Source organism: Winogradskyella rapida (assembly GCF_042675845.1).
GTDB lineage: Bacteria > Bacteroidota > Bacteroidia > Flavobacteriales > Flavobacteriaceae > Winogradskyella > Winogradskyella rapida.
On record NZ_JBHTKM010000063.1, the window covers coordinates 1,832,244 to 1,884,112 of the forward strand.

A 51,869-nucleotide genomic window follows, 5' to 3' on the forward strand; every position below is an offset into this window, starting at 1 on the left:
GTTGAAGCGCAAGCTTTAGCAAAACGTGAAGCTTTAGAGGCAGAACAAGAGGCGATAGAGCAGAAGGCTAAGGAACAAGAAAAAGCAAGAGACGCCTTTTTAAAAGCTAAAAAACGTTTTCAGAATAAAAAAGAACGCTTTGAGAAATTGAAAGAAAAAGGCAAGCTGTCTCCTAAAAAAACAACAAAATGGGAGGCGAAATTAGAAGCCTTAAGTGAAGATGTAAAATCAACAAAAGAAAAATTAAATAATTTAAATCAATAAAAAAAAGATGAGATATATATTAACGTGTTTAAGCCTAGTATTCGTCATGTGTTTAAATGCACAAGAGGTCACTAAAGAAGGTAAAGTCTATACGGTTAAAAATGAAAAAATATTTTTAGAAGGTAAGGATGTTACAGAAACTTTAAGTGTAGAAGAAAAAGCTATTATCTTTAAGGAAGCGTCTGTTGTGGCTGAAAATGCCAAGGCTGCTGCAGCTGCTAAATTAGAAGCGGCTAAAGTTAAAGAAGCGGAGTTAAAAGCTAAGGCTGATGCTGAAGCTTCTGAAAAAGCGGCCGCTCAACTAGAGAAAGCCGAAGCCAAAGCTTTAAAAGAGAAAGAAAAGGCGGCTAAAAAGCTAGAAAAAGAAAAGAAAGCGTCGGAGAAAGCACAGAAAAAAGCAGAGAAAGCGCAAAAGAAAGCTGAAAAGGCCTTAAAGAAGGAGGAGAAACTTCTTGCTAATTTGGATAAAGCGGAAGAGAAGCTCGATAAGGCACAGAAAAAATATAATAAGTTAAAAAGAAAAGGTAAATTGTCTCCTGTAGATGAAAATAAATGGATTGATAAGTTAGAGAAACTTACCGATAAAGTGGAAAAGGCAAAACAAAAAATATAAGCATGTCTAAGGTTTTAAATGTTGCGTTAATACAAACTGCTTTAGTTTGGGAAAACCCAAAGGAAAACCGACGTCTATTAAATGAAAAGATCAACACCGTCAATTCGGGTGTTGATCTTTTTGTTTTACCCGAAATGTTTACCTCTGGGTTTACTATGAACCCTAGTTTGGTAGCAGAAACGATGGAAGGCGAAACGTTAAGTTGGTTAAAAGAAAAAGCGAAGGAGAAAAATGCAGTAATGCTAGGAAGTCTCGTTATTACAGAAAACGGTAATTTCTATAACCGCATGGTTTGCGTTGAACCTTCGGGAGCTGTTACTTGCTATGATAAGCGCCATACCTTTACCTTAGCTGGTGAAGATAAAGTTTATACAGCAGGGACTGAAAAAGTAATTTTCAACTATAAAGGTTGGAAAATTTGCCCATTGGTTTGTTATGATTTAAGATTTCCGGTTTGGGCTAGAAACGTTGAGGACTATGACCTTCTCATCTATGTGGCCAATTGGCCTAAGGTTAGAGTTGCGGCTTGGGATGCTTTACTACAAGCTAGAGCCATAGAAAATATGGCCTACTGTATTGGCGTTAATAGAGTAGGGTTAGACGGTAACAATTATGAGCACTCCGGACATTCCGTGGCTTATGATGTTTTAGGGAAGCGCTTAGATCAGATCCCTGAAGATACCGAAACTATTGAGGTGGTTACTTTAGAGAAAGCGGCCATTAAAAAATACCGCGACAAATTAAACTTCTTGAATGATGCGGATGCCTTTAGTCTAAAAGTTCAAACTCAATAACAAAATCAAAATTGGCACGGACGTCATCTAATTTCTCCTTAGGATAACTCACACGCTCAGGTTGGATCCCCAACAAGTAATTTCCGGTATCGTATTTCCCATTGGCATTGCTATCGAAAATAGCTCTAAGTTTATAGGTTCGTGGCGTAAGATTTCTAAAATCTACAATAGGTTTTTCTTTAGCATAACGTTCGTATAAAACATCACCATTGTTGTTTATTAACTGCACTATCATTGGCAGTTTTGCGTTTCTTAGGTTCACTCTAATATTACCATAATCTGAGATCGATTTTGTTTTAATGGTATAATTTATAGTATCCTTATTGGTTTCGTTATAAAAATCGGTAAACGTTCCTGGAAGTAGCGTAAAGCTATAAATTTCATTTTCTTCTTTTTCAATAGGGAAACGATAGTTATTATAGATGGAATCGTAAACCACTTTGTAAGCGACTGGTATAGAATCTCTATTAATTACACTAATTTTTGTGGAATCTATTTTAGATAAAGGCGTGTTGGCTTCAATAGTTAAATCGTCTTGAAAATTAACAGGACCCTGCACTAGGGCTTTAATGTTTAAAGAATCTTGTTTTAAGTCTCTAAAACGATGCTTAAAGGTGTCTATTTTTGTACCGCTATTTACTATAAAAAAGGTCGAGTCAACTTCAAATTGTGGTTGGTACCAATAGTATAAAGTATCTGTTTCTTTATCTTTAATAATTCTGGTTTTATAGCCTTCAGGTGTTTCTCCTAAAACCTTAATGCGGATGGCTTCGTAATCCCCTTCATAAGGAAAAATGATTCGGCTTGCAGCATCTTGAGTAGGCTTAATGGCTTTATTATTTACCGCTTCTTTAAATAACTTTATGCCGTAAGTAGAATCACTAGGAACGGTGATATAGTCTTCTTTAAATCCTATTTTATCGGTTTTCTGATTAAAGAGGTAGTTTGAATTTTCATCTTTTAAAGCAATCAACTTATAGGTTCCAGCTTTAATATTATCAATACTGAAAGACGTAAGACTATCTAAAGTATTGGTGATATAGCGTGGTTTTTCTTTATAAACGATAGAGTCGTTATAGGTAGAGTCAACTTCATACAGCATAACGGAAATAAAGGTCTCAGGCTCTTGTTTTAGGGCATCTTCAACATAACCTTTTACAGATAGTGAATCGATGGTATTTCCTGTTGAAAACACATAGCGATAATACGGATAAGGGTTTCCTTCGTTATAATCCACGATGCTTTCACCAAAATTAAAGGCGTAAGTGGTATTAGGATCTAAGGTGTCCTTTATTTTAATAGTAATGGTTTTGCTAGCACCACTAGCAGGAGTCACCACCGGAGCGTTATCCATAGGTGGAGAAACAATAAGTTGTTTCTGAAGGTTCTTTATTTGCACATACTCATTAAACTGAATCGTAATCTCATCACCCTTAAAATTAGTTGAAAAATTTTCTGGATGAGAAGCGGTTATTTTTGGGGGTAAAATATCTTTTTCGCCACCAGTTGGTGTTCCACGGTTAGCACAACTCGCAAGGGTTAATGCCATAAATAGGAAACCTAATATTCGTAAAGGAGATAAATGCATCTATTTTAAAATAAATTTAATACAAAGAAACAACTATAAATTAAAGTAACGAAAAAATCAATCTGCAATTGCTAAGGTGGCAAGACTTAACTTAATGTTAGCAATTTCAGATAAAACAATAGCACAAGATTCTATGGTGGCGCCTGTGGTAATAATATCGTCTACGAGTAAAATGTGCTTGCCGCGTAGTGATGTATTTTCAGCGATGGCAAAAAGCGATCCATCGTCTTTCCAACGTTTAATCCTAGCTTTAAAAACCTGAGTTTTCGCAGATTTAACTTTAATTAGTACGCTATCATTATACTCGGCATTTAAGGCTGCTGCAATTTCTTGACTAAATTTAGCGACCTGATTGTAGCCTCGTTTTCTAAGCTTTGCTTTATACAACGGCACGGGTACCACAACATCAATCTGTTTATAGGCGTCTATAGAAGCCAGTTCGGCTCCCAACCATTGGCCAAAAAAAGGACCAATATCTTCATGCCCTCGATATTTTAAATTGTGGAGTAGTTGCTGCACCGGTCCTTTTTTTGAGAAGTGTAAAAGGGCGGTGGCGCTTTCTAATTTTACGCGGCCATAAAGTGTTTTTTTAACAGCTTCAGGAGCGTCAAAATGAAAATTTGTAATCGGTAAATGATGGCGGCATGCGGTGCACAAAACGACTTCATTGTCGCTTAATACAAGGTTGCAAGCTTCGCAAACTCTTGGAAAAAACAAGTTTAACAAGTTTTTCATCATTTAATCGATTAAAATAAGATAACTCTATGATAACGTTTAATTTCGACTCAAATTAATAAATTTATTATAATGATAGTTAACCCTCAGCTATTAAATTATAGATTAATTGTTAGTTCTTTATTGATTGTATTAACTGTTTTAGGAGCTTATAGTATTGATAAGTATAAGTCTGTTGAATCTTACGAAACGTTTTTAGAGCAAGAAAAGGTTTTAATAGAAACGGAATTAACAGAACTTTTATCGAGTTATGATGCGCTTAATAAAGATTATGATCTTATGTCCTTACAGCTTAAAAAAGCCCAAGAGGAAACAAGAACAGCTTTAGATTCCCTAAGAATACTAGAAGGCAATTTATCTATAGTAACCAAGTACAAAGCACAGCTTGCCGTATTAAAGCTAAAAAGCAAAACCCTTTTAGCAACCATAGACTCTCTAAACCTTGTTAATAAACAATTACAAGAAGATAAGCGTTACGCCTTAAATACGATAAAAAAGAACTCTTCTACCATTAGTGATTTAGAAGAAACCAATAGCGTATTAAATGAGTCGTTAAACACGGCATCAGTCTTAAAGGCGAGTCATATTAAAGCGGAGTCTTATAAATTAAAATCAGGAAAAAAACGCATAACAGATAAAGCAAAACGTGTTAATGCCATTGATGTGTGCATTACACTTAATGAAAATGCTTTGGCAGAACGCGGGAATAAAGATATCTATATTCAGATTGTAAATCCAAGTGGTAATGTAGTGTCTAACGCTGGCGAGGTTGTTTTTGGTGATTCGTCTTTAATTTACAGTCAGAAAAAGGTGGTGAATTATAAAAATGAAAACTTAGAGATTTGCACCCCAATTATCGCTGATAATAAAGATAATCCTTTGTTAGAAGGCTACTATTTTGTTCATGTTTTTCATGAAAATACAAAGCTTGGCAGTACCAGTCTTAAATTAAAATAATTAAAGTGTAGAATTAACCTTATAAATTTTAAAAAACCGTTCTGTTAATCAGAGCGGTTTTCTATTTTTGCAGTATTATGGCAAACGAAGATCAATTTAAAAAAGTAATCTCTCACGCAAAGGAGTATGGTTACGTGTTTCAGAGTAGTGAAATCTACGATGGACTTAGCGCAGTATACGATTATGCTCAGAATGGAGTAGAATTAAAGAAGAATATAAGAGACTATTGGTGGAAAGCCATGGTACAAATGCACGATAATATTGTGGGTATTGATGCCGCAATATTTATGCATCCTACCACGTGGAAAGCCTCTGGTCACGTTGATGCATTTAGTGATCCTTTAATTGATAATAAGGATTCTAAAAAGCGTTATAGAGCGGATGTTTTAGTAGAAGATTATTGTGCTAAAATTGAAGCTAAAATTGAAAAGGAAGTTAAAAAAGCTGAAAAGCGTTTTGGTGAAGCCTTTAATAAGGAAGAATTTCTTTCTACAAATGGCCGTGTGCTTGGGTACCAAGAAAAAATTGATACCATCTTAAAACGTTTAGGGCAATCTTTAGAAAAAGAAGATTTAGCTGATGTTAAGGCTTTAATTGAAGAGTTGGGTATTGCTTGTCCTGTAGCAGGAAGTAAGAACTGGACCGACGTGAAGCAGTTTAACCTTATGTTTGGGACTAAATTAGGAGCGTCTGCAGAATCTGCAATGGACTTATATTTAAGACCAGAAACGGCACAGGGTATTTTTGTGAATTTCTTAAACGTTCAGAAAACCGGACGTATGAAGATTCCTTTTGGGATTGCACAAACCGGAAAAGCTTTTAGAAATGAAATTGTTGCACGACAGTTTATTTTTAGAATGCGTGAGTTTGAACAAATGGAGATGCAATTTTTTATTAAGCCAGGCACTCAAAAAGAATGGTTTGACTATTGGAAAGAAACCCGATTAAAATGGCATAAATCACTTGGTCTAGGAGAAGATAATTACCGTTTCCACGATCATGAGAAATTAGCACACTACGCTGATGCGGCTACTGATATTGAATTTAAATTCCCATTTGGATTTAAAGAATTAGAAGGAATTCACTCACGTACTGATTTCGATTTAAAGCAACACGAAGAATTTTCGGGTAAAAAATTACAGTATTTTGACCATGAAGATAAAGAAAGCTACACGCCATACGTTTTAGAAACCTCTATTGGTTTAGACCGTATGTTCTTAGCCGTATTCTCAAATGCTTTAGTTGAAGAAGAATTAGAGAACAATACCACAAGAACGGTTTTAAAATTACCAGCAGTTTTAGCACCAACAAAAGCCGCTATTTTACCATTGGTTAAAAAGGATGGTTTACCAGAGGTTGCTAAGAAGATTGTTGAAGACTTAAAGTGGGATTTTAACGTCACTTATGATGAAAAAGATGCCGTTGGAAGACGTTACAGAAGACAAGATGCTAACGGAACACCATTTTGTATTACCGTAGATCACGATACTTTAGAAGATAATTCGGTAACGATTCGTCATAGAGATACGATGGAACAAAGACGTGTGAAAATTGAAGATTTAAAAGACATTATAAAAGCTGAGGTTGATGTAAAGCATTGGCTGATGAAAATGAACTAAAATTCATGTAGAGTCTTAAATATAAAAAACGCCCAAGCTTTTAGTTTGGGCGTTTTTCGTTATAGGTTTTTCAGCTTAAAATCGGTAGCCTAAATTGAAACCAAATTTGCCAACAATATTAGGGTCGTCATAATCTGTATTAAAAAGATTGCGTCCAATTCCGTTTATAAGTTCAAATACAAATCCGCTTTTCGTTACCCACTTACCACCTAAACCAATACCAACAGCAAGATCGGTAACTGTTTTTTCTTCGGTATAAAAATAACCATCGTTGGGGGTGATCTCTTTCTCTCTTTCACTAGAATTTAGCATGGCGAAACCTTCTACAAAAAAGCCAGCCGCATATTTTTTACCAAAGAAAACCCTGTAATACGGAGCGACGTAATAATTAATAGAGGGCTGCATAAATTCCTTGTCGTAAGGGACAAGGAAAGAAATACCAACAGAAGATTCGTCATTGAGATTACGCTCATAGCTCGCTTCTGCAGATCCTAAAAGTAATAGGATTCCATTGAGTTTTACCTCATTTTGTTTCTGATATAGCGGCGCTATACTGTCGGTTTGTTGCTGTGCATTTAACAAGGTAAGGCTTCCAAAAATCCAAAGGGCAAAAAGGATGGGTTTCATCATTATAAAGACAAATTGGTTAACGTAGGTACAGTGTCTAAGTTATAGATACAAAATGTGCGAAAAGGTTGCGTATAAAAATGAAGTTTTAAACCTACAAAATCTTTTTTGCTAAGTAAGCCGCATCTTTTTTAATACCGCCTAAAGTTGCTGAACCTCTCGTATGTAACCATGGCAGACCAATAAAATAAAGTCCGTCAGTGGTGCTAATTCCTCTATGGTGTTTTGGGTAGCCGTCTTTACAAAGTTCTATTCCTGTTATCCATTCAAAATTGGGTTTATAGCCTGTAGCCCAAATAATATTCTGAACATCGTTTAAATCTTTTGTCGCGGTTTTAATGGTGTTTCCATCTGTATCTAAGGTGTAGCCCACAACCTCTACATTCGCCCTGTTTATTATGGCTTTGATGTCTGTACCAATAATAGGTTGCTTGGCATCACTAATCTTTTTTCCAATCCATGAGTTTTTACTGAAACTTAAAAAGCCTGTAACGGTAAACCACCACCAAAGGGTTTTTCCTAAAATCTCTTGTGGTAATGTTCTTATGGCTGTGCTTCCTGAGAAATATGTGGTTGTGTTGCTTTGCTTAGAAACTTCATCTAAAATTTGAAATCCACTGTCACCACCACCTACAACTAAGGTAGGGCCATTTTGTAATTGCTCAGGATTTTTATAATAGTTACTGTGTACTTGGTAAATTGAAGACGACAGGTTTTTATGAAACTTTGGGGTAAACGGAATATGAAACGGCCCTGTGGCAATAATTACCTGTTTACAAAAAAGGGCTTCTTTGTTGGTGCTGATTTTAAAACCATCTGCTGTTTTCTCTATTCGTTCTGCTAAAGTGTTAAGCTGTACAGGGAACTCAAAGGTTTCGGCATAGTTTTTAAAATAGGCTGCAATTTCATATTTATCTGGGTAGTGCCCTTTTGGTGACGGAAATGGCATTCCTATTAAATGATTAAACTCTGTAGGGGTAAATAGCGTTAAGGAGTCCCAACGTTTAAGCCAAGAAGCTCCAATTTCGTTTTCCTTATCTAAGATTAAAAAATCTTTCTTTTGCTGTTTAAGAAAATAAGCCATAGAGAGTCCTGCTTGGGCAGCTCCTATGATTACAAAGTCTTTCATTAATTGTATTGTGTTAGTCTTTGCACAGTATACCGTTTTTATAGGTTTTATACAAATTACTGTAGCATATAAATTGGAGCTTTAGTCTAAAAATAGGCTTTCAGTTGTATGGTCCCCGTGTGGATGGTTTTTGCCGTTTCAGACTTTCTTCCGAAGTAATTTAGGTTCAGGTCTAAATATTTGGTTAGTTTTTTCTGTGCCAGTAAACTCCAAGTGAGGTTTTTACCTTCTTGTAGACCTTCGAGCATTTGGTAGGCTACGGGAGAATTAGAATTGCCTTCAAAGTCGTTTTCAAATAAATTAAATTCGCCTGTTAATGCTATTTTCTGAGCTTTATTATAGGTGAATGAAAAACCGTAGTTGTTTTGGGCTAAGGTTTCAAAACTGGCCATGACGTTAGTTTTAGAGGTGTATTGGTAAAACACATCAAACTGAGCATTTTCATCAAAGAGATAACTCAATTTAGGTTTCATAAAATACTGGTCTATGCTGTAATTCTGACTCGTAAAATTATCATTGTTACTCTCTTCATTTCCTATACTTGCCAATATCGTCGTTAACCAGTTGGCATGTAATTTATGGTTAAAATTAAGCTGATGACTGTTGGTTTTATTCTGTTGTGTTCCTGTAGATAATAAATTACGACTCTTATTGCTTAGATAGGTGTACGAGGTGGTAAAGTGTTGCTTCCCACGATTAAAAAATAAGATGTTTTTAAGGCTGTAATTTAAGGATACAAAATCTTCAGTGGCGATATCTTTTTCTAAAGCTTGAAAGGGGTTAAGGTTAAAACCATTATCTGATTTAAACTTTTCACTATTGACTAAAAATGAGGCTTGGTTGTAAAAATGCGACCAAAATAGCTGTGTTTTATTTTCTGAAGTACTCCATTTTTGTGGATTAATGGTTAAGGTTTGCCCGAACTTATTTTGATGGGTTTGCAAGTAAATTTGATTAGGAAGAAGCACTCTTATATAACTGCCTTGGTCTGAAAACTGTGCAATTTCAAACTCATCTAATTCTTGTATGCCATTGGCATTATAATCAATCCAAGTGTAGGCACCTTGCCCGGCTTCGACCTCTACATAGGTGAAATCTTGTTGTGGCGAGGTGCCGGAATTAATTTCAAAATTGCTATTCCAAATAACCAGGTTTTTAAATAATTTTTGATTCAAGATAAAGCGGCCATTCAAACTTTGCTCATCATCAGTGCTCGCTTCTTTAGATTTTAAGGTTCTGTAATTTAAAAAAAGTTGTAGGCTTGTATTTTTATTTTGAATCAGTCGTGACTTTAAATAGTAAGTGTTAGAGTTACTCACGTTTTTAAGCTCATTAGACCGTAAACTATCATTGAAACGTTTTATATAGCCAATTTCTGCATACACATCGGTGCTGTCACCAATACCGACGAAAGCTTCATAGGCTTTAAATTTCTGACTTAAGGCTGTTAAAGAATCGGTTTGTAGGTCGCTTTGCTCATTATCTTCAGTAGAGAATTTTACGCCCGCCCATTTCTTATTTTTTTGATAGGCCAACCGATTAAAAGACCGCAAAAAAGTAGACCCATTTAATGTGCTTTCACTTTTTAGGGCACTAGAGCTAGAGTAAAAGTGAAACCCTCCAAGCTGTAAATTTGTTGTGAGGTTGTGCCTGTTACCTTTAAAATTTTCCGTGTAATTTAAATGTTCATACGTGTAGTTGGCGCTTCCTTTTTTTAGATGTGAGAGCTGTAAGCCTGTGCTAAATAACAACTGATTACCTTCTGGAATAGTATAGCTAGTGCTGGTCTCAGACTCCTCTAAATTCCAATCGCGCGTAAATTCCGCACGGTACAAACGTTCAATGGTATTAAAGTTTTTTTGAAGATAATCGGTATCTATGCTTGCCGATAGATTCCAAAGCGAATCGGACTGAATAAGGTGTTGTTGTAGCGTGAATTTAGCCGCGTAACCATCATTGTTGTCATCATCTAAGTTTGAAAATAAGTTCTCGTCCTTCTTGCTTCCGGCAATTTCAAAAAAGAGCTTTGTTTTATCGCCGGGCGTGTAAGTTCCGTTTACGGTGGCAATTTGAAGACGTTCTGGAGCGATGAGTTGGGTAATAGGTTCGTAATCTCCTTGTGGCACGCCAGCTATAGGAGCTACATATTCGTAAATGTTATTAATAGCATTAGAATTGCTTAAAACATAATTGCCTTCATTTGGACCAACATAGGTAAAGGTAAGGCTGTATAATTCGTCTTCAGAATTATTGGAGTAGACGTAGTATTCTTCGGTCCCTATAGTTTCTTTTCGGTATAAAATTCGGTTTTCAGAATAGCTGGTCAACGTTGCCGATGGAGCAGACATTAAATCTTGATTGTCTCCTGCATTGGCCAAGATTTCTGTTTGTTCTGTAGAAAGATTCTGTTGCAAGGGTTGGTTTTTTGCATCGCTTTCAGAATACACAGCAACATTAAGTTGTAAATTATCGGTTTTAAACTGGGCGCCACCAAAGACCGTAAACCTAGAATAGTTACGCTCGCTAAATTGGTAATCTACAGTAATTCGCATTTCGGAGGTGATGGGGTAGGTGGCATTAAAAATAATTTCACCGGCGTTGTAGTCAATAATATAATCTTTGTTTTCTCCACGTTCTAAGGGGACCCCATTAACATAAACGGTTTCACTACCCGAAACCACAAGGACATACAATTCATTATTAGAACCCGTTAATTTGTATGGGCCTTGGTTGCCTTCTTCAGCCGTAAATTGTGTGGTTGTAAACTGCCCTCTAACTAAAGCGCCTGAGGCAAAAACCGAAGTTTTTTCACTTAGATTAGCATGGACCAATAGGCCTTGGACCCGCTTAGAAAAATCAGCAAAATAACTGTTGTTGTTTTCTAAGTCAATATCTCCTGCTCTAATGTTCCAATCTTCAGAAAATAATTCAATAAAAACCTGGTCAAATTCATCTAAACGCTGTGAATATCCACTTTCTTGCAGCGGAATATCTGAGTCTTGGATGGATGCTCTTAGCGATACTTTATCACTTAATTTACCTGAAATTTGGAGGTCGAGTTCACTATTTAAAACTGAATTCTGATTGTTTCCTATGGTAATTCCTCTAGAAATACTTCCCGAAGTGGTAAGACCATCAAAAGGAGTAAAGCTATTTTTAGAGGTTGTACGCGTTAAACTGTAAAGTTGCCCATAATTAGAAGAGCGGTCTATAACCACATCATCATCGAGCTGTTTATAAACTTTGGTTAAAAATTCTGGATAACGCAAATACGCAATATTAACACTATCCATAGCTATCGGACGCTTAAATTTCAACCATGCTTTAGCGTAATTTACCGTGTACAAGCTAGGATCTATAAGGACATTGTCAACACTAAGGACTTTGAATTGGGTTGGATTTATACTAACAGAATCTATTTGAATAGAATCGCTAACCGCCACTTTTTTTTGTCTATAATTAGATGCCGCTTCTTGAGAACTCCCCAAGGCGGTACATAAAAAACATAGAAAAAAAAGTACAAACCTCATGTGGAATAATAACTGTTGAAAGCTAAAAATATTTTATCGTTAAATGCAGTATAAAATTATAGGGTAAAAGTACAGTATTATTTAATTTAGCAATTCATTCAAATTAGAACAAAAAAGAGCGTCGCTTAAGGCGAAAAATAGGTGTATGAAAATAGTTTCTTATAATGTTAACGGTATTAGAGCCGCCATAAATAAAGGGTTTATAGAATGGTTAAAAGCCACAGATCCAGATGTTATATGTCTTCAAGAAATTAAAGCTATGGAAGAGCAACTTGATTTAAGCTTGTTTACAGATGCAGGATATAACTTTAATTATTGGTTTAGCGCTCAGAAAAAAGGTTACAGTGGTGTGGCCGTATTGTGTAAAAAAGAACCTAAGCATATAGAATTCGGAACCGGAATAGAATCGATGGATTTTGAAGGTCGAAACATCAGAGTAGACTATGATGAGGTCTCTGTAATGAGTATGTATTTGCCTTCAGGGACGAATGATGCAAGATTGTCTCATAAGTTTGAATACATGGATCTTATTCAGAAGTATCTTATAGAATTGCAGAAAGACAAACCTAATTTAGTGGTTTGTGGTGATTATAATATTTGTCATGAAGAAATTGATATTCACAACCCAAAAATGAAAGGAGTTTCAGGATTTTTACCTGAAGAGCGCGAATGGTTGGGCGATTTTATAGACAGTGGATTTATCGATAGTTTCCGATTTTTACACCCAGAGCGTCAAGAATATTCATGGTGGAGTTATAGAGCCAATTCCAGAGCAAATAATAAAGGTTGGCGTTTAGATTATGCCATGGTGAGTACCCCATTAAAAGAAAAAATAAAACGTAGCGTTATATTAACAGAAGCGGTTCATAGTGACCATTGCCCTATTTTACTAGAACTCGATTTTTAAGCAAGTCCCCAAATTAAATATAGATTAAAATAAACCTAACAGAACAAATGATGATTAAAAAACTTTCAATATTAGCCGTAGGCCTTACCTTATGTACGTCTTGTGTTTCAAAGAAAATATACACGGAATTAGAAGATAAATATGCCGATTTAAAGCAGGAAAATAGAGGGCTTTCGGATGAATTAGAAACCTTATCTAGTGACAAAACCCAATTGACCAATGATCTAAATGATTTACAGCAGGCCTATGATAAAGCGGTTGCAGAACGCGATAAATTACAAGCAGATTATGCAGCGGCCCAATCTAATTTAGAAACGTTAAGAGCGTCGTATAGGGCATTAGAAGAAAATAGTTCTGCCTCGATTGCAAAAAATGCCCAGAAAAACAGAGAGCTTTTGGCACAATTAGAAGCTAAAGAACAAGCTTTAGCGGCCGAAAATGAACGTTTAAAAGCCTTAAAACAAGAGCTAGAGAGTCGTTCTCAGCGTGTGGCAGAATTAGAAAATGTTATTGCGAGCAAAGATGCTGCGATGAACAAATTAAAAGACGCCATTTCTAAAGCCTTAACTAATTTTGAAGGGAAAGGACTTACCGTAGAACAACGCGATGGAAAGGTGTACATTTCTATGGAAAATAAATTATTGTTTCAATCTGGAAGTTGGTATGTAGGAGCACAAGGAAAACAAGCCGTTAGACAACTAGGAAGTGTGTTAGCGGAGAACCCTGAAATCTCTGTGCTTATTGAAGGTCATACCGATAATGTTCCTTATAAAGGGAATGCGCAATTAAGCGGTAACTGGGATTTATCTGCAAAACGTGCTACGGCCATTGTAACTATTTTGAGAGAAAATGAGGCTATTAACCCTGAAAATCTAACGGCAGCAGGTCGTGGAGAATTTGCACCTATTGCTAGTAATGAGACTTCAGAAGGTAGAGCTAAGAACAGACGTATTGAGGTGATTTTAACACCGAAATTAGATGAGATTTCTAAGTTACTCAATGATATTTAAAAGAATTAAATGCAGTTGCGTTTTTTCTAACATAAAAAGCTTATTTTTATAGAAGAAGCTTTGTAAGTAAAGTTCGTGCATTTTAGAAAGTTAGACTTCATTGATTATAAAATTAATGAAGTCTATTTTTTTTATAAGGTTTTGCAAGGGTTTACGGTTCTTATCGTCGAAGTCCTTAACCACTAAGTTCAATTAAAATAATCATCCTGTTACATCAGGATCTACTATGAAATATACCACCTTACCACATACCAATATTAAAGTGAGTAAAATTTGCTTGGGTACGATGACCTGGGGAAATCAAAACACGCAAAATGAAGGCTTCGCTCAAATGGATTTAGCTCGAGATAAAGGCGTTAATTTCTTTGATTGTGCAGAGTTGTATCCAGTTCCTGCAGAAGCAAAAACCTATGCGGAAACCGAACGAATTATAGGAAATTGGTTTCAAAAAACAGGACAGCGCGACCAAGTAGTGTTAGCGACTAAAATTGCCGGAACCGGTGATTATACGGCGCATATTAGAACCAATGGTTTTAGCAAAGAAGCTTTAAATGAAGCCGTAGATAACAGTTTAAAGCGATTAAAAACAGACTATATAGATTTATATCAACTGCATTGGCCAGAACGCCAAACCAATACTTTTGGGACACGAGATTATACCCCTAATGACAACGATCCATGGGAAGATAATTTTCATGAAATTCTTCAACATTTAGAGGGTATTGTAAAGTCTGGAAAAATTAGACAAGTTGGGATTTCTAATGAGAAAGCTTGGGGAACTATGCGTTATTTAGAAGAATCTAAGCGTCATCATTTACCACGGATGATTACCATCCAGAATGCCTATTCTTTAATTAATAGAGTTTTTGAAGGTGATATGGCAGAAATTGCACACCGTGAGGACATTGGGTTGCTAGCGTATTCTCCAATGGCTTTTGGCGTATTATCAGGGAAATATATAAAAGGAACAGCTGCGGCTGATGCCCGATTAAATTTGTTTCCAAGATTTTCACGTTACAATAGTGCTCAGGCTACAGAGGCTACAAAGCGCTATTTAAAAATTGCAGAAGACCACAATATGTCCTTAGCACAAATGGCTTTAGCTTTTGTAAATGAAAGACCTTTTGTAACGAGTAATATTATAGGAGCAACTAATTTAGACCAGTTGAGAGAAAATATAGAGAGTATAGATATTACCTTATCTCAAGAGCTTATAGAAGCCATTAATGCGGTACACGCTGAAATTCCTAATCCGGCGCCTTAATAGTAAGGTTTTAGATTATAATACTTAAAAAGCACGCGTTTTTAAACACGTGCTTTTTTTTAGATTTTTATTTGACGATTAATCTGCTCTTGAAGCGAAATAAAGGTTTCCGTTCTAGAAACCCCTTTAATACTTTGGATTTCAGAATTAAGAACATGCATTAAATGCTCATTATCTCTAGAGAGTATTTTAATAAAGATAGACCAGTTTCCTGTGGTGTAGTGACACTCAATAACTTCAGGTATTTTCTGTAATTGTTTTACGGCCTCTGGATTACTAATGGCTTTATCTAGATAAACACCGACAAACGCCATAGTGGTATAACCCAAGACTTTTGGGTTAATGATGAATTTAGATCCGGCAATAAGACCAGATTTTTCTAGTTTTTTTAAGCGCTGATGAATGGCGGCACCAGATATCCCTACATTACGCGCAATTTCTAAAATTGGGGTTCTGGCATCATCCATCAAAGCACGAAGTATTTTTTTATCAATACCATCAATATAAATACCTCCATCATTAATTTTCATAAGACCACTTTCTTTTAAATTGAAATGGAAAGATAAAAAAAGCGTTTCAATTTGAAACGCTTTTAAAATAAATACTTTAAATAATAAGGTTATACATTTAAAGGGTTATAGCCTAAATACGGAACCTCATATTCTTTAAACGCTATATCGTAAGCTTCTAAAGCTTTGAGTATAGGGGTATATACTTCTTTGGTAATCGGAATTTGAACGCCTGGTGTTTTTATATCGCCGTTTAAGATTGCTAATGTCGCTATAGCTACCGGTAAGCCTACAGTTTTAGCCATAGCCGTATAAGTTTGATCCTGTCCTAAGGTAACCATCGTGGCATCAATTTGATGCTTTTTACCGTTTAGCTCGTAGCCAAATTTATGATACATCACAATCATATCTTTATCGTCTTTGGCTAAGGTCCAACTGTCCATTAATATCTTTTGAAGAATTTGGGCGGGAGTCCCTTTATCAAGCTCTACCATTTTTTCAGGGTTAAAAAGGTCTAACTCTAAAAACTTATCCCACATCATATCATCTTGGTCAATTTTAAGGGCGTGTCTAAATTTTAATTCCACAGAGTCTGTAGGGCTGTAAGGTAAAAATGCATTGACAAAATCGCGATAACTCATGTTTTTACTATCGTCAATGGTATAGCTATCATCCGTCATTCCTAATTGTACAAAGGCATTCCAGGCTCTACTAAAGCCTACACGTCGCATGGTACCGCGGTATAAGGTTTTTACATGATCTAAGCCATACACATTTTGGTATTTTAAAGAGTCTCTATTAGCATAGGCTTCAAAGCGGCCATAGTTTTCAACATCTAAAAATTCGGTACGTCTAAATAATCGGTTATAAGAAATGTATTTAAATTGGTCTTCCTGTAAAAATTTAGCGGCCCCTCCTTGACCGGCGACAACCACATTTCTAGGGTTCCATGTAAATTTATAGTTCCATAAATTAGTATCACTTTCTGGTGCTACTAAACCGCCTGTAAAGGATTCAAATAAAATCATTTTTCCACCTTTATCTCTAATACGGTCTATCACTTGCATGGCGCTCATGTGGTCTATACCAGGATCTACACCTATCTCATTCATAAAGATGAGGTTATTGGCTTTAGCTTCTGCATCTAGAGCTTGCATTTCTTTACTTACATAAGAGGCCGTTACCATATGCTTCTTAAATTTGATACAATCTCTAGCCACTTCAATATGAAAACGGGCAGGAAGCATAGAAATGATAATATCGGCTTTTTTTATGGCTTCAGAGCGCGATTCAGGATCAAAGACATCAAGGTGAATAATATCGGCCTTAACATCAGTACCGATAAGTTTCTTTGCATTTTCAACATGAAGATCGCCAATGGTGAGTTTTAGATGTTGCGATTCAGAATGATCAAGTAAATATTTTATAAGATAAGAGCAAGATTTACCAGCTCCAATGATTAATATGTTTCGCATCATGAGTATATATGATTAAATTTGTGTTTTACGAAAATAAGGAATACAAAAGGCAATAAAGACTGCATAAACGTTAATATTATGAATAAGAAGCTGTTGATTACCGGATCTATTTTGGGCATGTTAGGGATTATTTTGGGAGCCTTTGCGGCTCATGGGTTAAAAGCTTTAATTAGTACGGCAGCTGTTGCAACTTTTGAAACCGGAGTACGTTATCAAATCTATCATGCTTTTTTCTTACTCTTTTTAGGAAATACCACGATGGTGAGTCTAAAAATGAAGTCCTATATCTTTTATTGTATTCTATTTGGTGTGTTACTTTTTTCAGGTTCTATTTATGGTTTAGCCACCAATGCCCTTACTGTTATAGATTTCAAAACCATAGGTTTTGTAACGCCTATTGGTGGATTAGGACTTATTTGTGGGTGGGGACTTTTGCTTTGGGCTGTACATAAACATAAGGTTAATTAAACGGGCTTAAAGGTGCGGATTCAAAATAATATTTTAGTTTTGCATAACTAAACAACACTAATATTATGGCAAATCATTCCCAATTTACGAAAACGATTTCGTTAAATCAATATGGAATTAAAAATGCAAAGGTTAATTATCAATTAACATCAGAAGAATTACACGCCGAGACCTGCTCTAAAGGTCAAGGTGTAGAAGCTTCCTCGGGCGCTTTAGCAGTGAATACTGGCGAGTTTACCGGACGTTCTCCTATGGACCGTTTTATAGTAGAAGACGCTATAACCAAAGATAAAGTTTGGTGGGGCCCAGTAAATATTCCTTTTGAAAGCTCTAAATTTCAAAAGCTTTATGATAAGGTAGTGGACTACCTATCTAATAAAGAGATTTATGTTCGCGATAGTTATGCGTGTGCAGATCCTAATTACAAACTAAATATCAGAGTTATTAATGAGTACCCTTGGAGTAACATGTTTGCTTACAACATGTTTTTACGTCCAACGGAAGCGGAATTAGAACATTTTACACCCGAATGGACCGTGGTTAATGCGCCAGGTTTTATGGCCGATCCTGAAGTGGATGGTACACGTCAGCACAATTTTGCAATTTTAGATTTTACACGAAAAATTGCCCTTATCGGAGGAACAGGATATACCGGAGAAATTAAAAAAGGAATCTTTTCGGCCTTAAATTTTATTCTTCCAGTATATAAAAACACCTTGCCAATGCACTGTAGTGCTAACGTTGGGAAGAATGACGATACGGCTATTTTCTTTGGATTATCTGGAACCGGAAAAACAACCCTTTCTACAGATCCTAACCGAAGTTTAATAGGTGATGATGAGCATGGTTGGACGGCTGAAAACACGGTTTTTAATTTTGAAGGCGGTTGCTATGCTAAGGTTATTAATTTATCACAAGAGCAAGAACCCGAAATTTTTGCAGCGATTAAAAAAGGAGCGATTCTTGAAAATGTAATCATGGATAGCGAAGGCCATGTGGATTTTGCAGATACTTCTATTACACAAAATACACGAGTGAGTTATCCTATTTATCATATAGATAATATAAGACAACCCTCTATTGGAGAAAATCCTAAAAATATATTTTTCTTAACTGCAGATGCCTTTGGAGTTTTGCCTCCAATCTCTAAGTTAACCCCAAGTCAGGCGGCTTATCATTTTATTTCTGGATATACGGCAAAAGTAGCCGGTACAGAAGCCGGTGTAGTAGAGCCTGTACCAAGTTTTTCTGCTTGTTTTGGAGCACCGTTTATGCCATTGCATCCTACCGCTTATGCTAAGATGCTAAGTGAAAAAATGCAGGAAGCAGGCGTTAATGTTTGGTTGGTTAATACAGGGTGGACCGGCGGACCTTATGGTGTAGGAACACGTATGAAATTAAAATATACCAGAGCGATGATTAACGCTGCACTAAATGGCGATTTGGGAGATTATACTTATGAAGATTACCATATTCATTCCGTGTTTGGGGTCGCGCAACCAAGAACTTGTCCTGGTGTGCCTACGGAAGTTTTAAGTCCGAGAGCCACATGGAAAGATGATAAAGCCTACTATACTATGGCCTTTAAACTCTCTAATGCCTTTAGAGAAAACTTTAAGAAATTTGAGTCTTATGCTTCTGAAGAAGTAAGACGTGGAGGACCACAGCGCTATGCGTTTTAAATGACAAATTGATGCAAAAAAAAAGCGATTCTAAATTTTAGAATCGCTTTTTTAATACGGTCTTGTGCGTAATTATTTTCCTTTATTTACAGCGTCAATATATTTCTGTAAAGCCATAGTCATGGAAGGTGTTTCTGGTGTAGGTGCAGAAATATCTACACGCAATCCTTTTTCTTTCACTGCTTTTACAGTGGTGTTTCCAAATACAGCAATACGTGTGTCATTCTGCTTGAAATCTGGGAAATTGTGGAATAAAGACTCAATGCCAGATGGGCTAAAGAACACTAAAATGTCATAGGTTACATTAGATAAGTCAGATAAATCACTGATGACTGTTTTGTAAAATGTAGCCTGTTTCCAATTTACGCCTAAAGCGTCTAAATTTTCAGGAATAATAGGTTTTACTTTGTCTGTAGTGGGCAATAAGAAGTTTTCGTCTTTATATTTTTTAATTAAAGGCATTAATTCTTCAAAGGTACGTTTCCCAACATAAATTTTACGTTTTCTGTACACCACATACTTCTGTAAATAATAAGCAACAGCTTCAGACTGACAGAAGTATTTCATAGAATCTGGCACTTTAAAGCGCATTTCATCTGCGACTCTAAAGAAATGATCTACAGAATTTCTGCTGGTAAGAATAATAGCTGAGAATTTGCTTAGGTCAACTTTTTGTTGTCTCACGTCTTTAGAAGATACACCTTCAACATGAATAAAGGGTCTAAAGTCTACTTTTACTTTTTGCTTTTCTTGCAAATCAAAGTATGGTGAGTTCTCTATTTTAGGCTCTGGTTGCGATACTAAAATTGTTTTCACTTTCATACGGAATGCTTGTGTTTTAAGCGTTATACTCGCTAATCACCTTATATAAAAGAATATAAGGGCTAATTTCGAGAGCGCAAAGGTACAATAAAAAATAGAAAAAATTAGGATTTATTAATTTTTGATGTGTTTTAAATGTAGAAACAAAACCAATAAGGTTGGTTAGGCAAACAACTGTAAATGCTATAACTAGAATGATACTTGTATTAAAATCAGTGTACAACAAAAATAAATTTGCTGTTAAAAACAGAATTCCTGAGAAATTTTTAAAGGTTGTTTTTTGAAATATGTAATCGTCAATTAAGCTATCCATTTCAAAAAGACTCCCAATTAAACGCTCTAAAAGGGTTTTTATAATTAAAATCGTAGAGACGGCGAGTAATAATTTTAGAAAAACAATAAGTTCAAAACTTAAAGGCGTAACAAAGGTGGTGTAGGCAAAATAAATAAAAATACTGAGCGAAAGACTGAGGTTTACAAAGAGAAAACTATCAAACTGATCAATAAATTTTTGATCCTTAGCATAGATTTTTAAATATTTTGAACGGCCAATAACTTGCAAAAAATCCTTAAAACGAAGCGTATTCATATACTTGGCTACCGTTACGGCAAACAATCCTAAGACTGTAAATAGGGTAAACCACTCGTATGTTATATAATTTCGCATGGGGCTAAATTATAAAAAATGATTTTAAATTTATAAGGAGATCACTTATCTATCAAAAAAGTTAATTCCGACTTTTTATCCATTAAAAACTTTATTTTTGTTGAAATTCTAAAACGCCACCTGAGAAGGTTTAAAAGTGAGTTAATGTCGGACGCTGTTGTCATCATCCCAACCTATAATGAGATTGAAAATGTAGAGTCAATCATTAAAGCCGTGTTTTCACAACAGAAGACATTTGATGTGCTTATTGTTGACGATAACTCACCAGATCAAACGGGAGCCGCGGTAAAAACGTTACAAAGCCAATTTAAAGAACAACTATTTCTCTTAGAGCGTACCTCTAAAAGCGGATTAGGAACAGCTTATATTGCAGGTTTTGAGTGGGCTTTAGAAAAAGGCTACGATTTTATATTTGAAATGGATGCCGATTTTTCTCATAATCCAGATGATCTTCCTAAACTCTACGAGGCCTGTGCCTCAAAAGGTGCTGATATAGCAGTGGGTTCGCGCTATGTAAAAGGAATTACGGTTGTGAATTGGCCTTTATCAAGAATTCTCTTATCTTATGGAGCTTCACGTTATGTGAGATTTATAACACGGATGAAGGTAAAAGACTCTACAGCTGGGTTTATTTGCTATAAAAGAGCCGTTTTAGAAGCTATTAATCTAAAGAAGATTAAATTTGTGGGTTACGCTTTTCAAATTGAAATGAAATTTAAAGCCCATAGAAAAGGGTTTAAAATTGTTGAAATCCCTGTAATCTTTAAAGATAGAACCAAAGGAAAATCTAAAATGAGCGGCGGTATTATTACTGAAGCGATTTTTGGTGTGATTAGTTTAAAAATTAAAAGTTTATTTACGAAGTAAAATAACATGACGCGAAATACCCTCATAAAAAACGCAAGAATCGTCAACGAAGGAAAAATTGTTGAAGGTGATATTTATATTGAAAACAATATTATAAAGGAAATTGACAGTTCTATAAGTGTAAAGTCGGCAGACATTATGGTTATTGATGCCGAAGGAAATTATGTTTTTCCAGGCATGATTGATGATCAAGTGCATTTTAGAGAACCGGGATTAACCCATAAGGCCAATATAGAAACAGAATCTAAAGCTGCAATTGCTGGTGGTATTACCTCATTTATAGAGATGCCTAATACCAATCCGCAAACGACCACCCTTGAAAAGTTAGAAGAAAAGTTTGACATCGCAGCGAAGTCTTCTTATGCTAACTATTCGTTTATGTTTGGGGGGACTAATGATAATTTAGATGAAATTTTAAAAGTAGATCCTAAAACGGTAGCCGGATTAAAATTGTTCTTAGGTTCCTCTACAGGAAATATGCTTGTGGATGACCCTAAAGTGATTGAAAAAATATTTTCAAGTACCGATATGGTTATTTCTGTACACTGTGAAGATGAAGCGACTATTAAGGAGAACTTAGCCAAATACGAAGCAGAGTACGGCGATGATATTCCTATGGAAATGCATCCGATTATTAGAAGTGAAGAAGCCTGTTACAAATCGTCTTCTAAAGCTATTGAGTTGGCTAAGAAAACCGGTGCTAGACTGCATGTTTTTCATTTATCTACAGGTAAGGAAACCAATTTATTCACCAATAAAATTCCTCTAAAAGACAAAAAGATTACCGCTGAGGTTTGTATTCACCATTTATGGTTTTCAGATGAAGATTACGCTAAAAAAGGCAGTCATATTAAATGGAATCCTGCAGTGAAAACAGCCGATGATAGAGCGCAATTATGGAAAGCCTTATTAGACGACCGTATTGATGTTATTGCTACCGATCATGCACCACATACCTTAGAGGAAAAAAATAATCCTTATACCAAAGCGCCTTCTGGTGGACCTTTAGTACAGCATGCACTAATGGCATTGATGGAAGCGCATCATCAAGGGAAAATTTCAGTTGAAAAAATTGTAGAAAAAGCATGTCATAACCCTGCAATTCTATTTAATGTAGAAAAGCGTGGTTACATTAAGGAAGGTTATTTTGCCGATTTAGTGATTGTTGATCCACAGAGCCCTTGGACCGTTAATAAGAGTAATATCTTGTACAAATGTGGTTGGTCTCCGTTTGAAGGTAGTACCTTTAAGAGTCGTATTACCCACACTTTTGTAAACGGAAAATTGGTGTATAACAACTTTAATGTATTAGATGTTAAAGCTGGAGAACGATTAACTTTTGATAGATAGGATAAAAAAGAAAAGCATGTTAAAGCAGATTAGTTTATTGGTCATTTTAGGCGGAGTAATGTGGGCTTGCGATGGTGTAAAACCACCTGAGAAACCCGAAAACTTAATTTCTAAAGACAAGATGGCTGATCTGCTTTATGAATTGCACATTATTAATGCCGCTAAAGGGGTAAATAGAAAAATTTTAGAAGATCACCACTTTGATCCGGAAGCTTATATTCTAGAAAAATATGAGATTGACAGCCTTCAATTTGCAAAAAGTAATACCTATTACGCCTACGATGCTGAAGCGTATAAAGCCATTGTAGAAGACGCTAAAACCCGTTTAGAAGCTGAAAAGGAACGTCTAGAAAAGTTAAAAGAGAAGGAAGAAGATTCCATTAAGAAAAGTAAAGCCGCTAAATCTGCTACGGAAAAGAAAGCTAAACCTAAGCCTTCAAATAATTTAAGTGGAGGAGCGGTCTTTGATAAATAGAGTACTGACGGTCTCTATACTTTTATCTATAGGTGTAAATTCAAAATCTAAGGCCGATTTTAATTTCGAGTTATCGTAATAGGTAAGACTTTGAGCCGATTTTGCCGCTTGCTTAGAAAGGATTCGAGGTTGTCTTAAAATAGCATGCTTAAGCCAATCTAAGCGCCACGCAAGTTGTAATAACCAAGATTTTGCTTCCTTATACGGAGGTTTCACCTTTAAGGCTTTAGCCACTTTAGTAAAAAAGGTTTTAAAGCTTAAGTTTTCTGAAACTAAAATAAAACCTTCATTCTTTATATGGCTTTGCATCAGCATTTCCATCACTTTTACCACATCCCAAATGCCAACATACCCGGTAACCCCAGAGGTGTAAAAACGCTGACCTTCATAAAGACGTTTAAACAAACTACCACTACCGGTCCCATGCCAATAGCCTCCGCCTAATATAATACCAGGATTAACAATAACGGCGTCTAAACCTTCTTGGGTACCTCGCCACACTTCAAGTTCTGCGCCATATTTAGTTATGGCATACACGGTATTGTCGTCTTCAGGATTCCATTCCGTTTGCTCATGAATATGTTTTTCAGGCCTATTATAATGGCCTAAAGCCGCAATAGAACTGACATAGCATAATTTTTTAACGTCGTGACTCAGGCAAAGGTTTACAATATTAGCCGTTCCTTTAATATTAACCGTCCGTAAAAGTTTATAACGATGAGGATCAAAAGAGACTAAGGCCGCACAATGATAAACCCATTGAACCCCTTTAAACGCATCTTGTAATTGGGGAATGTTATTAATGTCTGCCTCTACCCAATCAATTCTATTAAAAAGCGCATTCGGATCATCAGAAAAATAAGCAAATACATGTTTTACATGCTGCAATGTTTCTTTTCTCCTGTAAGTAGCACGGATAGGAACATCACTTTTTAAAAGTTGAAAAAGGAGATGTGAACCAACCAAACCAGTAGCGCCTGTGACTAATATCATGCCACAAAGTTACATTATTTAAGCCTAAATTTTTAGATGCTTTAAGGAATTCTAAGGCTTAAGTAAACTTCCTAAATTGGGTTAAATTTGTCTTTTGTCTTTAAGCATGGAAAGTTATCTTTGCGTAAATCAATTTTGAAAGAAAAAAGCAATGGCAAATAAATTTGTTGAAGAATTACGTTGGAGAGGAATGGTACATGATATCATGCCGGGAACTGAAGAGCAATTAGATAAAGAAATGACCACGGCTTATATTGGTTTTGATCCGACATCAGATTCACTACACATAGGAAGCTTAGTGCCTATAATTTTATTGGTGCATTTAGAAAAAGCAGGACATAAACCTGTGGCTTTAGTAGGAGGTGCTACCGGAATGATTGGTGATCCTTCAGGGAAAAGTGATGAGCGAAACTTGTTAGATGAAGAGGCTTTAGCCCATAATGTAGCAGGAATTAAAGGTGTTTTATCACGTTTTTTAGATTTCAATTCTACCCATGAAAACGCTCCGTTGTTAGTGAATAACTACGACTGGATGAAGAACTTTAGTTTTATTGACTTTGCACGTGATGTAGGAAAACGTATTACGGTGAACTATATGATGGCTAAAGATTCTGTAAAGAAACGTTTTAGTGGAGAAGAAGGTAATGTAGGGATGTCTTTTACAGAGTTTACATACCAACTTATTCAAGGATACGATTTTCATCATTTATATAAAACCATAGGTTGTAAATTACAAATGGGAGGAAGCGACCAATGGGGTAATATAACAACAGGTACTGAACTTGTAAGACGTATGCATGATGGTGAAGACCAAGCCAAAGCTTATGCGATGACTTGTCCTTTAATTACAAAAGCAGACGGTTCTAAATTTGGAAAAAGTGAAGGTGGAAATGTTTGGTTAGACGCAGATAAAACAAGTGTTTATAAGTTTTACCAATTCTGGTTGAACTCTACCGATGAAGATGCTGAAAAATATATTAAGATTTTTACCTTTTTAGATAAAGAGACGATTGAAAACTTAATTGCAGAACATAAAGAAACGCCACACTTACGTTTATTACAAAAACGTTTAGCCGAAGAGGTAACTGTTTTTGTTCATAGCCAAGAGGATTATGAAAATGCTGTAAAAGCGTCTAAGATTTTGTTTAGCAAAGATTTTAAAAACGAAATTAAACAATTGTCAGAATCTTTATTTTTAGATGTTTTTGAAGGTGTAAAACATGCTCAAATTACAGCTGCAGATTTTAATGAAGGTGTTGATATGATTGGAGCTTTAGCAGCTAAAACTAATTTCTTAGCCTCTAATGGTGATGCTAGACGTGCTCTAAAAGAAAATGCAATTGCAGTAAACAAAGAAAAAGTAAAAGAAGATTATATCTTATCGTCGGAAGATTTAATTCACGATAAATACATTATTCTTAGTCGTGGTAAGAAAACCAATTTTATCTTAGAAATCGTATAGATTTCGAACGACTTAAATATTTAAAAGTCTCATTGGTTCTTCTACCGGTGAGGCTTTTTAATTATAAAAAAAAGTGCTCAATAATATTGAGCACTTCTAACCAATCAATCAACTCATGAAAATTTTCCTTTTTCATAGCATTGATTAAGTCGTATAAAAACAAAGTTCCTTACAAGGCCATTAAATTACATCCTCGAATATCAGAATTATCAAAACGACCAATAATTTCAAACTGTCCTTGCGGATCTATTTTGCCTAAATCTTGAGTAGCTATAAACGCACAAGAATTGACGTTGGCTAAATCTATAACATTAAGTCCTCCAGTTTTGTTTGGCGCTTGAATGCTAAGAGGATCTTCAGGATCTCGGGTTAGGACTTTTATCCATGGTGGGCATTCAAAAATACCCTGACCTTTAGAATACGCCTGGCTTAATAATTCAGTCATACCGTATTCACTATGTATGGCCTGTGTATTAAAACCGGTTTGTAATATATGGTGTAACTCTTGTCTTATAATTTCTTTTCGGCGGCCTTTCATCCCACCAGTTTCCATAACAATAGTATGTTCTAGATTTAACTGGTGCTGCTCCACCAAATCTAAAAGTGCAAAAGAAACCCCAATTAATAGTGTTTTTTGTTTTTTGGCTTCAAGGGTTTTTAAGGTGTTGGCTAAAGCGTCTAAATTGTTGAGGTAGAATCCGCTCTCCGGTTGTTTTGATTGGGCTATTAAATCGTTCACCATATAGATCAATGAAGAGCCATCACGCTCTAAATAAGACGGTAATAAGGCTAGGACAACATAGTCTTCTACAGGACCATAAAAATGTTTGAAAGCCTTACGATAACTAGTTTCGTAGAGTTTAATATCAGAAACATAATGCTTACTGGTTATGCTTCCTGTAGTTCCTGAGCTAGAAAATGTTTTTTCAATTGAGTCTAAGGTGCTAACAACCTTTCTCGATTTAAAGAATTCTATAGGTAAGAACGGAATGTCTGCAAGCTGTTTAACATCTGCAGGGTGCTTATAGAGCAAGTCGCAAAATGAACGATAGACTTTGTTATTTTGAAATTGAAATTTAAAAACTTCTAAAGCTAAAGTTTCAAATTCAGCATCAGATTTTATATTAAAAATGGCGTCTTTAGATATCATGCTGCAAAAATATGGAAAATAAAAAAGCGTAGCTCAAAATTTTGAACTACGCTTTTCTAAAAAGTTAAGAATATAACTTACTTGATAACTAATTTCTTAGTCGTAGAAGCATTATTCTGAGTGATCTTTACAATGTAAACACCAGACTTTAAGTTAGACACGTTTAAGGTGTTGTTCGTGATAACTTCGTTTTTAACTTGCTTACCTAAGATGTCAAATACTTGAACTGACATTACTTCAGTATTAACAGAAGTAATAGTTACAGAACCTGTAGTTGTTGGGTTAGGATATACGCTAAAAGTGTTGGTGTTAAAATCATTTACACTTAAGGCTTCAGAAATATCGCTAATGTATCTTGGTAAGATTTGGTAGATTCCGTTATATTCTCCACCTAACCCTGTTACATTAGAAAGAGCAGTTGGTATCGCAGAACCGATTAAATCTTCATCACTAAAACTAGTTCTAGCTGTGGTAGCATCTGCACCATCTGTTAGCGTATAGTTTGTAAGGCTTTCAAAGTTTCCTGTTTCAGAAAACATAACATCGGTTACTGTGATTAATCTACTTTCGTAAGCCTCTCCATTGACAGCAAATTCAGAAGCACTAATACTAATTGGTGTTACAGTGTTTCCTGTAGATGAAGCCGCAGCAACATCTTCAGTTGGTGTAAATTGTAATACGCCTACGTATTCAGAAAGTGTTCCTGTTACACCAGTCATACCATCACCAATAGCAAATGTAGTTGTGATTATTCCTGCAGGATCATCAATTAAGATTCCTGCTCCAGCATCTTGGATGTATTTTTGGTTTCTTGTACTGCTTGTTACAAGGTAAGAGATGATTGCTTCACCTGTTAATTCGTATACGTACTCGTCACCCATATTTCCAGCTCTTAATTCAGTGATTGTAGCAACTTGAGCAATAGTGGTTGGGTTAGCAACGCTAAAAGTGATCGTGCTTGTGCTAATTGTACCAGTAGCATCAATTAAATCTGCAGTTACAGCATAAGTTTCTCCATCTACTGTTGTGATTGAAAAAGGACTTGAAGCATTAGCTGTTTCAGTTCCGTTAACTGTGATTGTTACACTTTCACCACCAACTAAGTTAGCTGTTGTAAACTCTACGTTTACAGAAATAGTTCCTGATACAAATTCAGTATTGTTTGTTGGGTTCGTTATAGAAACACTAGGAGAAGGAGTCCCTGTAGAAGAATACGTTCCTACACCACCAATTAAACTTTCAAAAGTTTCAGCTCCACTTTGGCATACGCCTAAACCGTCTAATGCGCTTACACCAGCGAAAACCCAATTAGCAGGGGTAAAAACAGAATCTGGACCTGTACCGTTAGCGCGCTTTGCATAAGAATCTTTATATTCCCAATCAGTACCAGTACCATCAGTCGCTTCAACACCATATTGGTCTATAACAGAGCTATCCGAGGTTAAGATAATTCTAACTCTATCATCACCGTTTAGGTTCATCGTGTTACTCTCTAAAACATTAGCCGTTGCTAAAGAAGGAAAGTCAGAGGCAATGGCATCAGAACTACCAGAGGTTGTAATGTAAACAAAATCATCTGTAACAGTACCTAAGTCTGTTAAAGCTTGTGTATTACTCCAAACTGTATTTGCATTGGTTTGGTTTTCTAAGCTGTATAAGCTAAAGTCTACAGTACCTTCTGCATAGATTTCAAGTAATTTAGGATTTCCTCCACTACAATCACCATCTACAATCGTGGTAATGATAGGTGATTGCCCGTATGTGGCAACACTCATTAAACAAAGTAATAAAAAGTAAATTTTCTTCATAATTGATAATTTATTAATAGGATTAGTTCACAAATATAACAACAAAAACCTAGCTTTTACTAGGCTAATAAGTATTAGTTCGTATTTTACAATTCCTTAACAAGGTTAAAATCAGCTGCTTCTTAAAGTCAGTGACTTACTGTTTCAATGTTAGCGAATTGTTATCAATTTTATATCTTTACTATCGTAAGGCAGTTATACTCTATATTTGTCCAACTTTAAAGCTCTTAAATTTTGAATAAAAAGGATATAAAAATATTACTGGTAGACGATGAGCCAGATATTTTAGAAATTGTAGGTTATAATTTGTCTTCTGAAGGTTACCAGGTTTTTACTGGTGAAAACGGTGTTGAAGCTGTTGAAAAAGCTAAAAAACATAAACCTCATTTAATTATCTTGGATGTGATGATGCCTGAGATGGATGGGATTGAAGCTTGTGAACGCCTTAGAGAACAACCCGAGTTAAGCGAAACTATTATTACATTCTTAACTGCGAGAGGTGAGGATTACTCACAAGTGGCAGGTTTTGATGCTGGAGCCGATGATTATATTTCTAAACCTATAAAGCCAAAAGTTTTAGTGAGTAAGGTTAAGGCATTATTAAGACGCCTTAAAGATGTGGAAGGCGCCACAGATGCTGTGGTTAAAATTGGTGATTTAGTAATCTATAAAGAGGAATATAAAATCACAAATAAAGGCGAAGAAATAACCTTACCTAGAAAAGAGTTCGAATTATTATCTTTATTAGCAACCAAGCCAGGAAAAGTATTTAAACGCGATGAAATCTTAGATAAAGTCTGGGGTAATGAAGTTGTGGTCGGTGGAAGAACCATTGATGTGCACATTAGAAAACTTCGTGAAAAAATTGGTGATAAGTCCTTTAAAACCGTTAAAGGTGTTGGCTACAAGTTTGTGGACTAATGCAAAAAAATAAACTGAGAAAAACCTATAAGTTTGCGCTTAGAACATCGTTATATGTAACCTTGTTTTCTACAGGCCTCGTTATGGCGTTTCAGTACTTTTTTTACGACCTAAGATGGGAGCTTATTTTCTTTCCACTCATTTGTTTTCCCTTGTGTTTTGCGATTGTGCAATACCGTGTAGAACATTTTATCTATAGGCGTGTAAAGAAAATATATGACGAAATTACACTGTTAGAATCAACCAACTTAAGGCAACAACCCATTACGACAGATATGGGGACTTTAACTCGGGAAATTGATAAATACGCACGGAGTAAAAAGATTGAAATAGAAACCCTAAAAGTTAGAGAGGAATACCGAAAAGAGTACATGGGGAATGTTTCTCACGAACTAAAAACACCATTATTCACCGTTCAAGGTTACATTCTTACACTTTTAGATGGCGCTATGGACGATGAAAATATTAGACAGAAATACTTAACTAGAGCGAGTAAAGGAGTTGAGCGACTTATCTATATTATTAAAGATTTAGATATGATTAGTAAGCTTGAAGTCGGGGATTTAAGTCTTAACAAAGAAGCTTTTGACATCGTAGAATTGGTGAAAAATGTTTTTGATCTTTTTGAAATGAAAGCTTCCAAGAAGAAGATTACGCTCACCTTTGATATGGAATATAAAACTCCCATTATGGTGTATGGGGATGTAGAGCGTATTCAACAAGTGCTTACCAATTTAATCGTTAATTCAATTAAGTACGGTCGAGAAAAAGGAACGACAGAAGTTAGCATAGAAAATCTAATTAAAAACAAAGCCATTATAAGGGTGACCGATAATGGGGAAGGGATTTCTAAACAGAATATACCACGTTTGTTTGAACGTTTTTATCGTGTAGATAAAAGCGGTTCTCGTAAAGAGGGCGGTTCAGGGTTAGGCTTAGCCATTGTAAAACATATTATTGAAGCCCACGAGGAGAAAATTTATATTGAAAGTGAGCTTGGTGTGGGAAGTGAGTTCTCCTTTACTCTTGAAAAATCGAAAACAACTCCGAAAGATTAACCTCCGTTTTTAAAGCTTTAAAACCAGTATATAGGTCAACCTCAGACAGCATTTTAATACTAAATTTATCTTGCTTGCAACAGGGTGCCACCTGTTGGTTGTGCAATCGTTTTGCTAAGTACAGTTGTTCAAACTGCCCAGGTGTTGGGATAAAGAAAGCCTTCTTCTCTAGTTTTGCTAAATCCATAATTGTGGTATAGCCCGATCGGCTAAGGATAAGTTCACTTTCGTTAATCGCTTTCTCAAGCTCTTCGCTCGTCATAAAATTATAAAACGTTATTGAGCCTTGGACCGTTATGTGCTGTTCAGCTTCTACTTGTCCTTTTATAAATAAAACATTTCCACGGTAATCTTTAAGCTCTTGTATTAACTTTTCTTCTAAGAACGTCCGCTGTGGCTCTGGGCCCGATAAGAGCACTAAAAGCTGATATTTTGTTTGAAGATCTTGCTTTCTAAATCGTGTTAAAGGCCCTATGTAGTTTATGGTGTTGGCAGAAGTGGTGACATGGCCCAAATCCCCACTAAGATTAAGCGCTCCGCTATGATCTGGTACCCAACAGGTATTAAATTTCGAAATGATGTTTTGATGTATTTTACTACTCAACCACGTTGTATTGCCACTGAGGACTCGCAATTGGTGGGTTATAAATACTGAAGGAACCGATTTATGGCGTACCCCAAAACGGTTGTCCGAGATAATTCCGGAGAGCTCTTCGTCCTTAACCAGGGTTGCAATACGTTTTTTTTCCTTTTTTATGGTTTTTAAGAGGTGAGGGGTGTCTTTTAGTAGTTTCAATTTAAAACTATTTGCTTTCTTTGCATAAGTAATATTATAAGAAGGCAATTCAATAGCTTTTAATTGAGGGAATTCTTTTTTTAAGAGTTCTAAAGCGTAGCCGTCGCTAGCAATAATAGGTTCAAAATCATGACGTATTAAGGTGTTGATTATAGGAATACACCGTGTGGCATGGCCTAAGCCCCAATTTAATGGAGCGACTAAAATGCGTTTTTTAGGTTGTAATAGTTCCAATCGTCTACGATTTTAAATATCAGTGGATTTAAACAAAGATAAACCTAAAATGTTTCCTTAATTTTACCGAATTATTATTAATGTATAGAAATTAACAGACCAGTGGGAAGTAAAAATAAACTGAAACGCTTTAAAGAAAACGAATCTTTTCATAACGTATATCAACCAACACGCGAAGAAATCGTAGATGCAACCTATAAACTAAAGGGAAAATGGCGATCTGAAGTTTTTAAAAATGACCATCCTTTGGTTTTAGAGTTAGGCTGTGGTAAAGGCGAATATACCATTGGTTTAGCAAAACGTTATCCTAATAAAAACTTTGTTGGTATAGATATTAAAGGCGCTCGCTTTTGGCGCGGTGCAAAAACAGCTATAGAAGAAGGAATTCCAAATGCTGCTTTTATTAGAACTCAAATAGAATTGGTCGATTCTGTTTTTGAAGAAAATGAAGTAGATGAAATTTGGATTACATTCCCAGACCCACAAATTAAATATAAGCGTACAAAACACCGTATGACTAACCTTCAGTTTTTAGAGCGTTACAAAAAGGTTTTAAAGCCCGATGGTATTATGCATTTAAAAACCGATAGCGAGTTTATGCATGGGTATACCCTTGGATTATTACATGGTGCTGGACATGAGGTTTTATATGCTAATCATGATGTTTATAGACAAGAAGGAAGTCCAGAAGAGGTTACAGAAATTCAAACCTTTTACGAAAGCCAATATTTAGAAAAAAATAAGGCCATAACCTACACTAGGTTTAAAATCAACTAAGTTTGAGTATCACTGTTATTTTTTTTCTAGGGCTAATTGTAGCATTAATAGGTGTTGTACCTCCAGGATTGTTAAACATGACTGCCGCTAGAATTAGTCTTAAGGAAGGAGCTAGTCGCGGAATTATGTTTTCTACAGGCGTCTGCATCATTGTCTTTATTCAAACTTACGTGGCTGCTATTTTTGCGCGCTACCTCTCTAATCATTCAGATATCGTAGCCATTCTACAACGCGTAGCTTTCGTTATTTTTGTACTGATTACGGTGTATTTTCTGCTTTTAGCTTCAAAAGAAAGCCAACTTAAAAAAGAAAAGGAAATTAAAAGCAAACATGGTCGCTTATTGCATGGTATGCTATTATCTGTACTTAACGTATTTCCAATTCCTTACCAGGCCTATATGACCATCACTTTGGTTTCTTTAGGATGGATGAATTTTGAAAAATTAAGTATCGTGACCTATGTTACAGGCGCTGCTACAGGAACATTTGTAATGCTTTATTTTTATATTTTCTTTTTCGATAAGATAAAGGACCGAAAATTTACATCTCAAAAAAGTATGAATTTGAGTATTGGGATCATCACAGGGCTGGTGGCTTTAGTCACCTTAATTAATATTCTACGTGACTTTTAATTTCTTATAAACTCCAAATTCGCCCTAAAATCATAAACGTATGACGCCAGAAACCCTTAGTTTTTACGAAAAAGTATATGAGGTTGCTCGGCGTATTCCCTCGGGAAGAGTTACAAGTTATGGAGCCATCGCCAAATATTTAGGCGCTGCAAAAAGCGCTAGGATTGTAGGCTATGCTATGAATAATTCACATAGCAAAGACGTTCCGGCCCACCGCGTGGTAAATAGAAAAGGCCTCTTAACCGGAAAGCATCATTTTGAAGGCACCAACCTTATGCAACAATTGTTAGAGAATGAAGGTGTTGAGGTGATTGAAAATCAAATTCAGAATTTTGAAAGCCTATTTTGGGATCCTGCTAAAGAGCTCTAAGGCTTATAACCGCTTTTTATTATAAATTCTGTCCGAAAATACAGCGGTATTTCCCATAAAAACCGAGCATTTTACTACGATTGCTAATGCTAATCCTACCATTATACAATTCAATTTATCTAGTTTATATTCTAACATTTTCTAAGTATCTTTGCCTTTAGAATTAATCTTAATAAGAAAAGAATCTGCGGCTTCATTATCAGTCGTTACCTTCTTCAATAGTAACATAATATGAAACTAGTTAAACAAGATATATTAAACGCTTTAAAAACTATTACGGCACCTGGAGAAGGTGAAAATATGGTAGATAGTGGTGCGGTAACGAATGTCGTGACTTTTGCCGATGAGGTTATCGTTGATATTACCATTAAAAACCCAAGTCTTCAAGCGCGTAAAAAAACTGAAGTTGAAATTTTACAAACCATCCATAAGTTGGTTTATGAAAAAGCCAAGATAAAGGTTAACGTTAAAGTTGAAGCCCCTGCTGCAGCACCAAAAAACGAAATTAAAGGAAAGGCCATTCCAGGGATACAAAATATCATTGCGGTCGCTTCTGGTAAAGGAGGTGTAGGGAAATCTACGGTTACGGCTAATTTAGCGGTAAGCTTAGCTAAAATGGGCTTTAAAGTTGGAGTTCTTGATGCGGATATCTACGGACCTTCAATTCCAATTATGTTTGATGTGGCCAATGAACGTCCTCTGTCGGTTAATGTTGATGGAAAATCTAAAATGAAACCTGTAGAAAATTACGGGGTTAAAGTTTTATCTATTGGATTTTTTACTAAACCGGATCAGGCTGTAATTTGGAGAGGGCCAATGGCGTCTAAAGCTTTAAATCAGATGATTTTTGATGCGGCTTGGGGCGAATTAGATTTCTTATTAATTGATTTACCTCCTGGAACCGGAGATATTCACCTTAGTATTATGCAAGCCTTACCAATAACAGGATCTGTTGTGGTGAGTACGCCGCAGAATGTGGCCTTAGCCGATGCTAAAAAAGGTGTGGCTATGTTTCAGCAAGAAAGTATCAACGTTCCTGTTTTAGGGATTATTGAAAATATGGCGTATTTTACTCCTGAAGAACTTCCTGAGAATAAATATTACATTTTCGGTAAAGAAGGGGCTAAATATTTAGCAGAAGATTTAGACGTACCGTTTTTAGGTGAAGTGCCATTGGTACAAAGTATCAGAGAAGCTGGAGATTTAGGTCGTCCGGCAGCATTACAAACGGCTACCGCTATAGAAGCCGCATTTGAAACCATCACAAGAGATGTGGTGCAACAAGTGGTTTACCGTAACGATAGTTTACCTGAAACAGAAGCTATAAAAATTACAACAATGGCAGGTTGCTCTGCTGTGAAGAAATAGTCATTCAGTTTAAAGAAATTTAGATTCCGAATGAATAAAAAAAGAGGAAATGAGCGCAGAAGAACTTAAAAGTAATGTTGAAAAAGCATTAAACGAAATCCGTCCCTTTTTACAAAGTGATGGTGGGGATATTAACTTATTGTCTATTGATGACGGTAAATTGGTTAAAGTACAATTAGTAGGGGCTTGTACCTCTTGTAGCGTAAATCAAATGACGTTAAAGTCAGGTGTAGAAATGACTATTAAGAAATACGCACCGCAAATAGAACAAGTGGTTAATGTAGAGCTTTAATGTGACTTTTGTCACCAAGTCTCTATAAGAACATCGCTACATTTGTTCTTGAAACCATCGTAATTTAAAAACACCTACTAGGCCTGTACTGAATATGTTTCTGTATGTAAACCTTGTAGGTTTTTAATACTTAAAAAAAGAGGTGTTTTTAGTAAGAAATGCCTTGGCAGTACTAGCATGATTAAAACAGATATACTTATTATTGGCGCTGGCCCAACCGGACTTTTTACGGTTTTTGAAGCTGGTTTATTAAAACTTAAATGTCACTTAATTGACGCTTTGCCACAACCTGGAGGGCAGTGTACAGAACTTTATCCTAAAAAACCTATTTATGATATTCCGGCTTATCCTGAAATCTTAGCAGGCGATTTAACACACCGATTGATGGAGCAGTGTAAGCAGTTTGAACCTGGGTTTACCTTAGGGGAAAGGGCTGAGACTATAGAGAAGCAAGAGGACGATACGTTTGTAGTAACGACCAATAAAGGGACCAAGCACCATGCGCCTGTAGTGGCGATTGCTGGTGGTTTGGGAAGTTTTGAACCTAGAAAACCTTTAATTCATAACATTGCTGATTTTGAAGATCGTGGTGTGGAATACATGATTAAAGATCCTGAAATGTACCGCAACAAAAATGTGGTGATTGCAGGTGGAGGCGATTCAGCTTTAGATTGGAGTATCTTTTTAAGCGATGTTGCAGCTAATGTGACTCTTATTCACAGACGAAATGAATTTAGAGGGCATCTCGATTCTGTAGAAAAAGTCCAAGAGTTAAAAAACAAGGGCAAAATTAATTTAATAACACCGGCTGAAGTTGTTGGTATTGTTGGCGATAAAAGTGTTAAAGCGGTTGTCGTCAAACAAGCACAGCACATAGAAAAGGAATTTGAAATAGAATGTGATCATTTTATTCCACTCTTTGGCCTTTCTCCAAAATTAGGACCGATTGCCAATTGGGGACTAGAAATAGAGAAGAATGCTATTAAAGTGGATAATGCTTTAGATTACCAAACTAATATACCTGGGATTTATGCTATTGGCGATGTTAATACATATCCAGGGAAATTAAAGCTTATTCTTTGCGGATTTCACGAGGCAACATTAATGTGTCAGTCGGCTTACCAACGCATCAACCCAGGGAAACGTTATGTTTTAAAATATACCACGGTTGCGGGGGTCAATGGTTTTGATGGTACACGTAAAGAAGCGCCAAAAGCGGTTGTAAAAGCAATAGATTAAAAGAGAAGCAATCATACACGGTTCCCAAAAAAGGTTAGACTTTGGGAACCTGTTGGTTTTCTTTATTAAAGGTTTTACCTACCTTAGCCGTACGGGCTTAAAATAAGGTATTTAAAGAACTACGAGTCGTCGTTTGAAATAAAGAGACCTGAAGAATCAGGGAAAGCATATGGAACAAGATATTAATATTACAATCATTGATAGAGAAGGCGTAAAACATCAAGTAGAGGCTCCTACTGATATGGCTATGAATTTAATGGAAGTGGTAAGGTCTTATGAGCTTGCTCCTGAAGGAACCATAGGTGTTTGCGGCGGAATGGCCATGTGTGCCTCTTGTCAGTGTTATGTTCTCAGTGAAACGGAATTGCCTGAGATGCAAGATGATGAAGAAGCGATGCTTTCTGAAGCCTTTGATGTAAAGGAGAACTCTCGTTTAGGCTGTCAGATTCAAATGACACCAGAAATGGAGGGCTTAGAAGTAGAGCTTGCTCCAGAGAGCTAATAGCGAAACCGTTGCTTAGGTGGTTTTATAATCCATTAAAGGCGTAGGTCCTTCTAAAACAAAGCGGTCAATTTTTAAATTGCCATCTTCAGAGGTCACAACCTGCCATTTAATTAATGAAATGGCTCCGTTTTCAATCTCTAAACCCGTTATGCTTCTTGGGTGTACACAACTCCCATCATTAAAGTAAGCGATGTCACCAGGCTCTGGAAATCGTGGCCGATGTGTATGGCCTACAATGGTAATAACATTGTTATTTTTTATAATCCATTCTTTGGTACGCTTTTCAATTTTAATAAGCTCGGTATAATTTTTTGCCGGACTGGTAGGATCAGCAATGCCCATAACATTTAAGGGCTTCCATAACACACGAACCATAAAACGACTCCATTTCCAAAACAAGAAATTCCACCAATCGGCCTGATGACCATGTGTAAGAAAAAGTTGTTGTTTGGTGGCAGTATGCTCTAAAACAATAGCTTCATTATAGCGGAGGTTGCAAAATAAATCCTCGTTATTTCCGGTTTTAGGATCAAAAAAAGAATAGAGATTTTTTTCAACATATTTAGGATTTCGATAGACCATATCATGATTGCCCCAAATCATGTGTAAACGGTCTTCATCATGAAACTGCTTCATTAGCATATACACGTTTTTGTGAGCTTTAAAAATAGATTCAAACGATAAGTTTTCCCAAAGTTCATCTCCATCACCAAGCTCGCAATAACTAAACCCTTTCAGGTAATAATGTCTTAAAGCATGGTAGTAGATGTTTCTATTGTTGGCAAAATCATCAGCAAAACTATTATCTCCGCGATGGCAATCGCTAAAGAGAATGATCTTAGAAGTATCATTAAACGTTAAGCGTTTTGCATTTTTATAAGCACGATCTAAGCGGGTTTGTGAAGACATGGTATAAATGTAACTAAAAATGCCTCTCTATGGTAGAGAAGCATTTTTTTTCGTTTAATAAATAAGAGTAGATTTTAAAGTCTGAAGTTCTCAGCTTATTTAAAAGCATTAAGACCTGTAACATCAAGCCCTGTAATGAGAAGGTGAATATCGTGTGTGCCTTCATAGGTAATTACACTTTCAAGATTCATCATATGTCGCATTATGCTGTATTCACCACTAATACCCATACCGCCTAACATTTGTCGGGCTTCTCTAGCGATGTTAAGGGCCATATCAACGTTATTTCTTTTTGCCATTGAGATTTGGGCTGAGGTTGCTTTACCATTTTCGCGCATAACCCCAAGACGCCACGCTAATAATTGAGCTTTGGTGATTTCGGTAATCATTTCAGCAAGTTTCTTTTGTTGCAATTGAAATTGACCGATAGGTTTATCAAATTGCAAGCGTTCCTTACTGTAACGTAAGGCTGTATCATAGCAATCCATAGCGGCTCCTATTGCGCCCCAAGCAATACCAAAACGTGCAGAGTCTAAACAACCTAAAGGGGCACCTAATCCCGATTTGTTTGGGAGTAAGTTTTTTTTAGGGACTTTGACATTATCAAAAATCAGTTCGCCCGTAGCAGAGGCTCTCAGCGACCATTTGTTGTGTGTTTCAGGAGTAGAGAAACCTTCCATACCGCGTTCTACAACAAGGCCGTGAATACGTCCTTCTTCATTTTTAGCCCATACCACAGCTAGGTCACAAAATGGGGCATTACTAATCCACATCTTGGCTCCGTTAAGTAAGTAGTGGTCGCCCATATCTTTAAAGTTGGTTACCATCCCGCCAGGATTAGAACCGTGATCGGGTTCGGTTAATCCAAAAGAACCCATCCATTCCCCTGAGGCGAGTTTAGGTAAGTATTTTTGGCGTTGGTCTTCATTTCCATATTTCCAAATGGGATACATAACTAATGACGATTGCACAGAGGCAGTACTTCTAACCCCAGAGTCGCCGCGCTCAATTTCTTGCATAATTAAACCATAAGAAATTTGATCTAATCCTGCGCCACCATAAGCTTCAGGGATATAAGGGCCAAAAGCTCCTATCTCCGCAAGCCCCTTTACAATTTGAGTTGGGAATTCGGCACGCTGAGCGTAATCCTCAATAATAGGCGAGACGTCTCGTTTTACCCATTCTCTGGCAGCATCACGTATTAATTTGTGCTCTTCAGTTAATAATTCGTCAAGGTTATAATAGTCCGGTGCTTCGAATAAGTCTGGTTTCATTAGAGTGTTTTGTTGGTTATAAACGTGTCAAATCCAAGAACAGTAGCTCAAGGAATTCATGTTGTTTATTTAGTTTCAAACAAAAATAACGAAATCGTTTTCAGCCTACAAAGCAATCTTACATTTTCAAATAAAAATCTTTGGTAAGATTAATGTAGTCTTCAGTGTATTGATGGCGAGCGGTTTCTATAATTAATTCTGAAGTTTCTGTGGTTTTTTCTTCAAAAGAAAATTCTATTAAGCTACGTTTTACAGCTGTATCGGGATTGCCTTTTACGTGAAGTTTGCGTTGTGGAAACAAACCTGCTGTTTTGGCTAAAGCGATAAAGTTGGTCTCTTCTTTATGCGGAATGATCACAGAAAAAACTCCTGTTTCAGAGAGTAAGTTTACCACTGCATAGATAAGATGTTCAAAAGGCATCGCGTCATTAAAACGCGCTAAATCTCTTGAAGGATTTTCAGTTTTGTAATCTTCAGAATAAAAAGGAGGGTTACATATAATAAGGTCGTAACGGTCTTCAATTTCTTCAACAAACTCTAAAAGTGAAGCATGGTAGCAAAACAAGCGATCTGCCCATGGTGAGTTTTCAAAATTTTCCGAGCATTGTTCATAAGCATTATCGTCAATTTCAAGACCTTCAATATTTTGTGCTGCACTGCGTTGGGCAATCATTAAAGATAAGACACCGGTACCTGCACCAATATCTAAAACAGAAAATGGTCGGTGGTCTAAGGAGGTCCAAGCGCCAAGTAATACACCATCGGTGCCAATTTTCATAGCACATTGGTCTTGGGAAACAGTAAATTCCTTAAATTGAAATGGTTTGCTCATGGTTTTGTAGTAACAGCAGTCTAAGATTCTAAATAGAGGTCAATAAGGCCTTCTGGAGTTTTAACTTCTATGGTTTGCTGCTCACGGTCTACGTTTACAATAAATTCGTCATTCATAGGAATTAAAATTTCAATGCCATCCCTATCAATTTCAAACAAAGCTTGAGCGGTAGAGTCATTAATACCGGTTATGGTTCCAACAGCACCAAAATTTTGATCTTTTATTTTAAACCCAATAACTTCATGAAAGTAAAATTTATCACCTTCTAGCTTAGGCAGTAAATCTAAAGGGAGGTACAAATCGGTTTTTATAAGCGCATCAGCATCGGCTTCCGTATCTACGTCTTCAAATTTTAAACGCAATAAATCGGATTTGTGTAATTGCGACGATTCTACAAAAAAGGGAACAAGGTTACCTCTTAAATCTACAAAAATAGCCTCTAACTGATCGTATAAATCAGGCTCATCTGTATCTAATTTGGCTAAAAGTTCGCCTTTAAAGCTATATTTTTTTACAATTTTACCGAGGTAGAAACAATCGTCTTTTTTCAAAATATCTTAATTATTACAGGGTTTAGGGACTAAAACATCTAGTAAAGCCCTACAACTGAAGGTTAAAATAATAAGGCGTTTTTAAGAAGGCCTTATTGCAAATTACATTATAAAAAAACCCAGACCTAATAAAGTCTGGGTTTAAAAGTATAAAAAATATTATTTTTTACTCTTCTTCGCTTGAAGCATTTGTGTCTTCAGTTGCAACATCTTCTGCTACTTCTTCTTCAACAACTGGTGCAGCTGCAGCGATACGTGCTTCATTAACAGCTTTTTCAGCGGCATGAGCTTTAGCTTTAGCTTCAGCATCAGCTTGAGATAAACCGTCAGCTTTAGCTTGTACTTTAGCTGCTTTTTCTTCTAACCAAGCGTTGAATTTCTCTTCAGCTTGCTCTTCAGTTAAAGCTCCTTTTCTTACACCACCAGCTAAATGATTTTTAAGCATAGCACCTTTATAAGATAAAATTGCTTTTGCTGTGTCAGTTGGTTGAGCTCCGTTTTGTAACCATTGTACGGCTCCGTCTACGTTTAACTCAATTGTTGCTGGGTTAGTGTTTGGATTGTAAGCCCCTAATTTCTCAAGGTATTTACCATCTCTTTTTGCGCGTGAATCCGCTGCTACGATCCAGTAATAAGGTTTTCCTTTCTTACCGTGTCTTTGTAATCTAATTTTTACAGGCATAATAATTAATTAATGAGGTTCTCGACCTCTGTTATTAATGAGGGCGCAAAGATAATATAAATTTTTAATATTCAGTAAGATAATTTGTAAGGTGTAAAAAGAAATGCCTATTTAAAGGCATTATGAAAAATTATTATATTTTTGGCGCTCTTGTTTCCCTATATTTGGGGGCATCTACAAAAATATTTTACAGAATATGAAAAAACTACTTCTCCTATCCCTTGTTTTTCTAACGATGTATAGCTGCGGCGACGAAGTTCAATTTAACACTCCTGCTTTTCAAGGAGACCGTGAAAATGAACTTTGGAGAGCTAAAAGCTTTTCAGCAAGTATAGATGCCAATGGCTTTCTTACCATTACCGGTGCTAATAATTACGAAACGGTAGAACTTACAGTGCCTTCGGTGATTGAATCGGAATTTATTGTAGGAGATATAGATGTTATTGAAGCCAAATATACCGACGGTTTCGGAGCTGAATATTCTACCACAAATACGCCTGATGAAAGTGTCTCAGTATATCCTGAGCTTGGTGAAATTACCATAGAAGAAATTGATGTGGTGAATAAAACATTTACAGGAACATATCGTTTTTTAGCGTTTGATGCGTCTGGATTAAATTCTGTTGGGTTTACCAATGGGATCTTCTTTAAAGTTCCTTTGCTTTCTGGTGAATTGCCAACGGACCCAATTACTTGTTTAGATGTAGAAACGGCTGCGCAAACGGCTTTATTGGCGTACCAAGCGACGTTTTCTCCAAATTTAGAATTTGTAAATAGAGCGGCTTTTGAAGCGGCATGTAGTGCTTACAGTCAAGCTTTAACCGAGCAACGCACCTTTTGTGGTGATGCCGATGGTAGCTTACAAGCAGCAATAGAAGCTTTAGATGGTTGTGCGTTTCCTTGTGATTTAGCTGTAGCAAATGTTACTGAAGCTGAAGCACAATACACCACAGCAACCATTGGAAATTACGTTGAAAAATGTGATCAGTATAGTTTATACTTACAAGAACAAATAGATATTTGTGGTGACGCTGATGGAAGTATTCAAGCAGAAATAGACAGTTTAAATTGTGGTGATGCTGATGCAGATGGTGTGCCAGATGTGTTTGAGGATTTTAATGTTGATGGCGACTTAGATAATGATGATATAGACAATGATGGTATTGCTAACTATTTAGATAACGATGATGATGGCGATGGGGTACTGACATTCTATGAAGCTAAAGATGCTGATGGCAACCCGGTAGATACAGATGGTGATGGTGATTTCGATTATTTAGATAACGACGATGATGGTGATGGTGTGCTCACAGCAAATGAAGGTGCAGATCCAAATGGTGATGGAAATCCAGATGATGCTCTTGATACAGACGGAAACGGTGTACCAGATTATTTGCAAGCCTAACCGGTCTAAAACATAAACTTTTTAAAAGCGTTAATTCATTGGGATTAGCGCTTTTTTGTTAAATAGCATTAAGACTTTGTTAAAGATGTTAATTCATTTTCTAAAGGCGTTTATAACGTTTATCTTGAAGATGATGTGAAACAATACGCATCATTAAAAAAGGTATTGAAATCTCAAAATGATAAAGATATTATGACGTATAGTGAAGAAATTTCAAATCAATTAAATGAATTATTAGAAAAAAACTACGATGCAGAAAAAGGTTATTTAAATGCTGCTGATAATGTAGAAAGTAAGAACTTAAAGATCTTTTTTAAGCGCCGTGCTTCGGAACGTAGTGAATTTGCCAAAGAATTACGAACGGAAATTTTACAATATGGTGAAATTCCCGAAGACTCAGGAAGTTTTAAAGGAGCTGTTCATAGGAATTGGATGTCCCTAAAATCGACCTTTAGCAGTAATAACGAGGAAGCTATTTTAGAAGAAGCCTTAAGAGGTGAAAAAGCGAGTTTAGAAGAGTATAACGATTTAATTAAAGAACCTAACTTGCCACCAAGTATTGATGCCTTGTTATTAAAACATAAAAATGCCATCCAAGCGGCCATTAACACTGAAAAAGTGGAAGAAGAATTATTGGCCTAAAGGATAATTCATAGAAATAAAAAAGTCAACTCTAAAAAGTTGGCTTTTTTTTGTGCTTAAAAACTAAAATTCATTTTATAAGCGTTTAAATTCTATGTAATTTTATCCGCTCATTTTTTTTCAAACTTAGAAAAGCTTTAAAGTCAATATTTTGGTTTTAAGTGCTTGTCCATTAATTTTTTAGAGGCTTTTGGAGGTGTGCTTATCTTCTTAAAAGGCTTCAAGAAATTTTTAAATGTTGAAAAAATAAGCAGAACCGGTTTTTACAATCTATTCTGAAAAGCATAGAATAGTAAAGAACCCTTCAATATAAAACATTCAATAGCGCTATGTACTTAATATTTGATACTGAAACCACAGGATTGCCAAAACGTTGGGACGCTCCAATTACGGATACGGATAATTGGCCTAGATGTATTCAAATTGCTTGGCAATTACACGATGCTATGGGAAACTGTATTGAGCATCAAGATTATTTAGTAAAACCTGAAGGCTTTAATATTCCTTATGATGCCGAGAAAATCCATGGTATATCTACGGAACTCGCACAAGAACAAGGGGTGCCACTTACAGAGGTCTTAGAGAAATTTAATAAGGCGCTCTCTAAAACCAAATTTGTTGTTGGACAAAATGTTAAGTTCGATTTAAATATTATGGGGGCGGAGTTCGTCCGTGAGACCGTAGACAATCAACTGCAAGAGCTTCCGGTGCTAGATACCTGTACAGAGCATACCGCTAATTTATGTCAGATTCCAGGGGGACGTTATGGTAAGTTTAAATTACCAACCTTAACGGAGTTGCATGAGTTTTTATTTAATAAACCCTTTTCAGAAGCGCATAATGCGACTGCCGATGTTGAGGCAACCACCCGATGTTTTTTCGAATTAATACGAAAAGAACAGTACACCGTAGAGCAGTTAGATGTAGCGCCCGATTATTTTGAGCGTTTTAAAGAAGCGCATCCTGCCGAGATACAACTTATAGGGCTTAAACATATTAATTTAAAGCGCGAAAGTGCTAAAATTAATGCGCGGATTCAGAAAGCGCAAGCTGCGGAAACCCCTGTAACGATAGACAAGGAAGCCGCATCTCAGGTGGCTGATGTCGATTTTGTACATCTCCACAACCACTCGCAGTTCTCCATTCTTCAATCTACCATTAGCATTAAAGATTTGGTCGCTGCTGCAGCAAGAGAAGGTATGCCTGCCGTGGCCTTAACCGATCACGGAAATATGATGGGGGCCTTTCATTTTGTGAGTGCTGTGTCTAATCATAATAAAGGCATAAAAGCTCAGCATAAAGCCGCAGAAGAAGCGGGCTTAGAGAAAAAAGGCAAATTGATAAAGCCTATTATTGGTTGTGAGTTCTTTGTGTGTGAAGATCATAAGGACAAGACCCGTAAAGATAATGGCTATCAAATTGTATTGATGGCGAAGAATAAAAAAGGGTATCATAACCTTGCTAAATTATCTTCAGCAGCCTTTACCGATGGGTTTTATTACGTACCACGAATCGATAAAAAATTAATAGAACAGTATAAGGAAGAGCTGATCTGCTTAACAGGAAACCTCTATGGAGAGGTGCCTAGTAAGGTGTTGAATGTCGGTGAAAATCAAGCTGAAGAAGCCTTAATATGGTGGAAAGAAACTTTTGGTGACGACTTATACATTGAGTTAATGCGTCATAACCAGGAAGATGAAAACCGTGTTAATCCTGTTCTTATTCAATTTGCAAAAAAGCATGAGGTTAAATTGGTAGCCACGAATAACACCTATTATGTAGACCAAGAAAACGCTAATGCTCACGATATTTTACTTTGTGTAAAGGACGGTGAAAAACAGGCCACTCCAATAGGTCGTGGTAGAGGTTACCGTTACGGACTGCCTAATCAAGAGTATTATTTTAAGTCTACGGCAGAAATGAAAGCCTTGTTTAAGGATGTGCCAGAGGCTATTGTAAACATCCAAGAGGTTGTAGATAAAATAGAACCTTATGAGTTGGCTAGAGACGTTTTATTACCGGCCTTCGATATTCCTGATGAGTTTAAATTTCCTGAAGATGACATTGATAATGGAAAGCGTGGAGAAAATGCATTTCTAAAACACCTTACCTATAAGGGTGCTAAAATTAGATATGGTGAGATTACTGAAGATATTAAAGAGCGTCTCGATTTTGAGCTGAGTGTAATTGAAAACACAGGGTATCCTGGATACTTCTTGATTGTTGAAGATTTTATTCGCGAAGCCCGAAAAATGGACGTCTCCGTAGGACCTGGACGTGGATCTGCAGCAGGATCTGTAGTCGCCTATTGTTTATGGATTACCAATATTGACCCTATTAAGTACGATTTACTTTTTGAGCGTTTCTTAAATCCAGATCGTGTGAGTATGCCCGATATTGATATTGACTTTGATGATGAAGGTCGAAGTCGGGTTATGGATTACGTAATCGAAAAGTATGGGGCTAATCAGGTGGCACAGATTATTACCTACGGAACCATGGCCGCAAAATCTTCGATTAGAGATACGGCCAGAGTACTCGATTTGCCACTGAATGAAGCCGATCACTTAGCGAAGTTAATTCCGCTGATGTCTAAACTTGGAAAAATATTTGGGTTAGACGAAAAGGAATTGGCTAAGAAATTCCGTGCTGAAGATTTAGAGAAAATTAATGAATTATTAAACATCTCTGATGGTGAAGATTTACAAGCGGAAACCTTAAACCAGGCACGTGTTTTAGAGGGATCGGTGAGAAATACCGGGATTCATGCCTGTGGGGTTATTATTACCCCAGGTGATATTACAAACTATGTACCGGTATCTTTAGCTAAGGATTCAGATTTATACGTGACACAATTTGATAACTCCGTTGTAGAAAGCGCGGGCTTATTGAAAATGGATTTCTTGGGCTTAAAGACCTTAACCTTAATTAAAGATACGGTTAAGTTGGTGAAGGCCAAACATAATGTAGATCTTGATCCGGATAGTTTTCCGCTAGATGATGTAAAGACCTACGAGCTTTTCCAACGCGGTGAAACGGTAGGGGTGTTTCAGTATGAATCGCCCGGAATGCAGAAGCACATGAAGAATCTTAAACCAACGGTTTTTGATGATTTAATTGCCATGAATGCCTTGTACCGTCCGGGACCAATGGAATACATTCCAAGTTTTATTGCGCGTAAACATGGGGATGAAGAGATTGTTTACGATTTACCCGAAATGGAAGAATACCTTAAGGAAACTTACGGAATTACAGTCTACCAAGAGCAGGTAATGCTTCTGTCTCAGAAATTGGCCGATTTTACCAAAGGTGAAGCCGATGTCTTGAGAAAAGCCATGGGTAAAAAGCAAATTGCGGTTCTGGATAAGATGAAACCGAAATTTATTGAGCAAGCCGGCGCCAAAGGTTTAGATAAATCCAAGCTAGAGAAAATCTGGAAGGATTGGGAAGCCTTTGCGAGTTACGCTTTTAACAAGTCGCACTCCACATGTTACGCATGGATTGCTTATCAGACGGCGTATTTAAAAGCCCATTATCCTGCGGAATATATGGCGGCGGTACTGTCTAATAACATGAACGACATTAAGACCATTACCTTCTTTATGGAGGAGTGTAAAAGAATGCGTTTACCTGTATTAGGACCCGATGTTAATGAAAGTTTTTATAAGTTCTCCGTAAACCAAGATAATGCGGTCCGATTTGGAATGGGAGCGATAAAAGGTGTGGGTCACGGTGCCGTGAAAACGATTGTTGATAACCGTAAAAAAGACGGCCCTTACAAGTCTATTTTCGATTTAGCCAAACGTATAGATTTAAGAGCGGCCAATAAAAAAGCCTTTGAAGGTTTAGCCAATGCCGGTGGGTTTGATTGTTTTAAAGAAACCCATAGAGCGCAGTATTTTGCGCATGAAGGTGATGGCGTCACCTTTTTAGAAAAGGCCGTGAAATATGGTGCTAAACATCAAGAAAATGAAAACTCGGCACAGGTCAGTTTATTCGGAGCGGCGAGTGATGTGCAAATTGCTGAGCCGTTAGTGCCACCTTGTGAAGATTGGGGAACCATGGAAAAGCTGTCTCGAGAGCGTGAGGTCGTTGGTATTTATATTTCAGGGCATCCCTTAGATGATTTTTCTATTGAAATGAATTCCTTTTGTAACGGTGTGGTGGCGCATTTTAATAATTTAGAAGCCATTGTTAATAGTGAAATTACATTTGGTGGAGTTGTCACCGATGTACAACATCGTGTGAGTAAACAAGGGAAAGGCTGGGCTATTTTTACTATTGAAGATTATACGGATAGTTTTGAGTTCCGAATTTTTGGAGAAGATTACTTAAAATTCCGTCACTTCTTTGTGGTGAATTCTTTTGTGTATGTAAGAGCATTTGTACGAGAAGGTTGGGTAAACAGAGATACGGGTAAAAAAGGAGATCCTAGAATCCAGTTTAATAGTTTTCAGTTGTTGCATGATGTTATGGAAACTTATGCACGTAAATTATCTATTCAACTTAATATTCGCGATTTAAAAGAAGAGACGGTAAGCACCTTGTACGATTTGATAACGCTTCACGAAGGAACAAAACCGTTAAGTTTCTTAATCTATGATAATGCGGAAAAAATTAAGGTGCATATGCCAAGCCGAAAAAACAAAGTGAAGATTTCTCAAGAATTATTAAACGCTTTAAAAGCGCATGATGTAAAATATAAACTGAATTAAATGATTGTTTAGGACGTTCATTGGGGGCTTTCAAAAGGAATGATTTTCAATATAAAGCCTGTGTTTTTTGAAAATAGGAACCTTGGCTTTTATGAGCTGAATTCTAGAAGCTATAGGCATCAACCTTAGAATATATAAATGCTCTATAAGGCTATAATTAAAACATATACAGGCTTTGTAAGGTTTGCGGAATATTTTGACTAATTTTGTACTTCCATTCCCAAAAGGGAGAGAAGAAAATTGAAGTACAAAACATAAAAAATAAACATTATGGCATTAGAGATAACAGATGCAAATTTTGAAGAAACAGTATTAAAAAGTGATAAGCCTGTAGTGGTTGACTTTTGGGCTGCTTGGTGTGGGCCATGTCGTATGGTTGGACCAATCATTGATGAAATTAGCACAGAGTATGAAGGTAAAGCTGTTGTTGGTAAAGTAGATGTTGATGCAAATCAAGAATTCGCTGCTAAATACGGTGTAAGAAACATTCCTACAGTATTAGTTTTCCAAAACGGAGAAGTTGTAGGTCGCCAAGTTGGTGTTGCACCTAAAAATGCGTACGCTGAAGCTATCGACGCACTTTTATAGTCCTTACTCTAAAAGATATGATAAAAGGTTTGCCTATACGGCAAACCTTTTTTAGTTTGTACCTGTGTTAAGGCTGAGGTCTGGCAAGTCTGCTATGCAGATTATTATATTATGGATATGGATTTACAAAAGGAACTTAATAAAACCGGTGGTTTTAAAAACTTAGCGCTATTAGCGAAGCAAGTGGTAGAAGGATTTATTGCAGGGATGCATAAAAGTCCGTTTCATGGGTTTTCAGCAGAATTTGCAGAGCATAAAATTTATAATCCAGGTGAAAGTACCAAGCATATTGATTGGAAGCTTTATGCTAAAACAGATCGGCTATACACCAAACGCTACGATGAAGAAACTAATTTACGCTGTCATCTTATTATAGATAATAGCGCTTCTATGCATTATCCGGAATCTGCAGGAACCACGTTAGAGAATTTAAACAAGATCGCTTTTTCGGCTTTAGCGAGCGCCTCACTGATGCATATTTTAAAGAAACAGCGCGATGCTGTGGGTTTAAGTGTCTATAGTGATCAATATGACTTTTACGCCCCAGAAAAGGGCAGTGAGCGTCACCATCAGATGTTAATTCATAAGTTAAACGAAACGGTGATGGAAACATCTGAAGCTAAGACAACGGAAACCTATCGTTATTTGCATCAAATTGCTGAAAAAATTCATCGCCGCTCTCTAATATTCGTTTTTACCGATATGTTTCAGTCGTCAGAATCTGATGAAAAGTTGTTCGAAGCTTTAAGACATTTAAAACATAATAAACATGAAGTTGTTTTATTTCATGTTTTTGATAAAAGTAAAGAGCTAAGTTTTGATTTTGATAATAAACCAAAGCGATTTATAGATATTGAAACAGGAGAACATATTAATTTATACGCCGATACGGTAAAAAATAATTACCAAACAGCTGTTAATGCGTACTTTAAGGACTTGAAGATAAAGTGTGGTCAGTACCGAATTAAGTATGTAGAGGCCGATATAAATGCGGGTTTTGATAGTATTTTGACGACCTATATGATCGAGCGTCAAAAATTTATTTAATTTTTTTTAAAGTTTTTTCATTTTTTTCTTGTGGAATTGAAAAAGGGTTGTATATTTGCACTCGCAATTACGCAACGGTCTGGTAGTTCAGTTGGTTAGAATGTCGCCCTGTCACGGCGAAGGTCGCGGGTTCGAGTCCCGTCCAGACCGCTAAAATTGCAAAATGAAAGCTTCAAGAAATTGAGGCTTTTTTTTGGCGACTATAAAGATGTTGTGTTGTTCTAGGAGCGATCCTAGAGTAGTTGTAAGCGTCCTAATTAATTTAGGGTCTTACCGATGAAAGGCTTTCCTTTTTTCTTAATAAGAAGATCGGGATGCTTTTTTGTTTTAAAGCAAGTTCTCAAGCTTGCGAAGCATGATCTTGATGCTGTTTTTCTCTCCTTAATTTTTTAAAATCTGAAGGCCTTCTGTTAAGTGTGAAGGAGTTAGGATTCTTTTTTTGTTCTAAAAGCTAGAAATTTCCTTGAATTGTTAATAACTATAGTATTTCGTCGATGAAAACCTGTATTTTGTAGTAAAAAACTTGCTTTATCAACAATTTAGTTTTATAATTGTCCTGCTTAATAAGCCTTAATTCAGCTTGTTAGGGCTAATTGTTCATTTTACATGCAGACTTATTTTAGTTTGGTAGCCTCCCTCGCTATTGTTGTGAAATGGTTTTGGGCATTATGCCTGAAAAATAGTTAATAATCCATTCTTCCCTCGTTCTAGCGCAGCTATTGTGCTACAGCTTAACTATTAACAAAATTTAACCCTAATATAATCCTTATGAAAACCCTAAAAATTACTTGCGCCCTAGTCGCTGTGGCATTACTTGCGGTCTCAGTAGTAAATTCTGATACGGTTGCACCAACCGACGACGCACCGACTTACAAAACGTACTCTCCAAAAGATTTACTGGCTACAGACAAGAAGAAGAAAATCTTAGAAACACACGCTTAATCCCAATCCTTAACTCAAAATCTTATAATCCTTATGAAAACTTTAAAAATTACTTTCGCCTTAATCGCCATCTTAGTCTTAGCAGTCTCAGTTGTAAATTCTGACACCGTAGTTCCAACCGACGATGCACCGACTTACAAAACGTATTCTCCAAAAGATTTACTGGCTACAGACAAGAAGAAAAAAATCTTAGAAACACACGCTTAATCTTAATCCCTAACTCAAAAACTTATAATCCTTATGAAAACTTTAAAAATCACCTTCGCCTTAATCGCCATCTTAGTCTTAGCAGTCTCAGTCGTAAATTCTGACAACGTAGTTCCAACCGACGATGCACCAACGTACAAAACGTATTCTCCAAAAGATTTACTGGCTACAGACAAGAAGAAGAAAATCTTAGAAACACACGCTTAATCCTAATCCCTAATTCAAAAACTTATAATCCTTATGAAAACTTTAAAAATCACCTTCGCCTTAATCGCCATTTTAGTCTTAGCAGTCTCAGTTGTAAATTCTGATACGGTAGTTCCAACTGATGATGCACCAACGTACAAAACGTATTCTCCAAAAGATTTACTGGCTACAGACAAGAAGAAAAAAATCTTAGAAACACACGCTTAATCCTAATCCCTAATTCAAAAACTTATAATCCTTATGAAAACTTTAAAAATAACTTTCGCCTTAATCGCCATCTTAGTCTTAGCAGTCTCAGTTGTAAATTCTGATACGGTAGTTCCAACTGACGATGCACCGACGTACAAAACATACTCTCCAAAAGATTTACTGGCTACAGACAAGAAGAAAAAAATCTTAGAAACACACGCTTAATCCTAATTCCTAATTCAAAAACCGATAATCCTTATGAAAACTTTAAAAATAACTTTCGCCTTAATCGCCATCTTAGTCTTAGCAGTCTCAGTTGTAAATTCTGATACGGTAGTTCCAACTGACGATGCACCGACGTACAAAACATACTCTCCAAAAGATTTATTAGCTACAGACAAGAAGAAGAAAATCTTAGAAACACACGCTTAATCTTAATCCTTAACTCAAAAACCTACAATCCTTATGAAAACTTTAAAAATCACCTTCGCCTTAATCGCCATCTTAGTCTTAGCAGTCTCAGTCGTAAATTCTGATACAGTTGCACCAACCGACGATGCACCAACGTACAAAACGTATTCTCCAAAAGATTTACTGGCTACAGACAAGAAGAAAAAAATCTTAGAAACACACGCTTAATCTTAAATCCCTAATTCAAAAACTTATAATCCTTATGAAAACTTTAAAAATTACTTTCGCCTTAATCGCCATCTTAGTAT

The 51,869-nt window shown here is 36.4% G+C and carries 53 protein-coding genes and 1 tRNA gene (1 of these 54 only partly in view); 36 read left to right on the plus strand and 18 right to left on the minus strand.

All coding sequences use genetic code 11. From position 1 onward, the window contains the following. The 3 genes in view from ACFQ13_RS15195 to ACFQ13_RS15205 are tightly spaced (at most 7 nt apart) and all read left to right on the plus strand, a layout consistent with a single transcriptional unit that may run on beyond the window. On the plus strand, nt 1-264 hold the final stretch of the coding sequence (locus tag ACFQ13_RS15195) for a hypothetical protein (protein WP_386118821.1). Its footprint begins 264 nt before the window's first position; only the last 264 of its 528 coding nucleotides appear in the window; its start codon lies off the left edge, out of view; the stop codon is at nt 262-264. A gap of 7 nt (nt 265-271) precedes the next feature. Continuing rightward, complete coding sequence (locus tag ACFQ13_RS15200) at nt 272-877, plus strand: hypothetical protein (RefSeq protein ID WP_386118823.1); 606 nt, start codon at nt 272-274, stop codon at nt 875-877. A gap of 2 nt (nt 878-879) precedes the next feature. Beyond that, a complete protein-coding gene (locus ACFQ13_RS15205) occupies nt 880-1,671 on the plus strand; it encodes an amidohydrolase (RefSeq protein WP_386118825.1) in 792 nt (263 codons plus the stop codon). On the opposite strand, the gene ACFQ13_RS15210 is transcribed toward ACFQ13_RS15205, so the two are convergent. Further along, on the minus strand, nt 1,646-3,220 hold the full coding sequence (locus ACFQ13_RS15210) for an Ig-like domain-containing protein (protein WP_386118827.1): 1,575 nt from the start codon (nt 3,218-3,220) through the stop codon (nt 1,646-1,648). The genes ACFQ13_RS15205 and ACFQ13_RS15210 overlap by 26 nt on opposite strands. 96 nt (nt 3,221-3,316) lie before the next feature. Beyond that, entirely contained in the window at nt 3,317-3,997 is a 681-nt protein-coding gene (locus ACFQ13_RS15215; protein ID WP_386118829.1) for a ComF family protein, read from the minus strand. Nucleotides 3,998-4,066: 69 nt separating this feature from the next. Here ACFQ13_RS15215 and ACFQ13_RS15220 point away from each other — a divergent pair, with 69 nt between their 5' ends. Together ACFQ13_RS15220 and ACFQ13_RS15225 are read left to right on the plus strand one after the other, a co-directional pair. After that, a complete protein-coding gene (locus ACFQ13_RS15220; protein ID WP_386118831.1) occupies nt 4,067-4,951 on the plus strand; it encodes a hypothetical protein in 885 nt (294 codons plus the stop codon). A gap of 77 nt (nt 4,952-5,028) precedes the next feature. After that, nucleotides 5,029-6,570 carry a glycine--tRNA ligase gene (locus ACFQ13_RS15225; RefSeq protein ID WP_386118834.1) on the plus strand — a complete coding sequence of 514 codons (1,542 nt, stop codon included), beginning with the start codon at nt 5,029-5,031 and terminating at the stop codon, nt 6,568-6,570. 75 nt (nt 6,571-6,645) lie between these two features. On the opposite strand, the gene ACFQ13_RS15230 is transcribed toward ACFQ13_RS15225, so the two are convergent. From ACFQ13_RS15230 to ACFQ13_RS15240, 3 genes are all read right to left on the minus strand, one after another. Beyond that, the gene (locus ACFQ13_RS15230; protein WP_386118836.1) at nt 6,646-7,200 is read right to left on the minus strand and encodes a DUF3575 domain-containing protein; all 555 of its coding nucleotides are present in this window, start codon (nt 7,198-7,200) and stop codon (nt 6,646-6,648) included. 91 nt (nt 7,201-7,291) lie between these two features. Then, the gene (locus tag ACFQ13_RS15235) at nt 7,292-8,326 is read right to left on the minus strand and encodes a flavin-containing monooxygenase (RefSeq protein WP_386118839.1); all 1,035 of its coding nucleotides are present in this window, start codon (nt 8,324-8,326) and stop codon (nt 7,292-7,294) included. Nucleotides 8,327-8,412: 86 nt separating this feature from the next. Continuing rightward, nucleotides 8,413-11,856 (minus strand): hypothetical protein, encoded by a 3,444-nt coding sequence (locus ACFQ13_RS15240; protein WP_386118841.1) that lies wholly within the window; start codon nt 11,854-11,856, stop codon nt 8,413-8,415. A 145-nt stretch (nt 11,857-12,001) separates the two neighbouring features. Between ACFQ13_RS15240 and ACFQ13_RS15245 the strand changes: the two genes are divergently transcribed. The 3 genes from ACFQ13_RS15245 (at nt 12,002) to ACFQ13_RS15255 (ending at nt 15,037) form a co-directional block, all read left to right on the plus strand. After that, the gene (locus ACFQ13_RS15245) at nt 12,002-12,763 is read left to right on the plus strand and encodes an exodeoxyribonuclease III (RefSeq protein WP_386118844.1); all 762 of its coding nucleotides are present in this window, start codon (nt 12,002-12,004) and stop codon (nt 12,761-12,763) included. Nucleotides 12,764-12,813: 50 nt separating this feature from the next. Beyond that, the gene (locus ACFQ13_RS15250; protein WP_386119477.1) at nt 12,814-13,773 is read left to right on the plus strand and encodes an OmpA/MotB family protein; all 960 of its coding nucleotides are present in this window, start codon (nt 12,814-12,816) and stop codon (nt 13,771-13,773) included. A 226-nt stretch (nt 13,774-13,999) separates the two neighbouring features. Continuing rightward, nucleotides 14,000-15,037, plus strand: a complete 1,038-nt coding sequence (locus ACFQ13_RS15255) for an aldo/keto reductase (protein WP_386118847.1) — start codon at nt 14,000-14,002, stop codon at nt 15,035-15,037. A gap of 59 nt (nt 15,038-15,096) precedes the next feature. Here the strand turns inward: ACFQ13_RS15255 and ACFQ13_RS15260 are convergent, their stop codons facing one another. Together ACFQ13_RS15260 and ACFQ13_RS15265 are read right to left on the minus strand one after the other, a co-directional pair. Then, entirely contained in the window at nt 15,097-15,567 is a 471-nt protein-coding gene (locus ACFQ13_RS15260; protein ID WP_114308365.1) for an Lrp/AsnC ligand binding domain-containing protein, read from the minus strand. Between the two features lie 89 nt (nt 15,568-15,656). Further along, entirely contained in the window at nt 15,657-17,021 is a 1,365-nt protein-coding gene (locus ACFQ13_RS15265) for a saccharopine dehydrogenase family protein (RefSeq protein ID WP_386119479.1), read from the minus strand. Nucleotides 17,022-17,102: 81 nt separating this feature from the next. Here ACFQ13_RS15265 and ACFQ13_RS15270 point away from each other — a divergent pair, with 81 nt between their 5' ends. After that, nucleotides 17,103-17,492: a DUF423 domain-containing protein gene (locus tag ACFQ13_RS15270; protein ID WP_386118850.1), complete on the plus strand. Its 390-nt coding sequence runs from the start codon at nt 17,103-17,105 to the stop codon at nt 17,490-17,492. Nucleotides 17,493-17,557: 65 nt separating this feature from the next. Continuing rightward, nucleotides 17,558-19,174 (plus strand): phosphoenolpyruvate carboxykinase (ATP), encoded by a 1,617-nt coding sequence (gene pckA, locus ACFQ13_RS15275; protein ID WP_386118852.1) that lies wholly within the window; start codon nt 17,558-17,560, stop codon nt 19,172-19,174. Between the two features lie 72 nt (nt 19,175-19,246). Here the strand turns inward: pckA and ACFQ13_RS15280 are convergent, their stop codons facing one another. Further along, entirely contained in the window at nt 19,247-19,996 is a 750-nt protein-coding gene (locus ACFQ13_RS15280; RefSeq protein ID WP_386118854.1) for a uroporphyrinogen-III synthase, read from the minus strand. A gap of 16 nt (nt 19,997-20,012) precedes the next feature. Continuing rightward, entirely contained in the window at nt 20,013-20,663 is a 651-nt protein-coding gene (locus tag ACFQ13_RS15285; protein ID WP_114308369.1) for a DUF4271 domain-containing protein, read from the minus strand. Nucleotides 20,664-20,807: 144 nt separating this feature from the next. Between ACFQ13_RS15285 and ACFQ13_RS15290 the strand changes: the two genes are divergently transcribed. The 3 genes from ACFQ13_RS15290 to ACFQ13_RS15300 are packed head-to-tail and all read left to right on the plus strand — an operon-like array spanning nt 20,808 to nt 23,355. Then, on the plus strand, nt 20,808-21,530 hold the full coding sequence (locus tag ACFQ13_RS15290; protein ID WP_386118857.1) for a polyprenol monophosphomannose synthase: 723 nt from the start codon (nt 20,808-20,810) through the stop codon (nt 21,528-21,530). Between the two features lie 6 nt (nt 21,531-21,536). Beyond that, nucleotides 21,537-22,880 (plus strand): dihydroorotase, encoded by a 1,344-nt coding sequence (locus ACFQ13_RS15295; protein WP_386118859.1) that lies wholly within the window; start codon nt 21,537-21,539, stop codon nt 22,878-22,880. A 16-nt stretch (nt 22,881-22,896) separates the two neighbouring features. After that, nucleotides 22,897-23,355 carry a DUF4296 domain-containing protein gene (locus ACFQ13_RS15300; RefSeq protein ID WP_386118861.1) on the plus strand — a complete coding sequence of 153 codons (459 nt, stop codon included), beginning with the start codon at nt 22,897-22,899 and terminating at the stop codon, nt 23,353-23,355. Here ACFQ13_RS15300 and ACFQ13_RS15305 read toward each other — a convergent pair. Beyond that, entirely contained in the window at nt 23,326-24,348 is a 1,023-nt protein-coding gene (locus ACFQ13_RS15305; protein WP_386118863.1) for an NAD-dependent epimerase/dehydratase family protein, read from the minus strand. The two genes, ACFQ13_RS15300 and ACFQ13_RS15305, sit on opposite strands and share 30 nt — an antisense overlap. 151 nt (nt 24,349-24,499) lie before the next feature. Here ACFQ13_RS15305 and tyrS point away from each other — a divergent pair, with 151 nt between their 5' ends. After that, the gene (gene tyrS / locus ACFQ13_RS15310) at nt 24,500-25,810 is read left to right on the plus strand and encodes a tyrosine--tRNA ligase (RefSeq protein WP_386118865.1); all 1,311 of its coding nucleotides are present in this window, start codon (nt 24,500-24,502) and stop codon (nt 25,808-25,810) included. Between the two features lie 169 nt (nt 25,811-25,979). On the opposite strand, the gene ACFQ13_RS15315 is transcribed toward tyrS, so the two are convergent. Next, nucleotides 25,980-26,960 (minus strand): LuxE/PaaK family acyltransferase, encoded by a 981-nt coding sequence (locus ACFQ13_RS15315; RefSeq protein ID WP_386118867.1) that lies wholly within the window; start codon nt 26,958-26,960, stop codon nt 25,980-25,982. A gap of 77 nt (nt 26,961-27,037) precedes the next feature. Next, nucleotides 27,038-28,768: a T9SS type A sorting domain-containing protein gene (locus tag ACFQ13_RS15320; protein ID WP_386118869.1), complete on the minus strand. Its 1,731-nt coding sequence runs from the start codon at nt 28,766-28,768 to the stop codon at nt 27,038-27,040. A gap of 234 nt (nt 28,769-29,002) precedes the next feature. On the opposite strand from ACFQ13_RS15320, the gene ACFQ13_RS15325 reads away from it, so the two are divergent. Both ACFQ13_RS15325 and ACFQ13_RS15330 read left to right on the plus strand, forming a co-directional pair. After that, nucleotides 29,003-29,689: a response regulator transcription factor gene (locus ACFQ13_RS15325; protein ID WP_114308377.1), complete on the plus strand. Its 687-nt coding sequence runs from the start codon at nt 29,003-29,005 to the stop codon at nt 29,687-29,689. Beyond that, nucleotides 29,689-30,747: a sensor histidine kinase gene (locus ACFQ13_RS15330; RefSeq protein WP_386118871.1), complete on the plus strand. Its 1,059-nt coding sequence runs from the start codon at nt 29,689-29,691 to the stop codon at nt 30,745-30,747. The genes ACFQ13_RS15325 and ACFQ13_RS15330 overlap by 1 nt, the downstream gene beginning before the upstream one ends. Here ACFQ13_RS15330 and ACFQ13_RS15335 read toward each other — a convergent pair. Next, nucleotides 30,710-31,777, minus strand: coding sequence for a glycosyltransferase (locus ACFQ13_RS15335; protein ID WP_386118873.1), 1,068 nt, complete (start codon nt 31,775-31,777; stop codon nt 30,710-30,712). The two genes, ACFQ13_RS15330 and ACFQ13_RS15335, sit on opposite strands and share 38 nt — an antisense overlap. Nucleotides 31,778-31,879: 102 nt before the next feature. On the opposite strand from ACFQ13_RS15335, the gene trmB reads away from it, so the two are divergent. From trmB to ACFQ13_RS15370, 7 genes are all read left to right on the plus strand, one after another. Further along, nucleotides 31,880-32,554 carry a tRNA (guanosine(46)-N7)-methyltransferase TrmB gene (gene trmB, locus ACFQ13_RS15340; RefSeq protein ID WP_114308380.1) on the plus strand — a complete coding sequence of 225 codons (675 nt, stop codon included), beginning with the start codon at nt 31,880-31,882 and terminating at the stop codon, nt 32,552-32,554. A 2-nt stretch (nt 32,555-32,556) separates the two neighbouring features. Further along, nucleotides 32,557-33,186 carry a LysE family transporter gene (locus ACFQ13_RS15345; RefSeq protein WP_386118875.1) on the plus strand — a complete coding sequence of 210 codons (630 nt, stop codon included), beginning with the start codon at nt 32,557-32,559 and terminating at the stop codon, nt 33,184-33,186. A gap of 40 nt (nt 33,187-33,226) precedes the next feature. Continuing rightward, nucleotides 33,227-33,556, plus strand: coding sequence for an MGMT family protein (locus tag ACFQ13_RS15350; RefSeq protein WP_386118877.1), 330 nt, complete (start codon nt 33,227-33,229; stop codon nt 33,554-33,556). Nucleotides 33,557-33,787: 231 nt separating this feature from the next. After that, the gene (locus ACFQ13_RS15355) at nt 33,788-34,924 is read left to right on the plus strand and encodes an Mrp/NBP35 family ATP-binding protein (RefSeq protein WP_114308383.1); all 1,137 of its coding nucleotides are present in this window, start codon (nt 33,788-33,790) and stop codon (nt 34,922-34,924) included. 49 nt (nt 34,925-34,973) lie between these two features. Further along, nucleotides 34,974-35,216, plus strand: coding sequence for a NifU family protein (locus ACFQ13_RS15360; RefSeq protein WP_114308384.1), 243 nt, complete (start codon nt 34,974-34,976; stop codon nt 35,214-35,216). A gap of 177 nt (nt 35,217-35,393) precedes the next feature. Next, on the plus strand, nt 35,394-36,455 hold the full coding sequence (locus ACFQ13_RS15365; protein WP_386118881.1) for an NAD(P)/FAD-dependent oxidoreductase: 1,062 nt from the start codon (nt 35,394-35,396) through the stop codon (nt 36,453-36,455). A 169-nt stretch (nt 36,456-36,624) separates the two neighbouring features. Further along, complete coding sequence (locus tag ACFQ13_RS15370; RefSeq protein WP_386118883.1) at nt 36,625-36,957, plus strand: ferredoxin; 333 nt, start codon at nt 36,625-36,627, stop codon at nt 36,955-36,957. Between the two features lie 15 nt (nt 36,958-36,972). Here the strand turns inward: ACFQ13_RS15370 and ACFQ13_RS15375 are convergent, their stop codons facing one another. The 5 genes from ACFQ13_RS15375 to ACFQ13_RS15395 all read right to left on the minus strand — a co-directional run bounded on the left by ACFQ13_RS15375 (nt 36,973) and on the right by ACFQ13_RS15395 (nt 41,208). Then, the gene (locus tag ACFQ13_RS15375; RefSeq protein WP_386118885.1) at nt 36,973-37,869 is read right to left on the minus strand and encodes a metallophosphoesterase; all 897 of its coding nucleotides are present in this window, start codon (nt 37,867-37,869) and stop codon (nt 36,973-36,975) included. A 95-nt stretch (nt 37,870-37,964) separates the two neighbouring features. Next, the gene (locus tag ACFQ13_RS15380) at nt 37,965-39,143 is read right to left on the minus strand and encodes an acyl-CoA dehydrogenase family protein (RefSeq protein WP_386118888.1); all 1,179 of its coding nucleotides are present in this window, start codon (nt 39,141-39,143) and stop codon (nt 37,965-37,967) included. A gap of 118 nt (nt 39,144-39,261) precedes the next feature. Then, a complete protein-coding gene (locus tag ACFQ13_RS15385) occupies nt 39,262-39,975 on the minus strand; it encodes a tRNA1(Val) (adenine(37)-N6)-methyltransferase (protein ID WP_386118889.1) in 714 nt (237 codons plus the stop codon). A 20-nt stretch (nt 39,976-39,995) separates the two neighbouring features. Further along, nucleotides 39,996-40,526, minus strand: coding sequence for a ribosome maturation factor RimM (rimM, locus tag ACFQ13_RS15390; protein WP_386118891.1), 531 nt, complete (start codon nt 40,524-40,526; stop codon nt 39,996-39,998). Nucleotides 40,527-40,692: 166 nt separating this feature from the next. Continuing rightward, the gene (locus ACFQ13_RS15395) at nt 40,693-41,208 is read right to left on the minus strand and encodes a 30S ribosomal protein S16 (RefSeq protein WP_114308391.1); all 516 of its coding nucleotides are present in this window, start codon (nt 41,206-41,208) and stop codon (nt 40,693-40,695) included. Nucleotides 41,209-41,404: 196 nt separating this feature from the next. Between ACFQ13_RS15395 and ACFQ13_RS15400 the strand changes: the two genes are divergently transcribed. The 13 genes from ACFQ13_RS15400 to ACFQ13_RS15460 all read left to right on the plus strand — a co-directional run bounded on the left by ACFQ13_RS15400 (nt 41,405) and on the right by ACFQ13_RS15460 (nt 51,789). Continuing rightward, nucleotides 41,405-42,613, plus strand: a complete 1,209-nt coding sequence (locus ACFQ13_RS15400; protein WP_386118894.1) for a DUF6252 family protein — start codon at nt 41,405-41,407, stop codon at nt 42,611-42,613. Between the two features lie 192 nt (nt 42,614-42,805). Continuing rightward, entirely contained in the window at nt 42,806-43,255 is a 450-nt protein-coding gene (locus ACFQ13_RS15405) for a ferritin-like domain-containing protein (protein WP_386119480.1), read from the plus strand. A gap of 329 nt (nt 43,256-43,584) precedes the next feature. Beyond that, entirely contained in the window at nt 43,585-47,970 is a 4,386-nt protein-coding gene (gene dnaE / locus ACFQ13_RS15410; protein WP_386118897.1) for a DNA polymerase III subunit alpha, read from the plus strand. A 270-nt stretch (nt 47,971-48,240) separates the two neighbouring features. Continuing rightward, a complete protein-coding gene (trxA, locus tag ACFQ13_RS15415; protein ID WP_114308395.1) occupies nt 48,241-48,558 on the plus strand; it encodes a thioredoxin in 318 nt (105 codons plus the stop codon). Between the two features lie 117 nt (nt 48,559-48,675). Next, complete coding sequence (locus ACFQ13_RS15420) at nt 48,676-49,605, plus strand: DUF58 domain-containing protein (protein ID WP_386118900.1); 930 nt, start codon at nt 48,676-48,678, stop codon at nt 49,603-49,605. Nucleotides 49,606-49,681: 76 nt separating this feature from the next. Then, nucleotides 49,682-49,755, plus strand: a tRNA-Asp gene (locus ACFQ13_RS15425). Nucleotides 49,756-50,373: 618 nt separating this feature from the next. After that, nucleotides 50,374-50,547 carry a hypothetical protein gene (locus ACFQ13_RS15430; RefSeq protein WP_386118902.1) on the plus strand — a complete coding sequence of 58 codons (174 nt, stop codon included), beginning with the start codon at nt 50,374-50,376 and terminating at the stop codon, nt 50,545-50,547. Between the two features lie 33 nt (nt 50,548-50,580). Further along, nucleotides 50,581-50,754: a hypothetical protein gene (locus ACFQ13_RS15435; RefSeq protein ID WP_181858349.1), complete on the plus strand. Its 174-nt coding sequence runs from the start codon at nt 50,581-50,583 to the stop codon at nt 50,752-50,754. A gap of 33 nt (nt 50,755-50,787) precedes the next feature. After that, nucleotides 50,788-50,961, plus strand: coding sequence for a hypothetical protein (locus ACFQ13_RS15440; RefSeq protein WP_386118903.1), 174 nt, complete (start codon nt 50,788-50,790; stop codon nt 50,959-50,961). Nucleotides 50,962-50,994: 33 nt separating this feature from the next. Beyond that, on the plus strand, nt 50,995-51,168 hold the full coding sequence (locus tag ACFQ13_RS15445; protein ID WP_181858349.1) for a hypothetical protein: 174 nt from the start codon (nt 50,995-50,997) through the stop codon (nt 51,166-51,168). Nucleotides 51,169-51,201: 33 nt separating this feature from the next. Then, nucleotides 51,202-51,375: a hypothetical protein gene (locus tag ACFQ13_RS15450; protein ID WP_181858349.1), complete on the plus strand. Its 174-nt coding sequence runs from the start codon at nt 51,202-51,204 to the stop codon at nt 51,373-51,375. Between the two features lie 33 nt (nt 51,376-51,408). After that, nucleotides 51,409-51,582, plus strand: a complete 174-nt coding sequence (locus ACFQ13_RS15455; protein ID WP_181858349.1) for a hypothetical protein — start codon at nt 51,409-51,411, stop codon at nt 51,580-51,582. A gap of 33 nt (nt 51,583-51,615) precedes the next feature. Continuing rightward, nucleotides 51,616-51,789, plus strand: coding sequence for a hypothetical protein (locus ACFQ13_RS15460; protein ID WP_386118906.1), 174 nt, complete (start codon nt 51,616-51,618; stop codon nt 51,787-51,789). The last annotated feature ends 80 nt before the right edge of the window (nt 51,790-51,869 follow it).

Bases quoted from the DNA above. Each gene is read 5' to 3' on its own strand.
- ACFQ13_RS15200 (WP_386118823.1), top strand. From the start codon at position 272: ATGAGATATATATTAACGTGTTTAAGCCTAGTATTCGTCATGTGTTTA.
- ACFQ13_RS15205 (WP_386118825.1), top strand. From the start codon at position 880: ATGTCTAAGGTTTTAAATGTTGCGTTAATACAAACTGCTTTAGTTTGG.
- ACFQ13_RS15210 (WP_386118827.1), bottom strand. From the start codon at position 3,220: ATGGCATTAACCCTTGCGAGTTGTGCTAACCGTGGAACACCAACTGGT.
- ACFQ13_RS15215 (WP_386118829.1), bottom strand. From the start codon at position 3,997: ATGATGAAAAACTTGTTAAACTTGTTTTTTCCAAGAGTTTGCGAAGCT.
- ACFQ13_RS15220 (WP_386118831.1), top strand. From the start codon at position 4,067: ATGATAGTTAACCCTCAGCTATTAAATTATAGATTAATTGTTAGTTCT.
- ACFQ13_RS15225 (WP_386118834.1), top strand. From the start codon at position 5,029: ATGGCAAACGAAGATCAATTTAAAAAAGTAATCTCTCACGCAAAGGAG.
- ACFQ13_RS15230 (WP_386118836.1), bottom strand. From the start codon at position 7,200: ATGATGAAACCCATCCTTTTTGCCCTTTGGATTTTTGGAAGCCTTACC.
- ACFQ13_RS15235 (WP_386118839.1), bottom strand. From the start codon at position 8,326: ATGAAAGACTTTGTAATCATAGGAGCTGCCCAAGCAGGACTCTCTATG.
- ACFQ13_RS15240 (WP_386118841.1), bottom strand. From the start codon at position 11,856: ATGAGGTTTGTACTTTTTTTTCTATGTTTTTTATGTACCGCCTTGGGG.
- ACFQ13_RS15245 (WP_386118844.1), top strand. From the start codon at position 12,002: ATGAAAATAGTTTCTTATAATGTTAACGGTATTAGAGCCGCCATAAAT.
- ACFQ13_RS15250 (WP_386119477.1), top strand. From the start codon at position 12,814: ATGATTAAAAAACTTTCAATATTAGCCGTAGGCCTTACCTTATGTACG.
- ACFQ13_RS15255 (WP_386118847.1), top strand. From the start codon at position 14,000: ATGAAATATACCACCTTACCACATACCAATATTAAAGTGAGTAAAATT.
- ACFQ13_RS15260 (WP_114308365.1), bottom strand. From the start codon at position 15,567: ATGAAAATTAATGATGGAGGTATTTATATTGATGGTATTGATAAAAAA.
- ACFQ13_RS15265 (WP_386119479.1), bottom strand. From the start codon at position 17,021: ATGCGAAACATATTAATCATTGGAGCTGGTAAATCTTGCTCTTATCTT.
- ACFQ13_RS15270 (WP_386118850.1), top strand. From the start codon at position 17,103: ATGAATAAGAAGCTGTTGATTACCGGATCTATTTTGGGCATGTTAGGG.
- pckA (WP_386118852.1), top strand. From the start codon at position 17,558: ATGGCAAATCATTCCCAATTTACGAAAACGATTTCGTTAAATCAATAT.
- ACFQ13_RS15280 (WP_386118854.1), bottom strand. From the start codon at position 19,996: ATGAAAGTGAAAACAATTTTAGTATCGCAACCAGAGCCTAAAATAGAG.
- ACFQ13_RS15285 (WP_114308369.1), bottom strand. From the start codon at position 20,663: ATGCGAAATTATATAACATACGAGTGGTTTACCCTATTTACAGTCTTA.
- ACFQ13_RS15290 (WP_386118857.1), top strand. From the start codon at position 20,808: ATGTCGGACGCTGTTGTCATCATCCCAACCTATAATGAGATTGAAAAT.
- ACFQ13_RS15295 (WP_386118859.1), top strand. From the start codon at position 21,537: ATGACGCGAAATACCCTCATAAAAAACGCAAGAATCGTCAACGAAGGA.
- ACFQ13_RS15300 (WP_386118861.1), top strand. From the start codon at position 22,897: ATGTTAAAGCAGATTAGTTTATTGGTCATTTTAGGCGGAGTAATGTGG.
- ACFQ13_RS15305 (WP_386118863.1), bottom strand. From the start codon at position 24,348: ATGATATTAGTCACAGGCGCTACTGGTTTGGTTGGTTCACATCTCCTT.
- tyrS (WP_386118865.1), top strand. From the start codon at position 24,500: ATGGCAAATAAATTTGTTGAAGAATTACGTTGGAGAGGAATGGTACAT.
- ACFQ13_RS15315 (WP_386118867.1), bottom strand. From the start codon at position 26,960: ATGATATCTAAAGACGCCATTTTTAATATAAAATCTGATGCTGAATTT.
- ACFQ13_RS15320 (WP_386118869.1), bottom strand. From the start codon at position 28,768: ATGAAGAAAATTTACTTTTTATTACTTTGTTTAATGAGTGTTGCCACA.
- ACFQ13_RS15330 (WP_386118871.1), top strand. From the start codon at position 29,689: ATGCAAAAAAATAAACTGAGAAAAACCTATAAGTTTGCGCTTAGAACA.
- ACFQ13_RS15350 (WP_386118877.1), top strand. From the start codon at position 33,227: ATGACGCCAGAAACCCTTAGTTTTTACGAAAAAGTATATGAGGTTGCT.
- ACFQ13_RS15355 (WP_114308383.1), top strand. From the start codon at position 33,788: ATGAAACTAGTTAAACAAGATATATTAAACGCTTTAAAAACTATTACG.
- ACFQ13_RS15360 (WP_114308384.1), top strand. From the start codon at position 34,974: ATGAGCGCAGAAGAACTTAAAAGTAATGTTGAAAAAGCATTAAACGAA.
- ACFQ13_RS15365 (WP_386118881.1), top strand. From the start codon at position 35,394: ATGATTAAAACAGATATACTTATTATTGGCGCTGGCCCAACCGGACTT.
- ACFQ13_RS15370 (WP_386118883.1), top strand. From the start codon at position 36,625: ATGGAACAAGATATTAATATTACAATCATTGATAGAGAAGGCGTAAAA.
- ACFQ13_RS15375 (WP_386118885.1), bottom strand. From the start codon at position 37,869: ATGTCTTCACAAACCCGCTTAGATCGTGCTTATAAAAATGCAAAACGC.
- ACFQ13_RS15380 (WP_386118888.1), bottom strand. From the start codon at position 39,143: ATGAAACCAGACTTATTCGAAGCACCGGACTATTATAACCTTGACGAA.
- ACFQ13_RS15385 (WP_386118889.1), bottom strand. From the start codon at position 39,975: ATGAGCAAACCATTTCAATTTAAGGAATTTACTGTTTCCCAAGACCAA.
- ACFQ13_RS15395 (WP_114308391.1), bottom strand. From the start codon at position 41,208: ATGCCTGTAAAAATTAGATTACAAAGACACGGTAAGAAAGGAAAACCT.
- ACFQ13_RS15400 (WP_386118894.1), top strand. From the start codon at position 41,405: ATGAAAAAACTACTTCTCCTATCCCTTGTTTTTCTAACGATGTATAGC.
- ACFQ13_RS15405 (WP_386119480.1), top strand. From the start codon at position 42,806: ATGACGTATAGTGAAGAAATTTCAAATCAATTAAATGAATTATTAGAA.
- dnaE (WP_386118897.1), top strand. From the start codon at position 43,585: ATGTACTTAATATTTGATACTGAAACCACAGGATTGCCAAAACGTTGG.
- trxA (WP_114308395.1), top strand. From the start codon at position 48,241: ATGGCATTAGAGATAACAGATGCAAATTTTGAAGAAACAGTATTAAAA.
- ACFQ13_RS15420 (WP_386118900.1), top strand. From the start codon at position 48,676: ATGGATTTACAAAAGGAACTTAATAAAACCGGTGGTTTTAAAAACTTA.
- ACFQ13_RS15430 (WP_386118902.1), top strand. From the start codon at position 50,374: ATGAAAACCCTAAAAATTACTTGCGCCCTAGTCGCTGTGGCATTACTT.
- ACFQ13_RS15435 (WP_181858349.1), top strand. From the start codon at position 50,581: ATGAAAACTTTAAAAATTACTTTCGCCTTAATCGCCATCTTAGTCTTA.
- ACFQ13_RS15440 (WP_386118903.1), top strand. From the start codon at position 50,788: ATGAAAACTTTAAAAATCACCTTCGCCTTAATCGCCATCTTAGTCTTA.
- ACFQ13_RS15445 (WP_181858349.1), top strand. From the start codon at position 50,995: ATGAAAACTTTAAAAATCACCTTCGCCTTAATCGCCATTTTAGTCTTA.
- ACFQ13_RS15450 (WP_181858349.1), top strand. From the start codon at position 51,202: ATGAAAACTTTAAAAATAACTTTCGCCTTAATCGCCATCTTAGTCTTA.
- ACFQ13_RS15455 (WP_181858349.1), top strand. From the start codon at position 51,409: ATGAAAACTTTAAAAATAACTTTCGCCTTAATCGCCATCTTAGTCTTA.
- ACFQ13_RS15460 (WP_386118906.1), top strand. From the start codon at position 51,616: ATGAAAACTTTAAAAATCACCTTCGCCTTAATCGCCATCTTAGTCTTA.